The organism is Tenacibaculum sp. L6, assembly GCF_028823685.1.
GTDB lineage: Bacteria > Bacteroidota > Bacteroidia > Flavobacteriales > Flavobacteriaceae > Polaribacter.
In genome coordinates, this window is sequence record NZ_JAPEHZ010000003.1 from 1 (window position 1) to 57,671 (window position 57,671).

Below are 57,671 nucleotides of genomic sequence, written 5' to 3' on the forward strand. Positions count from 1 at the left end.
CCAAGTAAACTTTAGTGTTTCTAAGGCAGATAATGCATGTAGTACAGACGGAGGAGAGATTACAGTTACTATTGCAGATGGAAGCTCACCATATACAGCTACGTTAACAGGAGCATTAGGATCAAGCTTTACTTTAACAGGAGTAAGTCCTTTAGTATTTAGTGGTTTAGTAGCAGATGATTATACAGTTTCAGTAGTTGACAGTAACAATTGTCCAGCAGCAGGAACCCAGAATATTACGATTAATCCTGACTTAGATTTCGATATTACACCAGTAAGCATTTTAAGTTGTGTTTCAGAACCAGAATATAGTATTGAGGTTAGTTCAGGAACAGGAAGCTACAGTTATGTAGTAGAAGACCCAAGTTCAACAAGTGTAGCAACAGGTACTATTGTTGCAGGAACAGGAGTAAGCGATAACTTTACTTTACCAGTAACTACGCCAATAGGAACATATACAGTTCGAGTTACTGATACCGGTTCAGGAAATTGTGTTGTAAATAAGACATTTGAAATAACAACACCAGTTGATCCAGCATTTACAGTAAATCCAATAGATGCTACCTGTAACGGAAGTGCCACAGGACGTATAGAATTAACAGTAACGGCAGGTTTAACTCCGTTAACATATGGTTTAGTTCAGACAGCAGGATCAGGTTTAGGAGCAGGTCAAGGAGTTTACGATGCAGGAAGCGGAGCATTTATTAATGTACCAGCAGGAACATATACAGTAACAGCAACAGGCGCAAATGGATGTTCAACAGACGTAACAGGAGTAGTTATAGGTGATAACCCACCATTAACGGTTGTAGCACCAACCGCAGTTCAGTTTGGATGTGCAACAGGAAATACAGTTAACAATGCTACTTTAAGTATTGATACAGCATCAGGTTCGGGTATTTCAGGTGGAAGTACAGTTTATAGTACAGTTGAGTTATACTTAGATGTTGCGCCATTTGGAGATTTCGATTCAAGTTTAGATACAGAGATTACAGCAGTTTCAGTATCAGGAACAGTTAATACCTATACAATAAATGATAGATCAGGCGGAAATTTCTATGTACGAGTAGTAGATAGCGAAGGATGTGAGAGTTTCTCACCAGTTGAAACAATCAATGCTTTTGATGAATTGCAAGACATTACACCGACCCCGAATGATGCGATAAGTTGTGTTAATGGCGGAGAGTTAATTGATATTGTATTTAATTCAAGTTCAGCAGTAACTGGAGCTACAGTAACAATTTCAGATAATACAGGAGCAACCGTTGAGACAATAAATAATGTTGATAGTGGTGTAAGTGTAACAAACACTACAAGATTATCAGCAGGAGTTTATACAGTAACAGTTACACATCCAGTAACAGGTTGTGAGTTAAGTGCAAGTTATGAAGTACAACCAGAACCTACCTTTGATGTATTAGTAAGTAATATTCAAAGAGCTTGTTTTGGAGGTACAGGAAGCGCAACTATAGATTTTAGTACAGCTACACCATATATAGGTGGATACACTTACGAAGTATTTGAAGTAGGTAACCCAACTGCTATTACATTAGGAAATGGTACAGGAGGTACTCCAGAAACAATTACTACTAATTTAGTAGCAGGTGAATATTATGTGGTTGTAAGTATGACGAATACACCATTCTGTGAAGCACAAAGTGAAAACTTTATAATTGAAGAACCAGCAACTGCCTTGGCATTAACTGGTACACCTACGTATTTTAAATGTGGTTTTCCTGGTTCTGGAGAAATCTTGTTAGAAGCTCAAGGAGGTTGGGCACCATATGAGTATCAATTAGTAAATGATTTAACACCAGCTACACCAGTTCAAAATTTTGATAGTAATAGAAGAATTACTGGGTTAATAGCAGGTAATTATACAGCAACAGTTAGAGATGTTACAGGTTGTGAAGAAACATTTACATTTACATTACAGCCAACTACACCTATGGCAGCAGATGTAACTGTTACTCCAAACTTATGTGAAGGAGAAAGAACGGCAACCATTCAAGTAACTAGAGTAAGAGGAGGTCAAACACAAGATGCAACTGTAAGTTATAGTTATATTTTAACCTATCCTGACGGAGTAACGCAAGTAGAACAGTTATCAAATACATTTAGTAATTTACCAGCGGGTACTAATTATACAGTAACTGTTAGAGATAATAAATATAGCTGTACGTATACAGAGCAGGTGGATATAATTGATCCTTCAGAAGTAGAAGCTTCGGCAAATATCACTGCAGATATAACTTGTAACAATGCTGCAACCGTAGTAGTGAGTGCAATAGGAGGTACAGGCGTTTATGAATATAGTAGCGATGGAGTGAATTTTGTTCCTAACAATACGTTTATAAACGTAAGTTCAGGTTCTCAAACATTCTATGTACGTGATGATAATAATTGTGAAGATACAGTTGTAGTAACGGTTAATGCATATGAACCTTTAGTACCAACTTTAGTAGTCGATTCAGGATTTGTTACTTGTAATGGAGATGCTAATGGAGTGTTATCAGCAACTGTAGCAGGCGGTTTCGGTAATTACGAATATCAATTGTTAGATGGTAGTAATAACCCGATTGATGGAACATGGACAACATCAAATACTTTTGGAGGTTTAAATGTTGGTACATATAAAATTAGAGTAAGAAGTACTAACAGATTTGGAGAAGTATGTACAGAAGATACTGCACCACATCCTATCGTAGAACCACAACCTTTAGTAGTTGCTGAAAACCATACAGATGTAAGTTGTTTTGGAGGAAACGATGGTACTATTACAGTATTAGCCTCAGGAGGAAACTTAACAGGATATGAATACAATATTAGTACAGATCCAACAAATAAATTTGTTACCGATAATGTGTTCAGAAACTTAGCAGCAGGTACATACACCATTACTGTTAAAGATAAGGTTGGATGTATTGATACTATTAATGTAGTTATTGATCAACCACAACAATTTACAGCAACCTTAGTAGGAGTTACAGAACAAACCTGTATTAACGATGCAACTCCAACAATAGAGTTAGATGCACAAGGAGGAACACAACCTTACTACGTAAGTATTAATAATATAGAGCAACCAACACCATATACAACGAATACAATTGTGTTAGGAGCTGCAGAAAACATCCAAGCAGGTACGTCTTACTACATTACAGTAAGAGATGAAGCAGGTTGTAATGTTGCAGATCCAATAAGAGTAACTACGGCTGAATCAGTAGATTTACAATTAACAGTTGACTTTGCATATACCTGTGAGGTAGGAAATATTATTAAAGCAATAGTTGATGAAGCATATAGAGCTAATATGTCTTACACATTATATGACGGAATAGGAAACCCTGTAGTAACAAATAATACAGGAGAATTTATTGATGTACCAGCAGGAACAGGATACTATGTTACAGCAACACATACAATAACTTCATGTTCTGAAAGTTCTACTAGTAGTCCAATTACTATTGAAGATATTCAAGCATTAACCTTAGATATTGATGATTCGGATAAGAATACTTTAATAGCCAATGCAGATTTTGGATTACCACCTTATGAATATAGTGTAGATGGAGGTGATTTTGGATCAGATAATGAATTCTTAATCTTACAAACAAAAGACTATACCATAACAGTTAGAGATGCTAGAGGTTGTGAGGTAACGTTAACAGTAAGAGGAGAGTATATTACTATTTTTGTACCTAATTTATTTACACCTGACGGTGATGGAACAAATGATTATTGGTATCCTCGTGAAGTAGAAGATTACCACGATATCAAAGTGTTTATTTACGATAGGTATGCACGTAACATCGCAGACTTTAAAGGTACTGTAGAAGGATGGGACGGTACTTACGATGGTAAACCATTGCCGTCAGGAGATTATTGGTATACTATTTACTATAAAGAGTTATCAGGTCAAGAGAAGAAAATAATGGGACATTTTACACTATATAGAAAGTAAAAAAATGAGAAAAATATTAATAATTTTAGTTGTAGTGTTTTGTAATATAAAAGGTACTGCACAAGAAATAGAATTACCACAATACGTAAATCACTTAGCAGATAACCCGTTTTTAATTTCCCCAACCTATGCAGGTATAGGAACAGGCTTACAGGTTAGATTAAATGGAGTAAGCCAGTGGATTGGAGTTAAAGATGCACCAGATACACAGTCATTAACAGTTGAAGCACGTATCGCAGATACTTTTGGTGGAGGAATAACGATATTTAATGACAGTAATGGATTTACTACACAGAAAGGAGCAAAACTATCGTTTGCAAGTCACTTAACATTAAGTGACTTTCATGACAGTTTTTTATCATTTGCATTAAGCTACAGTTTTATTCAATTTGGAATTGACACTTCAAATAGTAATGTAACAGATATTGAAGATGTACCTTCAATACAAGAAAATCACTCAAATTTTGATGTAGGTTTGCTATATCGTTATGAAGGGTTTAGTATTACAGCCAATGTAGTAAATATCTTAAATAGAGATATTAAGAATTTTAGAACTGGAGATCCGGAAGAACTTAGAAAATATACCGTATTTACTTCTTATACTCTTTCAAGAATAAGTAGAAACTATGAACTTGAACCTTCTATTCTTTATGAGTATAGAGAAGCTACAGGACGTTCTAAAACAGATATGAATATTAAAGCAAGAAGAGGAATTAGAGATGGATATGTTTGGGCTGGTTTAAGTTATACGTTCTTAAATGACCAGTTTTTTCAACCAAATGCTATTGCACCATTGCTTGGTTTAAAGAAAAATAATCTTTATTTATCATATGGGTTTAGCATCAATATGAATAAAACACAAGATTATAATTACGGAACACACATGATTACACTAGGGTTTGATTATGAAAGAAGACCAAGTTTAGCACGTTGTACACAAAAAATGATCATGTTTTAAAAGATAAAATCTAAAACATACAAGACAGTCTCGAAAGTATGTCATTTCTAGCGAAGTCGAGAAATCTGATTCTCTTAATTCGTGAAATGACAATATTTAGTACTTTTGAGACTGTCTTTTTTTGATTACATGGAAAACAATAATAACGACACATCAATAAATCTTAACAAGTACATTAGTAGTACAGGTATTTGTTCACGTCGTGAAGCAGAACGCTTTATTACTGAGGGAAGAGTAACTATAAACGGTAAACCTACACAGTTAGGAAATAGAGTACATGAAGGAGATGTGGTAAAAATTGATGGAAAACCATTAAAAGAAAAACCTAAAACTATTTATATAGCGTTAAACAAACCAGTAGGAATTGTTTGTACTACTGATAGTAAAGAACGTAAAAATATCGTGAAATTTGTGGGGCATCCACAACGATTATTTCCTATTGGACGTTTAGATAAACCTTCAGAAGGATTAATTTTTTTAACCAATGATGGTGATATTGTAAACAAAATATTACGAGCAGGGAATAACCATGAAAAAGAATACATTGTTTCGGTTAACAAACCTTTTGATGAGCGTTTTATGAAACGAATGAGTAACGGAATCCCTATTTTAGGAACAGTTACCAAAAAATGTAAAGTAGAACGTATTAATGATACTACTTTTAAAATAATTTTAGTACAAGGTTTAAATCGTCAAATTCGACGTATGTGTGAATACTTAGGTTACGAAGTAAAAAAACTCAAGCGTACACGTATTATGAATGTAACTTTAGGAAACTTAAAAGTAGGAGAGTGGAGAGAGTTAACATCCAAAGAAATGGATGAAATTAATAAACTCGTAGCGGGTTCGTCAAAAACATACGAAGAATCGGAAAAAAAAAATCAAAAAGCCTCTCCTCAAAAAAACAAACAATCAAAGAAGAGAGCAGATTTTAAATCCAAGTTTGGAAGAAGAAGAAAAAATTAAAAATTAGTAATAAGAAACTTTTAACTATCTACTTTTAAACATTCAACTTACATGTGTATCTTTGCCACTTATGCAATTTGACTTAAAAATAACCGACCCTAAAAGTAAAGCACGTGCAGGCGTTATTACTACTGATCACGGAACTATAGAAACTCCAATATTTATGCCTGTAGGTACCGTAGCTACAGTTAAAGGAGTACATCAATCAGAATTAAAAGACGAAATCAATCCTGATATTATTTTGGGAAATACCTATCACTTATACTTGCGTCCTCAAACCTCTATTTTAGAACAAGCAGGAGGTTTACATAAGTTTATGAATTGGGATCGTAATATTTTAACGGATAGTGGAGGATATCAAGTGTATTCTTTATCAGGAAGAAGAAAAATTAATGAAGAAGGAGTAAAGTTTAAGAGCCATATTGATGGGTCAACGCATTTTTTTACACCAGAAAATGTCATGGACACCCAGCGAACCATCGGAGCAGATATAATTATGGCTTTTGATGAGTGTACACCATATCCGTGTGATTATAACTACGCAAAACAATCGATGCACATGACACATCGTTGGTTAGATCGTTGTATAAAACACTTTAATAATACACCTCCAAAATACGGATACAATCAAACGTTATTTCCAATTGTACAAGGAAGTACCTACAAAGATTTACGTAAACAGTCAGCAGAATATATCGCAAACTCAGGAGCCGAAGGAAATGCGATAGGAGGATTATCAGTAGGAGAACCTGCTGAAGAAATGTATGCAATGACAGAAGTGGTTACTGAAATTTTGCCAGAAGACAAACCACGTTATTTAATGGGAGTTGGTACACCAATCAACATTTTAGAAAATATTGCTTTAGGAGTAGATATGTTCGACTGCGTAATGCCAACACGTAATGCTCGTAACGGAATGTTATTTACGGCGCATGGTAGCATTAACATTAAAAATAAGAAGTGGGAAAATGATTTTTCTCCTATTGATGAAATGGGAATTACTTGGGTAGATACTATGTACTCAAAAGCCTATTTACGTCACTTGTTTGCTTCCGGAGAAATGTTAGGAAAACAAATCGCTTCTATCCATAATTTAGGATTTTACTTGTGGTTGGTGCGTGAAGCACGTAAACATATCATAGCAGGAGATTTTGCTACATGGAAAGACAAAATGGTAAAACAAATGGATAAACGTTTGTAACTTGAAAAAACTAGATTGGTACATACTAAAGCGTTATCTGGTAACTTTTTTGTTTACCATGTTAATTCTAATACCTATTGCTGTAGCGATTGATATTGCTGAAAAGATAGATAAGTTTTTACGTCATGAAAACTTAACTTTTTTTGAGGTAGCAAACGATTATTACAAGAATTTTATCATTTATTACGCTAATACTTTCATGCCATTAGCGCTGTTTATCGCGGTAATTTTGTTTACTTCAAAATTGGCAAGTAATACCGAAATTATAGCCATAAATAGTTCTCAAGTATCATTTACTCGTTTTTTATATCCATATTTTATAGGAGCTACTATTGTTTGTTTAATAGCGCTTTCAATGAATCACTTTTTTGTGCCTACGAGTAGTAAAACAAGAAAAGCATTTGAAAAAGAGTACCTAAAAAAGCAAAAATATTCAGATACTTCAATACAAGAGTTTAGTTTACAATTGAATGATAGTACTTATGTATACCTTCAAAGGTATGATTTAAAACGAAATTCAGGGTATAACTTTTCAGTAGATTTATATGATGGTATCAAGCTAAAAAGTAAGTTGATGGCAGATAACATTAACTGGAATGAAAAGGACAGCACGTTTAAATTAAGCACATGGAAACTTCGAAAAATATATAAAGGTAGAGATAGTATTTTTTCAGGAAGAAGCTTGGACACAACATTCACTTTTACTCCCACAGATTTCAACTACAAAAATATAATGGCACAAGAAATGAATTCACCAGAATTAATGAAATTCATAGACTTGTCTAGAAAAAGAGGAATCAAAAACTTAAATGCTTATTTAGTAGAATTATATAAACGTACTAGTTTACCTATTGCTAGTTATATTTTAACGATGATAGCTGTAGCTTTAGCTCACAAAAAAACTCGTGGAGGTATTGGAGCTAATTTAGCGATAGGAATAGCAGTAATGTTTATTTACGTGTTCTTTTTAAAAGTAGCAGAAGTATTAGGGGCAGTGGCAGGTGCTAATGCTTTGTTAAATGTTTGGATGCCAAATATTGTTTTTGGTATATACGCTATTTACTTATACATAAATGCAAGGAGATAAATTACGAAACTACCTACACCTACATGTAATCGTTTTTATTTGGGGTTTTACAGCAATACTAGGAGCATTAATATCAATTGATGCTGTTCCGCTTGTTTGGTATCGAATGTTTTTAGCAGTTATTTTTATAGCTGTATATTTTCTAATCAGAAAAAAAACATTTAAAATAGAGAAGAAAGCTTTAGTAAAGTTTGCTATCTCAGGAATAATTATAGCAGTACACTGGATAACTTTTTTCAAGGCGATAAAAGTGTCGAATGTATCAGTAGCATTAGTTACGATGAGTACAGGAGCTTTTTTTGCTTCATTAATAGAACCTTTCTTTTTTAAGAGAAGAGTAAAGCTTATTGAAATTGTTTTAGGCTTACTTGTAATTGCAGGTTTGTACATCATATTCAATTTTGAAAGTCAATATACTTTAGGAATTGTTTATGCTTTGATATCGGCTTTTTTATCAGCATTATTTTCGGTATTAAACGGATTATTTATTCAAAAACATGATGCAAATACAATTTCTTTTTATCAGTTGTTATTTGGCGTTTTAGGAGTAACCTTATACATGTTATTTACACAACAATTTTCAATAGAGTTTTTCCAAATTAAAACAACCGATTGGATATATTTATTTGTGTTAAGTAGTATTTGTACAGCGTATGCTTTTATAGCTTCTGTTAAAGTGATGAAGTATTTAACTCCTTATACAGTAATGCTTACCATCAATTTAGAACCTATATATGCTATTATTTTGGCACTCATAATTTTTGGAGAAAAAGAACAAATGAATCCAGAGTTTTACTATGGAGCTTTTATTGTTTTGTTTGTAGTGTTGCTTAACGGAGTTTTAAAAAATGCCTCTTCCATAAAAAAGAAAATGATTAAAAAATAGTATTTTAAGAAAAACGATCAAGGTAAACTGTACAATTTTTTAGTATGTTTGCCTTTACAAACGACTAACTAGAAAATTAGAAAATCAAATTATATACAATAATGGAATATTTAGATTTTGAAATGCCAATTAAAGAACTACAAGATCAGTTGGCAAAATGTCAGATTATTGGAGAAGAAAGTGAAGTAGATGTAACGGAAACATGTAAAAAAATCGAAGAAAAATTAGAAAAAGCAAAGAAAGACATATATAAAAATTTAACTGCATGGCAACGTGTACAGTTATCTCGTCACCCAAATCGTCCGTATACATTAGATTATATCAAGGCGCTTTGTGGAGATACTTTTATGGAGTTGCATGGTGATCGTAGTGTAAAAGACGATAAGGCCATGATAGGTGGTTTAGGTAAAATAGGAGATCAGTCTTTTATGTTTATCGGTCAACAGAAAGGGTATAACACAAAAACGCGTCAATACCGTAACTTTGGTATGGCAAATCCAGAAGGATACCGTAAAGCATTACGTTTAATGCGTATGGCTGAAAAATTCGGAATCCCAGTTGTTACTTTTGTAGATACTCCAGGAGCTTACCCAGGATTAGAAGCAGAAGAACGTGGACAAGGAGAAGCAATTGCTCGTAATATTTTTGAAATGACTCATTTAAAAACTCCAATTATCACTATAATTATTGGTGAAGGAGCTTCTGGTGGAGCTTTAGGAATTGGAGTAGGAGACAGAGTATATATGTTAGAAAATTCATGGTATTCAGTTATTTCTCCTGAAAACTGTTCAACAATTTTATGGAGAAGCTGGGAGCAAAAAGAAAAAGCTGCAGAAGCATTAAAGTTAACAGCTAAAGATGGAATGAAATTGAATATCGTTGATGATATCATTAAAGAACCATTAGGAGGTGCTCATTCTGATAGATCTGCAACTTTTGAAGCCGTTAAAGAACAAATTTTAAAAGCTTACAAAGAGCTAAATGAGTTAACTGAAGCTAATTTAGTTGCTCAACGTATGGAAAAATATGCAAATATGGGAGTATTTAAAGAGTAGTCTTTAATATATTCTTACTACAAATTAAAACTCGCCAATCGGCGAGTTTTTTTTATTCAATAGTTTTCAAGTACCTTCGTAGTATCTCATTAAAAAGAGAAAGATAAACTTCATGAGTAAAGAAGAATTAGCTATAAAAACCACTTATTTTAGTATTTTAAGTAATACTAGCTTAGCAATTATTAAAGGATTGGCAGGTATTTTTGGAAATTCATATGCTTTAATAGCAGATGCAATTGAATCTACCACTGATATTTTTTCTTCTCTTTTAGTATTATTAGGGTTGAAATATGCCAAAAGACCCGCAGATAAAAACCATCCCTACGGACACGGAAAAATAGAACCTTTAATCACTTTTGTGGTAGTGGCCTTTTTAGTAACTTCTGCAACGATTATAGCCTATGAAAGTATACAGAACATACAAACACCTCATAAAACACCTAAAGCTTGGACATTACTGGTTTTAGGAGTAATTATCATTTGGAAAGAAATATCTTTTCAAGTGGTTATCAGAAAAAGTAAAGAAACCAATAGTTCTTCTCTTAAAGCAGATGCGTGGCACCATAGAAGTGATGCAATTACTTCTATCATGGCGTTCATAGGAATTTCGATAGCACTTATTTTTAAAGAAGGTTATGAAACAGCAGATGATTGGGCAGCTTTATTAGCCTCTTTCTTTATTTTATACAATAGTTACCTGATTTTTAGGCCAGCTTTGGGTGAAATAATGGATGAACATGTGTATGACGATTTGATAGAAGAAATAAGAGAAAAATCGTTAGAAGTAGAAGGTGTTTTAGGAACCGAAAAGTGTTTTGTACGTAAAGCAGGAATGAAATATCATGTAGACTTACACGCCATTGTAGATAGTACTATTACAGTAAAAGAAGGACATGATATTGCACATAAATTAAAAGACTATTTAAGAAAACAACTTCCAGATTTAGGTCATGTTTTAATTCACATAGAACCTAATAATTATTAAACTGAATAAGAATTAAAAGGGTAAGTTTAAATTTTAAGATTGATTAAAATGTTTTTTATAGCCTAGAAAAGAAAATACAAATTACTACTTGGCCCTTGTAAAATAAAAAAGCTTTAAACATTATGTGTTTAAAGCTTTTTTATTATTTCTATTAGATATATTTCTTATTCGTGTAACTTAAAGTTAATAGGAATATAATATTCTACGTTAGCAGACTTTCCGTTATGTTTAGCTGGAACAAAAGTAGGAAGATTAGCTACCATTTTCTTAGCTTCTTGCTCTAATAACTGTCCGTTTTCAGGTCCTTTCATTTTAATGTTAGATACATCTCCGTTTTTATCGATAATAAAACGAACCCAAACTCTACCTTCAATATTTTGTTCAGCAGCTGCAGCAGGATAGTTAAAGTTTCTTTGAATATGACTAATCATTCTTTCATTAAAACAGTTTAACTTCTGCATGTCGGCAACTTTTGTGCATGCTTTAAACTGAGGAATACTATGCACTTCAGCAAACTTTACAAAATCTGTAATTTCTTTTTCTTTAACAACTTTAGAAGTGTTGGCTACTGAAGTTCTGTTTACTTTAGAAGTATTAGTATTTGAAGTACCAGGAGCTTTAAAAGTAATAGGAACACCGTATTTTACTTTTACATTCTTTCCGTTGTGTTTACCAGGGATAAACTTAGGAAGGTTGTTAATAATTCTACTAGCTTCTTTCTCTAAAGATTCTCCTCCTTCAGGGCCACGCATTAATATGCTTTCTACATCTCCTTGCTCATTAATTGTAAACTGAACCAAAACTCTTCCTTGTACTCCTGCTTCTAAAGCTTCTTGAGGATAGTTAAAGTTTTTGATAATGTGTTTAGTCATGTTAGATTCAAAACACTTAGCTTGTTTAATTAATGGTACGTTGTTACACTTTTCAAATAAAGGAATTTCTTCAACTAAGTTAAAAGGTATTTTTTCAATAGTAGAAGAATTATCTTCAAGTTCTAATTTACCAACTAGTAAAGTATTCTTTTTAATATCAGCTACTTTTTGAGAAGAATTAATTCCTCCGATAGCAGATACTGCTTCTTTGTTTTTACGAACAACACGTCTTCTTGTTGATACTTCAATAGATAATTGTTTTCCTACGCCATTTTCAGCGTCTTCAACTGCACATTTGGTTATACTGTTTGGATCAGCTACCGTTTCGTCAGGAGTGGTACATACTTCTTGACCTACAGCTGCTAAAGAAAGTAACATAGCAGCCACTACTGAGGGGAGTTTTTTCATCATTGTGCTCTATTTTTAGGGTTTGGTAGGTTAATTTAATGTTAACTAACGCGGTAAATGTAACAAAAAAAACAGTAAAAGCAAAATTATTTTGCATTTACTGTAAGAGAATGATGATTTTAACTCTAAAAAAAAGTAGGTTTACCTTTTAGGAGTTTTAAAAATTATAGGTAGTGCATATTTTACATTTACCGTTTTTCCTTTGTGGGTTCCAGGAATAAATTTTGGTAAAGAAGAGATTAATCTGTGTGCTTCTTCTTCTAATATTTCACTGTTTTCTGGCCCTTTTTCTTTTATGTCAAAAACGTTACCTTCTTTATCAATTGTAAATTGAACAAGTACTTTTCCTTCAATTCCTTTTGAAATAGCTTCTTTAGGATAATCAAAATTTCGTACAATATGTTCAATCATTTCTTTTTCAAAACATTTTGATTGTTGTAAAATAGGTTTTCTTCTACAATCTTTAAACAAAGGAATTTGCTCTACAAGGTGAAAAGGAACTTTTTCGATTGATGTAAGAATATCTTCTTCTAAATTTAGCTTTTCAACAAGTAACTTTTTGTTTTCAAGTTGATTAATTTCGTTAGGGTTTGTAGAAATGGTATTAACTTTTCTTAATCTTCTATGCCTTTTACGTCTAGTTGAAATTTTTTTAATCTCTTCTGATTCTAAAGCTTCTTTTACATCATCTATAGAACATTTAGTAATAGTAATGGCGTTTATATCTTGAATTTCATCTTTTGGTGTTTCACATTTTTCTTGTGAGTAAGAAAGAGAAATAAAGAAAAATAAGCAGGTAGCAAAAATAGGCTTCATAGTATATTTTATAAGGGTTTTTTGGGGCGGCAAAAATAAAAAAATAAAGAAATAAAGCGAGCTGCTTGTGTGTTAATTTAGTATTAGGTTTATAGGAAAAGAGTAGGTTACATCTACCGGGATTCCTTGTTCTTTACCCGCTGAAAATTGAGGTAGTTTATTAATGATTCGATTAACTTCATTTTCAATAACTTTGCTTGGTTTAGAGCTAGCTACTTGAATATTTTTAGGGTTTCCGTAAACATCAATTGTAAATTGAATTAAAATTCTACCGCGAATACCTTCTTGTGAAAAAACTTCTGGATAATAATTTTTTGAAAAATGCTTTTGCATATTATCCTTAAAGCATTTTTTAGCTTCTTGTCCTGCGCTAATTTCACAGTTAGGAAATAATGGAACTTCTTCTACAACTGAAAATAACACCTCTTTTGTTTGAGGTGTTAATGTATTTTTTAAGGTTAGGTCATTATCGGTTGTAATAATAGTTACATTAGAATTAGCATTAAGATTTGATTGGTTTTCTTGAACTTGTTTTCTTACTTTTTTAATTCTATTTCTAGCGGTAAATGTTTTAGTTTCCTTTTGAGGTAACTTCTTAGTTTCATCGATAATGTCGCATTTGTCAATGCTAATTATATTCAAATCAATTGCATTTTCTTCTGGGGCAATACAAACTTCTTGAGAAAAAATTGTTAAAGAAGTAGTAAAAAAAGCTATTAAAAGTAATGTTGTTTTCATAATTGATTAAGGAGTAGTTTGTATGCTGTAAAAGTCATTTTTTTTCACGGCTTACTGCTTAAGGAATTATGATAAATACATTAAATAAAGTTTTTTTTAATGTTACGAATGTTAATTAAAAATAAACACTTTTTGAAATAAAAAAGCCCCTTCAAAAGAAAGAAGAGGCTTAAAGTTTTGTTTAATAGACGTTTATTTTACGTTCATTAATTCAACATCAAAAATTAAGGTTGCATCAGGAGGAATAACACCACCAGCACCTTGAGAACCATATGCTAAATCAGATGGAATTACCAAACGAGCTTTGTCACCTACTTTTAATAACTGAATTCCTTCATCCCAACCAGCAATTACTTGACCAACACCGATAGCAAAATCGATAGGTTGTTTACGTTTGTATGAAGAATCAAATACTGTACCGTCTAATAACTGACCTTTGTAGTGTACAGAAACCATACATAGCTCCTTTAGTCGCTTGTTTCCCGTCTCCGTTTTGTAAGATCTTATAACGTAAACCACTTGGAGTTTCATCGTATCCAGCAGCTACTTGATCTAATAATTCTTTTTGACGCGCTTTCGCTTCTGCTTCACGTTTTTCACGAGCTCCTTCAAAAGTTCTAAAAGCTTCAACAGCATTCCATTTTTCAGCAGCATCACCAACACGGATAATTTCTACATCCATAGTGTCTTCTTGCGCAATAGCATCAACAACATCTTGTCCTTCAACAACACTACCAAAAACAGTGTGTTTACCGTCTAACCAAGGTGTAGCAACGTGTGTAATAAAGAATTGAGAACCGTTAGTTCCTGGTCCTGCGTTTGCCATTGATAATTTTCCTGGAGCGTCGTGCTTTAATTCAGGGTGAATTTCATCATCAAATTTATAACCAGGGTTTCCTGTTCCGGTTCCTTGTGGGCAACCACCTTGAATCATAAAATCAGCAATTACACGGTGGAATTTTAATCCGTTATAATAAGGCGTTCCTTGTGGTTTTGCTGAGTTTTCTAAGTTTCCTTCTGCTAAAGCAACAAAGTTACCTACAGTTCCAGGAGTTTTTTCGTATTCTAAGTTTACTAAAATATCACCTTTTGGAGTGGTAAACTTTGCATAAATTCCGTTATCCATTTTTCTCTTATTTATATATGAAACTACTTTTTCCGAAGAAAAAGCAAAGTTAGTTCTTTACAGACAAAGTTGAAAGGTTAAAGCTTAAACCTATGTTAATATTGTTTGAATTTACATTGCCGAAAGGAGAATAATACCTACCTCCTGATGCAATTATAGAAACTTGATTTGTTACATCGTAACTTAATCCAAGAGTAGGGCGCGTAATAATTCCTTCATCGGTATCTATACCAGCACCTCCACCAGCACCTGCCATGACTTCTAAAAATCCACGCATTTTATCATTAAAAAAACGAGGACTGTAAATACCTCCACCTACTAATCCGTGAGCATAACCACCTGAGCGACCATCGTATGCAAAACCTGCTTCACCAGCAATATATAGCCATTTGTTTAGATCGTAGTTTATTTTTAAACCGATTAATTGTAAATCTATAGCGTATCTATTATCAGGTGGATCGAATTTAGCAACATCAAAGTAAGTTTGATTTTGTACTTCAAAACGTAAACCTTGCGTGTGATAAGTAGTATTTTCTTTGGAAGAAGTTCCGCCGTTCAATCCGAAATATTTCAGACCGAAACCGTAGGTGTAGGCTTCTAAATCACCAGCTATTGCACGATAATATCCACCATGAGCACTAATAGCAATGTTTTTAAATAACTTTAAATCGATTCCTGCGGAAGGGTAAATCATCAATCCACCTTCAGGAGCCACACGACCACCAGCTGCACCAACTCCTAACTTCCCGAAAATATTGATGTATTTTGATTGATATGGATGATATCCTGCACCTACAAATAGATCCATAAAACCAGCACGTAAGCCTCTATAAATAGCATCAGTATGTGCGAATAAGAAGGTGTTTTCGTTCAAATATTTTTGATATTCAAAACCGATGACATATAATGTCTCTGTAAGAGGTTCTTGATTATTGGCGTCATCTTTCCTAGAATTACCAATAGGTTTAAAGAAATCAAAACGGACTTGTTGTGCGTTTTTTACCGCAGGTTTACTCCAAAAACTATCAGGAGAAAGATTGTCTGCTACAAATTTTTGATGCGCTTTGTTATAATCAGTAAAACGTAAAATACTAGGTATTTCAACAAAGAAAGAAACCGAATTACTCTTTATCTCTCCAGAATAAAAATTAACGTGACTGTATTGTATTCCGAAGGAGTAATCGTTCTTTTTATATTGCAATCCGATATTCGGATTGATAAATCCACCATCATTTACCAAGTAACGATATCCGCCACCTCCACCAAAATGGAAGTTAGCATCTACGTATAAATTTTTATATAACTGCTTGTTGATTCCTACTTCTGCACCTAGGGTAAACAAGCCTCCTTGATCACCTGTTACTGCAAAATGAAATGCAGCACCACCATATAACCAATCGTTAAAAGGAATTTGATAATGCAAACCAGTTAATCCCATCGTTGGTTTTAGGTTTGGGAACTTATCCGTAGGCATTTCAACAGGAATAAAATTTAACCGAACTTTATTGTGTAACTCTTTTCCTTGTAAACTCGATAAATTCTCTTGACCGTATGTGAGAAAAGAGAAAACAGAGAGGAGAAAAGAGAGAAGAGACGTTGAAAAAAATCTCTTTCTCGTTTCTTGTTTCTTGTTTCTCGTGTCTTTGATGTGTTTATGCAAACTCACTAGTGAAATGTAATTTTACAGATGGATATTTACTCTGAGTCATTTGAATAGTAAACGGAGAATCTGCTAAAAATACTAACTGACCTTGTTTATCTTTTGCTAAATAACGTTGCTTTACACGTTTGAATTCTTTGAATTCTTCATTTTTTGGATCTTCTGGTTCAACCCAACAAGCTTTGTGTACGGCAATATTTTCATACGAACATTTAGCGCCATATTCATGCTCTAAACGATATTGAATTACTTCGTACTGTAAAGCACCCACAGTTCCTACAATCTTACGTCCGTTCATTTCCATGGTAAATAACTGCGCAACTCCTTCATCCATTAACTGATCTAAACCTTTGTATAATTGTTTAGCTTTCATTGGGTCGGCATTGTTTACATAACGGAAATGTTCTGGAGAGAAACTAGGAATTCCTTTAAAGTTTAATTGCTCTCCTTCAGTTAATGTATCTCCAATTTTGAAGTTCCCAGTGTCGTGTAAACCAACAATGTCTCCTGGGAAAGATTCTTCAACAATTTCTTTCTTTTCAGCAAAAAAGGCATTTGGACTAGAGAATTTTACCTTTTTACCATTACGAACGTGTAGGTAAGGAGTGTTTCTTTTAAAAGTTCCTGACACAATCTTTACAAACGCTAAACGGTCTCGGTGTTTAGGATCCATGTTTGCATGAATCTTAAATACAAATCCGGTTAGTTTTTCTTCTTTAGAATCAACCAAACGTTCTTCCGCTTGTTTTGGCTGTGGATTTGGAGCAATATCAATAAAACAATCTAATAATTCTTTTACACCAAAATTATTTAAAGCAGAACCGAAAAACACAGGTTGGAGCGAACCGCTCAGGTAATCATTTTGATTAAAATCAGGGTATACTTCATTTACTAACTCTAGTTCTTCACGAAGTGTGTTTGCGGCTTTTTCTCCAACAATTTTATCTAGTTCAGGATTGTCGATGTCGTCAAATTCAACACCTTCAGAAATTGTTTGTTTATTGTCTCCAGAAAAGATGTTTAATTTCTTTCCCCAAATATTGTAGATTCCTTTAAAATCGTATCCCATTCCAATAGGGAAACTCAACGGAGTAACTTTTAATCCTAATTTTTGCTCAACTTCATCTAATAAATCAAAAGCATCTTTACCCTCACGATCTAATTTGTTAATGAAAACAATCATCGGGATTTTTCGCATACGACAAACCTCTACTAACTTTTCGGTTTGTTCCTCAACTCCTTTTGCAACGTCAATAACTACAATAACACTATCAACCGCAGTTAAAGTTCTAAAGGTATCTTCAGCGAAATCCTTGTGACCTGGGGTGTCAAGAATATTGATTTTTTTGTCTTTATAAATGAAAGCTAATACAGAGGTAGCAACCGAGATACCACGTTGGCGCTCAATTTCCATAAAATCGGAAGTAGCTCCTTTTTTAATTTTATTATTCTTAACAGCACCCGCTTCTTGAATCGCTCCACCAAAAAGTAATAATTTTTCAGTTAAGGTTGTTTTACCAGCATCGGGGTGTGATATAATTCCGAATGTACGTCTCTTCTGTATTTCTTCTAAAAAACTCATCTATAAATTTTAAGGTTGCAAAAATAAGATTTTAAAAAAGAAGAATAAAGAAAATGAAGTAAAGAAAAAGACCTCGTACAGAGGTCTTTAAATTATTTTGTATAGGTTAAGTATATGGTTCCTTTGAATTTGGTGTTTGTGACACCTAAGTTAACATCTTCTGGAGTAGAAATATTTTCTTCAAAGTTAGCCTTAAGTTCTAATTTATTTTCATCAAAATAAATAATTTGGGCTGACAATTGTCCCGTAAAAAAATCATTTTCAAAATTAAAAAACAACGTATTATCGCTTAAAGACCATTCGGTTTTAATGCTAGGGTCTGCAGTAACTATTTCTGTTTGAGTACCAGAAGATATTGCTGTTTTCACTTGAAGTTCCATATTAAAAGAACCACTGTCGTATGATTCATTTGGGTTTTGTGAAAAGGTAGTTGTTGCATTGTTAAAGTCTTTAGCCTTGGCTTCAAAACTACCAGAAATATCTCCGTTACTTACTGTAGACATGGTGAATTTCCCATCTTTAGAATAAAAGTCAACTAAACTCCAAGTGCCAACAATATCACTTTCAGTAGCTAAAGGTAAGTTAGAGTTTTCATTGTCGCTACAAGCAGTTAAGAAGAAGCTAAGAATAAAAATAACATAAATAAATTTTCTCATTGTATACAATTTTAGAAGTTATAGCAATAATAACAAAATATTAAGAGTTAATAAAACAATAATGCTAAATTTGCTTTTCGTATATTTTTAAGATGAAAGAACACGTTATTTTAGTTGATGAACAAGATAATCCGATAGGATTAATGGAAAAAATTGAAGCACACGAAAAAGCTTTGTTACACAGGGCATTTTCAGTATTTATTTTTAATGAAAAGAATGAGTTGATGTTGCAACAGCGAGCAGCTGAAAAGTATCATTCCCCTTTGTTATGGACGAACACGTGTTGTTCGCATCAGCGAGAAGGGGAGTCGAATATTGAAGCTGGAAAACGTAGATTACAAGAAGAAATGGGGTTTTCATGCGAATTAGAAGAACTATTTTCTTTCATTTACAAAGTTCCGTTTGATAATGGTTTAACAGAACACGAGTTAGATCATGTAATGATTGGTAGATTTAACGACGAACCTATTATAAACCCTGAAGAAGTAGCGTCATATAAGTGGATGCCTTTGGAAGAGGTAAAAAGCGATATAGAAAATCATCCAGAGAAATATACTGCTTGGTTCAAAATTATTTTTAAAGAATCTTATAATAAAATAGCTAAGTTTATTTAATATGCCAAAAATTACTGTACATAGAAAGGCACATTTCAATGCTGCACACCGCTTGTTCAATCCTAATTGGTCAGATGAAAAAAACTTTGAGGTATTTGGTAAGTGTAGCAATCCTAATTATCATGGGCATAATTATGAGTTAATCGTTTCGTTAACTGGTGAAATTGATAAAGAAACAGGTTATGTGTACGATTTAGGAAAGCTTAAAGATTTGATAAAAATAAAAGTAGAAGATGTTTTAGATCATAAAAACTTAAATGTAGAAGTTGAGGAATTTAAAAATATTAATCCTACAGCAGAAAATATATCAGTAGTAATATATAATAAGTTACGTGTAAGTATTCCAGAACATTTAGATTTAGAAGTTACATTATACGAAACACCTAGAAATTACGTAACTTATAGAGGCGCTTAATTTATGATAGACCAATTACTACGATTTACCCCAATTTTAAAACAAAAAATATGGGGAGGAAAAAAACTGAACCAGCTGCTTCATAAAGATGCTACAGGCGATAATATAGGTGAAAGCTGGGAGATTTCTGATGTTGACGGAGATGAATCTGTCATAAGCAACGGTAGTTTAAAGGGTAAAACTCTAAGAGAAGTCTTAAAAGCATACAAGCACGACTTAGTCGGAAATTATGTTTATAAAACTTTTGGAGATGAGTTTCCTTTGTTAATAAAGTTTATCGATGCCAAAGAGGTACTAAGTATTCAAGTACACCCTGATGATGATTTAGCAGGAATTCAAGATTCTTTTGGGAAAACCGAAATGTGGTATGTTGTTCAAGCAGATGAAGATGCTAATATTATTATCGGATTTAAAAATGGCGCAACTAAACAAGAGTATTTACATCATTTAGAAAACAAATCTTTGCTTGATATTTTAAATGTTGATGAAGTAAGCAAAGGCGATGTGTATTTTGTTCCACCTGGAAGAGTACATGCTATCGGAGCTGGTTTGTTAATTGCAGAAATTCAGCAAACATCTGATATTACATACAGGATTTACGATTGGGATAGAAAAGATATTGATGGTAATTACAGGAAACTGCATACTGAAAAAGCATTGAAAACGATTGATTTTACTGCTAAAGATTCTTATAAAACACCTTATTTAAAAGAAAGTAACGTATCGAATCAAGTAGTTACATGCCCGTATTTCACTACAAATATTCTTCCTATAAAAGGAAAGAAAGAAGTTTGTTTTTCTGAAAAAGATAGCTTTATAATTTATATGTGTGTAGAAGGAGAAGTTGTTTTTAATTATAAAAATCAACAAGAAATAGTAAGAAAAGGAGAAACTATTTTGATACCAGCATGCATTGATAAAGTAGAAATTGTATCAGAAAACTCTTCAGAATTACTAGAAACGTTTATTCAATAAAAAATAAGCTTAAGGTGGTACTACCCTAAGCTTATAACAAACCAGACTAACTTAATAATGGATTGATTTTAGAATCATCCAAATCATCAAGAAGCTTCTTTCACAGTATAGCTAAATACAGCTTTACAGATAATATCTTGTTTTTTTTCTTCTTTTTTTGATACTGTTATGTTTAAAACAACTTCAGTAGTACTCAATTTTTTTACATTGTTTTTAATGATAAGTTTATCATTTAAATAAGCATTTTCTAGAAGATCAAAATCAATGCTTTTAAAACTCAAATTAGATGAGTTTTTGTGTAAACTAAGTGAAGATTGAAGATTAGACTCAATCTTGTCAAATAAGATAGAAGTCTTTAATACTTTGTTTTTGCTAACTTGTTTTTTGCTAACAACAAACTGATTTTTTATGTCTTGTGTAGTGTTTAATGATTTCATGATAATTATGGGTTAAGTATTAGTAATTCAGGGTCTCTGTAAAACGGATTTTGTACTGAGTACATTACAGTTGAGGCTACATGTTTTCTAATTGAATTTCGGTACTTAAAAGTGTTCACAATGATTAAAATTTAAAATGTTAATAAATAAAAAAAGGTGCTTTTTGTAAAAAGCACCTTTGTAAGTTTATAGTAAAAATTGATTATTTAAAATCGATGTTTAAGTCTATTGTTTTGGGTGCTTTTGGTTACATATACGAATTGTTTACGCATGTGGGCTGTACACGAAATCGAATTGATCGTGTTAAAAATAAACGTATATGTGCGTAAAAGCGCCTTCATGATGTTCCAAATGTAGTAAAACTTTTTAAAGATTACACAAAACGGCGAATTAATTACTGTTAAAGTTTTGTAAATCTACTAGTTGTAAACGTTTAGTTAGCGTAGTTTAAATATGTATCTTTGGTGTATAATTTTATCATTTATGAATAACATTAAAGTAATATCTTTTGATGCAGACGATACGCTTTGGGTAAACGAAACCTATTTTCGTGATGCCGAAGATGATTTCGCAAAACTGTTGTCAGATTATGAAACAGAAAACAAAATCCATCAAGAATTATTTAAAAAAGAAATAGAAAACCTTAAAATTTACGGTTATGGAGTAAAAGGTTTTATGCTATCAATGGTTGAGTGCGCTTTAGAAATTTCTAACTATAAAATAGCTCCTAGAACTATGGAAGGAATTCTTGAAATAGGAAAAGAGATGTTAGAAAAACCTATAGAATTACTAGATGGAGTAGAAGAGGTGTTAGAAGAATTACACGGAAAGTATAAGTTAATTGTAGCTACCAAAGGTGATTTGTTAGATCAAGAACGTAAGTTGGCTAAATCAGGAATTTTAAAATATTTTCACCATACAGAAGTAATGAGTGAAAAGAAAAAAGCCGATTATAAAAAATTAGTAAAACGATTAGATATTAATCCGTCAGAGTTTTTAATGATAGGAAATTCATTAAAATCAGATGTATTACCATTGTTAGAAATTGGAGCAACAGCTATTCATGTTCCTTTTCATACCACTTGGGCACACGAAGAAGTGAGCGAAGAACAGAAATCAGATGATTATAAAACAGTATCTAATATTACTGATGTTTTAAAGTTTTTATAGATGAAGTATTTAGATATAGAAAACTGGAACAGAAAACAGCTTTTTGATCATTTTAGAACCATGGCAGACCCAACTTTTGGATTGGTAGCTGATGTAGAAGTATCAAAAACATATCAATCAGCTAAAGAAAAAGGAGAATCATTTTTTGTTCGATATCTACACGCCTGTATGAAAGCTATAAATTCAGTTGAGAATTTAAAATATAGAATTGAAGGAGATAAGGTTACTATCTATGATGTAATCAATGCGTCAACAACAGTTGCAAGAGCAGATACGACATTTGCTTTTTCTTATTTTGATTATTCTGAAGATTTCAAAATTTTTAATCAAAATTATAGACAAGAAAAAGAGCGAATACAAAACACAACAGATTTATTACCTCCAAGATATTCATTAGGGTGCATACATTCTTCGGCAATTCCTTGGGTTAGTTTTACAGGACATAAAGAACCTTTTTCTGGTAATAAGGATACTAGTGTACCTCAACTAGCTTTTGGAAAGCTTAAAGAAGAAAACGATAAAATGTTGCTTCCAGTAGCTATTAATGTAAATCATGCTTTAGTAGATGGATATCATGTTGGGCAGTTTTTTGAAAAATTTCAGCAAGAATTAGATAAAATCGATTAATTTTGCACCAAAATTTATAATTATGTCAAGCGTAAAAAATTTAAAGAAAGATATCAACTATACATTAGGAGACATTATCAGTATCTGTCAAATAGCTACAGAGTTAAACCCTGAAGTTAAAAAAGCAGACGCAGATGCTATTGTTGATGAAGTTATCGTAACTTTTGATGAGTTAATTGCAAAAGTAAACGCTAAAAATGTAGAAAATAAAAAAGCACATTACAAAGCTGTAAGTGCTGAATTAGAGACTAGAGCAAACGCTTTAATAGAGAAAGTAAACAACTTATAAGAGGTTATTATAAGTGATGAATTTTGAAAGCGAGACAAGGGTCTCGCTTTTTTTTTGAGAAATTTTAACACCTCTAAAGAATATAATTTCGTAAATTACGTTCAGATATAAAACAACTTTAACCCCAATAAAGATATGGCAAGAGCTATGTATGAGTACACGAAAACTGTACTTCAAAAGGTTAGTTTTAACGCTGATTTATTTTGTAAAGAGCTAGAAAAAGCTTTAGGAAGATTACTTCCTTATGAAATAGATGAACTAACCATTTGGCTAAGACAATTTACAGCGAATAAACCTGATTTATACGTTTGTTTAGCTTTAGTAGATAAAAAGTAAAAAGGGAGGCAAAATTGCCTCCCTTTTTATTTTTTTGCTTCTTTGTTTTCACCTTTAAGCTTTCGTATGAGCTTTCGGTGGAATTCGTATTCGGCAACTTCAAGACGAAGTATTTTCTTGTAAGGTAGAATTTTAATAAGTTTAGAATAAAACTCATTTTTTGTTTCGTATTGTTCTTTAGAAACCGCGTTGATTTTTTCGATTATTTGTTTAGATTCACTTTCAGATAAATTATCGATACCGCCATCGGCCATAATTCTTTTTTTAATACTGCGTCGTTCTTCTCTATGCAATTGCATCATTTCTTTGTCGTACACATTGTATAAAGGCCAAAATTTTTCGGCTTCTTTTTCTGTTAAATCTAACTTTTCAGTGAGAAAAGCTACTTTGAATGCATGAATTTTTTCTGAATCTCCTTTTTTTGTTTGGGCTTGAGTAACCAAGCTGCTTAAGAGTAAAAAAAAGAATAATAGTATGTTTTTTTTCATCTTATTCTATATCGTTTAAGGGTGTTGTAGTGTCAAGTATATAATTTTCTAGGCTTTCATCGCTAATAGAAGCGAATAAGTCTTCTTCAATATCAGAAGTATTTATAGCTGCAGCTAGTTCTTCTGTATAGGTTTCTCCATATCCATTTTCATACCAAGACTCGATATCGGTAATGGTAATATCGTCAAAAGTTGTTTTTTGAGTGTTAAAATAACTAATTCCGATAAAAAGCAATACTGAAGCTGCTGCTGTCATAGGTATGTATTGTAAAAATCGTTTTTTAAGTGAAATAATTTTTACTTCTTTTGATTCTTCAATAGTTAACTTTGAAAGAATTGAATCGTCTAGAGTTTCAAAATAATTACTAGGAGTTGCAAACGTTTTTTCTTTTGGTAAATTATCAATAAAAGTAGAAGCAGTAAGGTTTTCTTCCACTTCTTGAAAATAATTTTCAGGAGTAGAAAAACCAGTATTCTTACCTACTTTTTGGTTTAAAAAATCTATTGTATGTTTTAACTCTTTGTTCATTACTTCTGTAAGACTATGTTTTAGTTAAAAGGTTTAATTATAGTTTTTTATAAATTGTTCAATCTTTTTAACTGCGATATGATATGAGGCTTTTAAAGCGCCCACAGAGGTTTCTAAAACATCAGAAATTTCTTCATATTTCATCTCTTCAAAATACTTCATATTAAAAACTAACTGTTGCTTTTGAGGTAGCGTAGCAATTGCTTTTTGTAAAATTAGTTGTACCTCATCACCTGTAAATAATAGGTCACTGTCTAGGCTTGAAACCAGCTGTTGTTGATAGTCATTAATATCAATATTTTTTTCTTTCGCTTTTTTATTGATAAAAGTAATGGCTTCATTGGTTGCAATTCGATACATCCAAGAATATAGTTTACTATCTCTTTTGAAGTTGTCTATATTTTTAAAAATCTTAATGAAAGTGTTTTGTAAAACATCATCGGCATCATCGTGAGAAATTACAATCTTTCGGATATGCCAATACAATCGCTCTTTATATTGCGATAGTAAGTGCCTAAAAGCAGCCTCTTTTGTTTTAGACTGCTGCAATTGATCTATAAGAGTAATTTCGTCAATCAACTAAGATAGTTTAGCTGTTAGACTTTAAAGATAGTAAAAGGTTTAAAAAAGGTAACTAATTCGCTTAATCTTTTCTTTTAGTACAACCGAATAAACGTTTTTCTTTAATAGTTTCAGAAACGCCTTTAGGAAGCATTTCTTCCCATCCATCTTCATTGTTCTTAATCATTTTAAGTACTTTTCTAGAGAAAATATGTAAGATTTCAGGATCATATTCTTTAATATCAATAAGTCGACCATTGTTTTTAAAGAATTTATATAGCTCTTTCATTCTAGGATGCACCATTAAGTTTTCACTAGTAATGAATTCACCTGTATCTCTATCTTTATAAGGATACATATATACTTTAAGGTCGCGATAAAATAATTTACCAAAGGCTTCAAGAATACCTCCACTTAAATCACGGTAGTATTTCTCATCAAATATTTGAATAAGGTTGTTAACGCCCATGGCTAATCCCATACGTTCTTTGGTAAACTCACTAAAGTATTCTACTAATCTAAAATACTCTTGATAGTTTGTAATCATTACATTCAAACCTAAAGAACACAGTAATTCAGCTCTGTCTAAGAAATCACGTTCATTAATTTCTCCTTCAGCACGAAGGTTACTTAGTGTAATTTCAAAAATTATTTTTGTTTTTTCTGGATCTACTTTTTTCTCTTCGAAGAATAATTGTTTAGAGCGTTCAAACATATCCATGTTAACTTTAGTAACAGGACGGTAACTACCACGTAGAGCTAAAATATTCTTCTTGTAAAGTACTTGAGCAGGTAACATGTTGTTTCCATCAGGACCAAACATAACAGCATTGGTCATGCCGTTTTTAACAAGTTGTAAACTCATTAAACGATTGTCTACGTACATAAATCGAGGTCCAGAGAAATTAATCATGTCAATTTCTAAGCGATCCTTATCAATATTGTCATAAAAAGATTTTAATAAATCTTTAGGATTATCGTTTAAGTAGTAAGCTCCATAAATAAGGTTAACACCTAACACACCAAGAGTTTCTTGTTGTTGACGAGCGTCAGTTTCTTTGAAACGAAGGTGTAAAACAATTTCATTGTAATCCTCTAAAGGGTCTAATTGAAAACGAATTCCAACCCAACCATGACCTTTAAACTTTTTGGAGAAGTTAATGGTCGCTACAGTGTTGGCGTAACTAAAAAATAGTTTATCAGGATGTTTTTGACGGGTAAGACGCTCCTCAATTAAGTCCATTTCATGTTTTAACATCTTTTTTAATCGAGGCTCCGTAACATAACGGTTGTCTTTTTCTATACCGTAAATGGCATCAGAGAAATCTTTATCATACGCACTCATTGCTTTTGCTATGGTTCCTGAAGCACCACCAGCCCTAAAAAAGTTACGAGCAGTTTCTTGTCCAGCACCAATTTCAGCAAAAGTTCCGTATATATGAGCGTTTAAATTGATTTTTAACGCTTTCATTGTCGTAGTTGGTACCGTATTTATTTTTTGATCTCCTTTTAACGTAATTGCCATTTTCTAGTTTTTTGTTACGTATTACAAATGTACTGAAATTAGGAACGAACAGATAATTTTTATCGTACTTTTGTAGGAGAAATGAAGAAAAATAATCAATTAAAAATTACTTTTTTAGGAACAGGAACTTCTACGGGAGTTCCGATGATTGCAAGCAAACATCCAGTAGCTTTATCTAGTAATCCGAAAGATAAACGGTTACGTTCATCTATCTTAGTATCTTGGAACGATATCAATTATGTAATTGATTGCGGGCCTGATTTTCGTCAACAAATGATAAGGGAAGAAGTAGCATCTATTAACGGAATTTTATTTACTCACGAACACGCCGATCATATTGCGGGGTTGGATGAAATCCGTCCCTATTGTTTCCAAATGGGAGCTGTTCCAATTTATTTGCTAGAACGAGTTCTAAATGTTTTAAAAAAGCGCTATGATTATGTTTTTGCTACAGAAAACAGGTATCCAAGCGCACCAAGTGTGGCGCCAACAGTTATTTCACATCGGGAAAATTTTATGTTGGATGGAGTAGAGGTGATTCCTATTGAAGTGATGCATGGTGATTTACCAATTTTAGGATATCGTTTTAACGATGTAGCTTATATTACAGACATCAAAACAATTTCTGAAGAAGAAAAAAAGAAGTTAGAAAATTTAGATGTTTTAATTGTTACAGGTTTACGTAAAGAACCACACAATACACATTTTAATTTAGAAGAGTCTTTACAGTTTATTAAAGAAATAAAACCTAAAAGAACTTATTTAACACATATTAGTGAGCTATTAGGTTTGCATGATGAGGTACAAAAAGAATTGCCTAAAAATGTATTTTTAGCTTATGATGGATTGAAAATTAATAGTTAACAGACAATTTAATTTATCAATACCTGTATCAATATTAATTACTCAAAGTAATTGATGATTTTAAAATTGCTTCTTATTTTTACCATAAATATTTATTGAATGAAGATTATTATTTCACCTGCCAAATCGTTAGACTTTGAAAACAAGGCAACGACAAATGTTTATACACAACCAAGATTTTTAGAGCAATCCGAAAAGTTAAATAAGAAACTAAAAACTATTTCTAGAAAAAAACTAGGAGAGTTAATGAAAATTTCTGATGATTTAGCAAGTTTGAATTATGATAGAAACCAAGAATGGCAGCCACCTTTTACACTTGATAATGCAAAGCAAGCCGTTTTCTCTTTTACCGGTGAAGTGTATAGAGGTATTGATGTAAACTCTCTTTCAGAAGATAAAATTCCTGAATTGCAGGATAAATTAAGAATCTTATCAGGATTATACGGATTGTTAAAACCGTTGGATTTAATTCAGCCATATCGCTTAGAAATGGGAACTAAATTAAAAGTAGGAAGAGCGGACAATTTGTATAAATTTTGGGATACTGCTTTGGCAGAGTCTTTAAATGAAGAATTGGCGGATAATGAACTGATAATCAATTTAGCAAGTTCAGAATATTTTAAAGCACTTCCTAAAAAAGCGTTGAAAGTACCAATGATTACTCCAGTATTTAAAGATTTTAAAAACGGACAGTACAAAACCATCATGACCTTTGCTAAAAAAGCACGTGGATTAATGGTACGTTATATAATTGATAATAACATTGAAACATTAGAAGAATTAAAAGGTTTTGATGTAGAGGGTTATGGATTTTCTCAAGAAATGTCTACCGAAACCGAATTGGTATTTACAAGGTAAGCGTTATAATTATGGATGAAGTTAAATTAACTGAAGATGAAACAGTAAAGTACCTTTTGAAATATTTAGAATCTCAAGAATGGAAAATAATCAGTTATTGTTTAGGTCAAAAAAGAGGATATGATATTGTAGCAGAGAGAGAAAATGAGAGAATTATTATTGAAGTAAAAGGAGCAAAGGCAAATGATTACTCTCCAACTAAGAGAAGAAAATATTTTGATAGTGGGCAAATAAAAGATCATTTAGGTAAAGCTATTGTTAAATCTATGGAAACGCAAAATAGTTTTCCAAATTATAAAATAGGAATAGCTCATCCAGATGACCCTTATATTAGAAAAACTATAGGGAATCTTATAAAGAATGTGAATAAATTAGGAATTATTCATTTTTGGGTAAAGTCTAAAGGAAAAGTAATTGTTGAAGAATAAAAACTAACAATCTGCTAAACGTACCGTAACTGCTAAACCTCCTTCTGAAGTTTCTTTGTAGTTTCGGTTCATGTCTTTAGCAGTTTCCCACATAGTGTCAATAACTTTATCTAAAGGAACCTTAGATTCTTTTGGATTGGTTTCTAAAGCTAACTCAGCAGCATTAATTGCTTTAATAGCTCCCATAGCATTACGTTCAATACAAGGCACTTGTACTAATCCGCCAATAGGATCGCATGTAAGCCCTAAATGATGCTCCATTGCTATTTCTGCAGCGACTAAACATTGTGATGGTGTTCCTCCTAGTAATTCAGTTAAAGCAGCAGCAGCCATGGCAGAAGATACACCAATTTCTGCTTGACAGCCACCCATAGCAGCTGATATTGTAGCGTTTTTCTTAAAAATACTACCTATTTCCCCAGCGACTAATAAGAATTTTTTAACGTGTTCAAAATCTGCTTTATGGTTTTCAATTACTAAATAGTACATTAAAACAGCAGGGATTACTCCAGTCAACGACTCTTCCTAATGCGGCATTTACTTCGTTTACTGATAAAGCTAAACAACTTACCCATTTTAAAATTTCACGGAACTTAACTTCGGTACTTCGAATAGCTGTTATCCATTCCTGTTGATTGGTATATTCAGCATCTTTTATTAATTTTTGATGCGTTTCGAAAGCACGTCGCTTAACGTTCAATCCACCAGGTAAAGTACCTTGAGTATGACAACCAATGTACATGCATTCAAGCATTGTATTCCAAATACGATGTAGTTCTTTGTCAATATCTTCTGCAGAATTAATGACCAATTCATTTTGATAAACAATGTCTGAAATATTCAAATTTTCTTTTTCACAGTAAGCTTCTAGTTCTGTAGCTCTGTTTATTGGAAAAGGGAAGTTTTGTTTGTTAATTTCAATATCTTCTGCTAAATGATCATCTTCTTGCACAATAAAACCACCACCAATAGAGTAGTAGGTTTCAGTAGAGATTTCTTCACCTTGAGCATAACCTCTAAAAGTCATTCCGTTAGCATGAAAAGGAAGAAATTCTCGGTTGAATTTTACAGAACCTTTAAAAAATGGAATATTTCTTTCGTTATTAAAAAACAACTGCTCTTTATTTTGAATGTCACTGATAATAACATCAATACTTTCAATAGGAACATATTCTGGGTCAGCACCACTTAATCCTAATAAAACGGCTAAGTCTGTCGCATGTCCTTTTCCTGTTAATGAAAGAGAACCATACAAGTCTACTTTGACTTCTTCAATTAAAAGAAATTCGTTTGTTTCTTTTAATTTTTGTATCCATTGTTGGGCTGCTCTCCAAGGACCTAAAGTGTGTGAACTCGAAGGTCCTACACCAATTTTAAGCATGTCAAAAACACTAATAAATTGCGACATAAGTATAAGTTGTTTGTTGGTGGCTAAAATAAAAAAATCCTGTATTCAAAAATAAATACAGGATTTAATTTTTATACAAAAAGAGGTGTTACATTCCGTAAACAGACTCTTTGTCAAATTTCTTAACTAACATGTAGTACACTACTGCACGGTATTTGTTTCTTTCTGATCTACCGATTCTTTCCATTACTTCATCAATGGCTTTGTCTAAAGCAGGACTATCGTCTAATCCTAACTTTTTCATTAAGAAGTTTTTCTTTACAGTTTCTAATTCTTTAGCGTCGGTACCAGATACAGTTTCTGCGTCTTTTTTGTAAATAGAAGGTCCTAAACCTTTAGTTACAGCAGTTAATAAATCGGTGTTTGAACGGATGTCTCTATCGTCCATGAATTTCTTATAAAGTGCTACTTTTTCGTCAAATTTACTCATGATTTTTTGTTTAAAATTAGATGTTAAATTCTCTTGAATTTTTTAATTCTTTCAAATATAGAAAAATAATTGGTTCTTTCAAATATCTTAGAGTTAATAAGCAGTTAACGTATATTTTGTTAATTAAATTGTTGAAAACAATTAGTTTTTTTGTTAAAAGGGTATTGTTCTTGTAGTAAATTTAATGTGAATTCAAATCTTTAGCCTATGTCATTATCAAAATTTGAATCTATGTTGAAAACCAATGAAGTATATTTTTTTGATGCAGTCGAGTTTGAAACAATCGTTGAGCATTATTTAAATATAGGAAAGCAATCATTGGCTAAAAAGGCAGTACAACTAGGGTTGGAACAGCATCCTTCTTCAATTCAATTAAAATTAATGAAAGTAGAAATTTTAATTTTTGAAGATAAATTGCCAGAAGCAATCAAGATGCTATCTAACATAGAAGCGGTAGAGCCTCATAACGACGAGGTGTTTATTCAGAAGGCTATTATCTTATCTAAAAAGAAAAAGCATACCGAAGCTATAGCAATTTTAAAAGAGTCATTACAATATATTGAAGATCCTGCTGATATCTGGTCTATGATTGGTATGGAGTATTTATATCTTGATGATTTTGAAAATGCACGTTTAAACTTTGCAAAATGTATTGAGGTAGATTATGAAGATTATTCTTCGTTATACAACATCGTGTATTGTTTTGATATGGAAGAGAATCATGAAGATGCAATAAAGTTTTTAAATGCGTATATAGATAAAAATCCATATTGTGAAGTAGCGTGGCATCAATTAGGAAAGCAATATTTTGAACTAGGAATGTTTAAAGAAGCATTAACGGCTTTTGATTATGCAGTACTTATTGATGATAGTTTTATAGGAGGATATTTAGAAAAAGCAAAAACCTTAGAAGAGTTAAAACGTTATGAAGAAGCTATAGAGAATTATTCGGTAACCTTAGAGCTAGATGATCCAACAGCGTATGCTTATGTAAGAATAGGTGAGTGTTACGAAAAGTTAGACAATATTAATGCAGCTATCAGTTTTTATAAAAAAGCAGTACATGAAGATCCGTTGTTAGATCGCGGTTGGATTTTGTTAACGAATGCTTGTTATAATCAAGAAAATTATCAAAAAGCGTTACACTACATCAACAAAGCAATTGAAATAGATGAAGGAAATGTATTGTATTGGAGACGCTATGGTGATATTAATTTAAAGCTAGGTTTTTATGAAGAAGCAGTAAAAGCTTTCAATACAAGTTTGGCTCTTGGTGATAGAGAAATTGAAATTTATGTAGCACTAGCAGATATTCTGTTATTTTTAGGTGAGTTTAATGAAGCTTTAAGTACTTTAATAAAAGCTAAAAAAACGTATAAAGAATTTGCTGAAATTGAGTACAGACTTTGTGGTTTGTTCATGATTTTAGGAAAAGAAGACTACAGTTTAACTCACTTGCAAAATGCTTTAGAAATCGATTTTGAGTATCATACCATCATAAAAGAGTTGTATCCTACAGTTTTTGATAATGAAAAAGTACAAGAAGTTGTTTCTAAATACAATAAAGCAATACAGTAAATAAAAGGTATTTATTTTTAAAAATATAAGAGTCGGTTTTTTAACTGGCTCTTTTTTGTTGTAGTAGTAAAAGGTTATAGTTGATTTCGTTTGTTGATTAAAAGTAACCAAATAAAATGCAGGGTTAAATTTCAATTAAAAAGCTACAATGAATTTCCTATTTTTAACTTAAAAATGACTAAAATTGAGTAAATTTGATATTCGTTTTATGAGAAAAATTAAAAAAATAGCAGTGATGACTTCTGGAGGAGATGCTCCAGGAATGAATGCCGCAATTCGATCAGTTGTGAGAACTTGTGCTTATTACCATACCGATTGTATGGGGATTTATAGAGGATATCAAGGATTGATTGAAGGTGATTTAGTTACACTAACGGCACGAAGTGTAAACAATATCATTCACAAAGGAGGAACGATATTAAAATCGGCTCGGTCAAAAGATTTTAGAACTAAAGAAGGAAGGCAAAAAGCCTATGAAAGTCTAAAAAAGAACAATGTAGATGCTTTGGTGGTAATTGGTGGAGATGGTTCTTTTACAGGAGGAGTGATTTTTAATAAAGAGTTCAATTTCCCTATAATAGGGATTCCTGGAACCATAGATAATGATATTTCAGGAACAAGTCATACACTTGGTTACGATACAGCTTTGAACACAGCTGTAGAAGCAATTGATAAAATTAGAGATACTGCATCTTCTCATAATAGACTTTTCTTTGTTGAGGTTATGGGGCGTGATGCAGGATTTATAGCATTAAACGCTGGTGTTGGAGCAGGAGCAGAAGAGATTTTAATTCCTGAAGAAGACTTAGGGTTAGAAAGGATGTTGGAATCTTTGAAGAAGAGTAGAAGATCAGGAAAATCGTCAAGTATCGTAGTCGTTTCGGAAGGAGATAAAACTGGTAAAAATGTATTTGAATTAGCTGATTATGTAGAAGAAAACTTACCTGAATATGAAGTAAGGGTTTCTGTGTTAGGACATATGCAGCGAGGAGGTTCTCCATCATGTTTTGATAGAGTTTTAGCAAGTAGATTAGGAGTAAGTGCTGTAGAACTTTTACTTGATGGAAAGACAAACTTGATGGTAGGATTAAAAGACAATAAAGTAATTGCTACCGATTTAGAAAAAGCAATCAAAGGTCAACATAATATTGATACCGAATTATTACGCGTATCAGATATTATGACCACTTAAACAAGAATATAAAATTTTAAATAATGATAAAAATAGGAATTAACGGATTTGGAAGAATTGGTCGATTAGCATTCCGTTCTGCAATGAAAAGAGACAACGTTCAAGTTGTGGCTATTAACGATTTGTTAGATGTAGATTATTTAGCCTATTTGTTGAAGTATGACTCTGTTCATGGACGATTTGAAGGAGATGTTGAAGTGAAAGATGGAAATTTAGTTGTAAATGGACAAACAATAAGAATTACTGCAGAAAGAAATCCTGAGAACCTTAAATGGAATGAAGCAGGAGCAGAGTATGTAATCGAATCTACAGGTTTTTTTACAGATAAAGATAAAGCAGCAATGCATATTACAGGAGGAGCGAAGAAAGTAATTATTTCAGCACCTTCAAAAGATGCTAATATGTATGTAATGGGAGTAAATCATAAAGAGTTAACAGCTGATGAAACTATTTTTTCAAATGCTTCATGTACTACAAACTGTTTAGGACCATTAACAAAAGTTATCCACGATAATTTTGGGTTAAAAGAAGGTTTGATGACTACGGTTCATGCAGCAACATCAACACAAAACACCGTTGACGGACCTAATAAGAAATGGAGAAGAGGACGTTCGGTAGTAAATAATATTATTCCTACGTCAACAGGGGCGGCAAAAGCAGTAACGAAAGTTATTCCAGAGTTAGAAGGTAAATTAACGGGTATGGCAGTTAGAGTTCCTGTGGCAGATGTTTCTTTAGTAGATTTAACGTTTAGAACAGATAAAGCGACTTCGTTAAAAGAAATTTTAGCAACATTAAAAGAGGCTTCAGAAGGAGAGTTTAAAGGGATTATTGGATATACTGAAGATGAGGTGGTGTCACAAGACTTTGTTTCAGAAACAAGAACTTCTGTAATTGATGCTGATGCTTGTTTAGAGTTAAACGAAAACTTTTTTAAAGTAATTTCTTGGTATGATAATGAGTATGGATATGCTACTAAAATTGTAGATTTATTAGAGTATTCGGCTTCTTTATAAAAGCATAAAATATTTTGTAATATTGTATTCCCGCTTTTGGCGGGAATACTTTTTTAAACACTATTTATGGAAATAGCAATTATAGCACATGATGGAATGAAAGCTGAAATGGTTCAGTTTTTAAACGAACACAAAGAAGTTTTACATCAAAAAAGAATTCAACTGATTTCAACAGGAACAACTGGTGAAAAAGCAGAAAAAGCGGGTTTTGAAGTGATGAAGTTTTTATCAGGACCTATTGGAGGTGATGCGCAAATTGCTGGAAGAGTAGCAGAAGGAAAATGTCAAATGGTATTATTTTTTAGAGATCCGTTAGCAAAACATCCGCATGAACCCGATATTTCTATGTTAATGCGTTTGTGTGACGTGCATGATGTGCCGTTAGCTACAAATCCATCCACCGCAGAGTTGTTGATTAAAGCGATATAAAAGATTATAAATAAAAAAGAGAAACATCATTGTTTCTCTTTTTATTAGTGATTTATTGAAATGTTTCGCTATCGTATTTGTGTATGATTTTTTGCGGGAAAAGGACGTGAGTCATTTTCCGATGATGCGGAAAGATAATTAATAAGATTGAATTTCCGAAGAGGAAATTCAGCCGCAATTAATTATACACCTTGTTGTGCTTAGTTTTTTTATTTTGTTTCGTACCAATCTTTATAATCTTGATGCTTTTTAAACTCCACATCATTCATTTTAAACAGAATCTTTGAATATTCTCTTGCTTTTGAAATTCCTTTTTCGTTCAGAAAATCGGTAATCATAAAATAAACCGAAGGATGTTCAATATCATCTATTTTGAAACCGGGGTCTGCGTTTCTTGATTTCGGATATTGTTGCGAAAATCGTGTGTAATCGGGATAAATTTCATCCGTAACTTTTGAGATAATCTGATTTAACAATTCTATTGGTATTTGATTGTCCGACAGTCCAACATAATACTCCTTGATTTTCGAGTAAAAGTCTCGTTTAGGTTTAATTTTATTTTCAGTTTTCCAGAATAGCATTTAAGTCAACTGTAATTCAATATTTTCGTGTTCTTTTATTATTTCAACTATTCGGTCATAGTATTTTAATTCCGATTTGCTTTTTTCGCTACGATGCCATTTTAAAATATATTTCTCATCAACATCGTGAACTCCAAATCCGCCATACAAAACATCATTAAATGCGTTTAGATTTTGTCCAATTTTCCAATTCAGTCCGAAAGTCATTTTCGATTCTATCTCTCGATAAAATCCTTTCATATTTGAAAATTTATTTCCGTTTATCTCGATTATTCGCATTTTGGGTAAATTAAGCACAACAAGTTTGAGGATATGAGTTCGTTTTAATGACTTATATCCACTGATAGCGAAGTTAGCTTTTTAAAGGTTAAGAATCAACCTAAATTTTAAAGCTATTTAACAGCAACCATACTAATTTCTACATTTACAAACTTAGGTAAGTTCGCAACTTCAACAGTTTCACGAGCAGGAGCTGTAGCATCGTCAAAATACTCACCATAAACAGCATTAATTTTAGAAAAATTATGCATATCTGAAATGAAGATAGATGTTTTGATAACATTTTCAAAAGTCATATCAGCTGCTGCCAATACTTCTTTCATGTTTTGCATTACTTGTTTCGTTTCTGCTTCAATAGAACCTAAAACTAACTCGCCAGTTTCAGGGTCAATCGCTATTTGTCCTGAAGTGTATAAAGTGTTTCCACTAAGTACTGCTTGGTTATATGGACCAATTGGAGCAGGAGCTTTAGAGGTAGTGATTATTTTTTTCATTTTATGTAAGTTTCAAAGTTTATTTGTTTAGGGGTTTAATCGTTTAACTGTTGATAAAGTTAGAAAGTGTAAAACTAAAAGTGAAAAGTTTGAAAGTTTTTTCTTTGTTTGTAATTGAAAAAGAACAACTTTAAATTCCTAATTCCTAAAACAATACTCTATCAGGTGGTTTGTTTTTATCCCACTTTAAGTCGCTTAACACAGAAGATTTTACTCCAATAAAGAAATTGTACGAAGAATTGATTCCGAAAGGAGTCCAGTTAAAATTGAATCGCCAACTATCTAAATCTCTAGAAAAGTTTAATCTAGTGTAGGTGAAAGCATTATCTTTAATGTCGTAACCAGAAGAAAAACCAACTTTCCATTTAGGAGAAAGTTCAACATCACCACTAAACATTAACGTATTATTACCTATTTTACTTGTTAATCCGTTATTGGTATAACTCATGGAATAAGCCAAGTTAAGAGTCCAAGGTATTTTGGCTCTGTATAACTCAGTTTCTTTCGTTTCGTCTTCGCTGTTTTTATTGCTTCTATTAGTGTCGTTAGGAAAACCATTGGTAGGACCTAGACTTTCTCCAAAAACATCTGGAGTGTCTTGAGCTCCATTTCCATTTTTATTGTCAGAATTATCTTTTCCGTCTTTATTTTTTTCAAAATCTTTACTAGAAATAGAATAGTTTGCTGTTACTCCTAGGTTAGTCATTCTAAGAAGACCACCGTTAAACTTATTTATTCTTTGCCCTTTGCTATTTACTTGATAAGGATCAAAAGTAGCGTTCATGTTTAAAGCAAGTTTATCTTTAAAAAGACGCGTACCAGCATTGGCTCTTACAGGAGCCCAACGTAAACTATCAGCAGCGATGTTGTAACTTGTGCTAAAGTTTAAGTTGTTAAGAAGGGTGATTTTTTTGTCTTCTTCATCGCTGTCAGGATCTTTCGGAGCAACTTTAGCTTCTAAAACGTTGTTAACAGAAATTCCAATAGAGTTTGAGATTCCGCTTCCAGGGGTTCCATAAATACCTCCTTCAAAAGGAGAATAGGTTAAAAGATCACTTGGATCCGAGCTTTGACGAACCGTTAAATTATAATCATCAGCAAAATTAGGACGATATCCGTATGAAATAGATGGTCTAATCGTATGACGAATGGCTTTTAAGCGTCCTTTTTTAAAGTTAAATGTACCATAGATGTTTGTAGATAATGAAACTCCAAAATTGTATTCATTATAACGGGTAAATCCACTAATGGTGTCATTAACAACAGTACCTAAATTTCCATCGCTGTTAACAGCAGTAGGGTCGTAACGTTTTTTAATTTGATCAAAATACCAAACATCTTTATAGCTTACACTTGGTGATAAAGTAAAGTATTTAAAAGCTTTTAAACTGGTATTCGTACTTAAGTTGTGTTGTATTCCTTTTTTTGCAGTTTGAAACATTTTAGCAGTAAAAAACTCATCGTCAGTTGTGTTGATTTGATACTGTCCTTGCATGCTATAATTCAACCCCATTTTTTGAATAGGATTCTTTTTTACACCATTTTTACCAGCAAATGGATAAATACGATCCATGTTTAACTGCAAAGACGGTAAAGTCATAGTAATCGTTTCGGTATTGGTGTTCTGCGAATGAGTAGCAGTTACACTCAAGTTAAAAGGTGTACCTACAAATTTTGTATAGTAAGAAACAGATGAACTTAATGTATTATTTAAAAACTGCGAACTATTAAATTCATTTAGCGATTGACGGTAATATTTACTACTTCCTAAGTTAACAGAGGCAGAAAAACGAGAGTTTGGACTCGCTTTAGAATCCTGACTATGACTCCAACGGATATTAAAATTTGTTGATTTATTATAATCACTCAAACCACGAATTCCTCGTATAATATTTTCATAACGAACGCTAAAGTTTCCGCTAAATTTATAACGAACATAATAATTAGAAGTAGCATTTAAACCCCAACTTCCGTTGGTATACAAGTCAGCTAAAGTTGTTAAATCAAAATAATCGCTAACAGCAAAATAGTAACCTCCGTTCTGTAAGAAAAAACCTTGATTATTACTTTCACCCCAAGAAGGGATAATAAAACCTGAAGTTCTTTTGTTAGTCATTGGAAAATAAGCAAAAGGTAAATAAACCGGGGTAGGTACATCTGCTAATACTAAATTACTTCCTCCTACAATAATTTTTTTACCAGGAACTAATTTTGCTTTGTTTGTTTGTATATAGTAATCAGGAATTTTTTTTTGAGATGTGGTAAAACGTAATCTACGCATATAAATAGTAGAGTCATTTATACGTTTTGTTTTTTCACCATAAGTTATAATTCCTGCTTGATTCGTTTTTACTCCGTAAACTAAGGCTTTTTTTGTCTTGAAGTTAAAGAGAATAGAATCTTGTTCTGATTCTTGTCCGCCTTGTTTAAACTGAGGTTTTTGATGGTAGCCAGTACTGTCTTTAATACCTTTGGCATATACCATGTTGTTTTTGTAGTCTAGAATAATTATACCAGCTTTTAAATCAATATCTGTATACGTAACATGAGCTTTGTTATAAAGAGTTACAGTTTTGTTTTTAGCGTCTTGAATGGTGTAATCTTCTGCGTTATGAGTAATAATTCCATCAATAACTTCTTTAGGTTTGATAGAATCATTCGCGACTGTATCTATTTTTTTATTGACTAAAGCATTGTTTTTTAACCCTATTAAAGTGTCTTTAGCGCTTGTAAAAACAGTATCTTTTTTAGGAAGTTGAGGAAAAGTACCTTTCTTACCAAATTCTTGCGCAGTACTTAATTGAAAATAAAAAAGATAGAAAATTAAAAGTATGTAGGTTGAATTTGCTCGCAATATTATTAATACTATTTTTGTGTTATATTTAAAAACTTTGGCGTGCTATTTGAACGCTATATTTTAAAAACCAAAAATAGTTAAATTTTATTGATGCAATTCTTAAAATTCCGTAAATATAATATCTCGAAAATAAGCTTAATTATTCTAACCTCTCTAATTGTTTTGTGTGGAGAGATTTCTTCAGCCTTAGCTCAAAAAAAATATACAGTTGTGTTAGATGCAGGTCATGGAGGAAAAGATCCAGGTAACTTAGGAAATGGATTTAGAGAAAAACACATAGCTTTAAGAGTAGCTCTAGATGTAGGAAAAGAATTGTCAACTTCAAAAGATATTAATGTTGTTTACACTAGAAAAAATGATGTTTTTATAGAGTTACATAACCGAGCAAAAATTGCAAATGATAATAAAGCAGATTTATTTGTGTCAATTCACTGTGATGCTTTTAGAAAATCAGAACCTCATGGAGCAAGTACTTTCGTTTTAGGATTGAGTGGGAATAAAGAAAATTTAGAGATTGCAAAAAAGGAAAACTCTGTAATCTTGTTAGAGGACAACTACCAACAGAACTATGATTACGACCCTAATTCTCCTGAATCGGTAATTGGATTGTCAGTGCTTCAAGAAGAAAATTTAGAAAACAGTTTAGGAATAGCAGGGTTGGTGCAAAATAATTTTGTTGCTCTTAAAAGAAACAATAGAAAGGTAAAGCAAGCTAACTTTTTAGTTTTGAGAGAAACTGTAATGCCTAGTGTTTTAATAGAATTAGGTTTTTTAACTAATAAAGCAGAAGGAAGTTTTCTTAATTCAAGAAAAGGGCAATTACAAATGGCAAAGTCAATAGCTCAGGCCATTGAAAAGTACTTTGAAAGGTTAAAACTGAATACAATTAGTGAAACTATTACCGTAAACGCTCCGTTAATTGAAAAAGAAGAACCAAAAACTGTGGTTAAGGAAGAAGTAGCTCAGACAAAAGTAAAAAAAGAAGAGTCAATAAAAAAAGTAACTACAACACCAAAGAAAACATCTTCAGAAGTTGAATTTAAAATTCAAATAGCAGCATCTAGAAAAAAGTTGCCTACCAGTACGTTTAAAGGAGTAGAAGATGTAGAGTCTTTGTTTATAGATGGTTACTATAAATATTATTACGGAAATTCCTCTAGTCTTTCAGGTATAAAAAAGTTGTTGCCAGAAGTAAAAAGTAAGGGGTATAAAGATGCTTGGGTAGTCGCTTTTAAAAATGGAAAGCGAATTTCAATTAAAGAGGCACTGAAAAACCAATAATTTAGAGGTATTCTATATTTATACTCCCAAAATTATTATTATTTTCGCTCGTATAAATATATTCTATGTCTAAAGAACTAAAAACAGGAATTGTTGCTGTCGTTGTTATTGCGCTATTTATTTGGGGTTATAACTTCTTAAAAGGACAAGATTTGTTCAGTGCTAATGCAAGGCACTTTTTTGTAGAGTACAATAACATAAACGGTCTTAACGAAGCTAGCTCTGTTACCATTAACGGCTTGAAAGTAGGGAAAGTAGATGAAATTAGATTCAACGAAAATCCAGATAAAAAAGGAAACTTAATTGTTAAAATTTCATTAGATACCGACTTTAATTTCTCTAAAAATAGTATTGCTAAAATTTATTCAGCAAGCTTAATGGGAGGCCAGAATTTGGCAATTGTTCCTAAATATGATGGAGAAATAGCCAAGTCAGGAGATTATTTAAAAGGAGAAGTTGAGTCAGATATATTTTCTTCAGTAGGAGAAAAATTAAATCCTATTCAGGCGAAATTAGAAAATGTTTTAGTGGGAGCAGATTCTTTGTTAATAGGAATAAATCAAGTTTTAGACGAAAAATCTCGTAAAAGTTTAAATAGAAGTATTCAAGGTTTGGAAGGAACTATTTATGATGTTCGTAAAACATTAGCTTCTGTAAATACATTATTAGCAGATAATAAAGGAAACTTAAACGCTACTTTAGCAAACACCAAGAAAATAACAGATAATTTTTCAAAAGTTTCAGACGATTTAGCAAAGGCTAATTTAGGTGAGTCAGTAAAAAAGTTAGAAACAACTTTGACGAACGTAAATACGTTATTAGCTGATATGAAATCTGGAAAAGGAACATTAGGAAAGCTAATGACCGATGAAAAAATGTACACAAACTTAACCAATGCTTCAAAAGAAATGGAAGAATTGTTGCGAGAGATGAAGTTGAATCCTAAGAGATTTGTGCATTTTTCATTGTTTGGGAAAAAAGCAAAACCATATAACGAAGAGAATAACGAGAAAAATGTAAGTAATCAATAAGCTTACATTTATAAAATCTAACAAAACTTAATAATTAAAGAACGATGGAGAAATACATACCAAACATCTTTTTTGCACTTATTTTAATTGCAGGTATCGGGTATTTTGTAATGAATGTTCGTAAGTTGATACGCAACATTAAATTAGGAAAAGATATTGATAGAAGTGATAGAAAGCCAGAACGTTGGAAAAACATGGCGAAAATTGCTTTAGGACAATATAAAATGGTGCGTCGACCAGTTTCTGGTATTTTACACATCGTTGTATATATTGGATTTATTTTAATCAATATCGAAATGTTAGAAATCGTTATTGATGGATTATTTGGTACACACCGTGTTTTTCAACCAATTCTAGGACCTGCTTTATATGGTTTCTTAATTGGTAGTTTTGAAGTATTAGCATTATTAGTTTTAGTAGCAGTTACAATCTTTTGGTTCCGTAGAAATATTGAAAAAGTAAAACGTTTCTGGAATAAAGAAATGGAAGGTTGGCCGAAAAATGACGGTAATATCATTTTATATTTTGAAATGGTATTAATGACCTTATTTTTAGTAATGAATGCAACAGACGTTGCTTTTCAAGAAGCAGGAGCAGGTAATGTAGTTTCTCAATTTGTAGCGCCTTGGTTTAATAGTTTTTCACCTGAAGCATTACATACTATTGAAAAATCTGCTTGGTGGTTGCATATTGTTGGTATTTTAATTTTCTTAAACTACTTATACTACTCTAAGCACTTACATATTTTATTAGCTTTCCCAAATACGTTTTTTGCAAACTTAAAACCAAAGGGACAGTTCGATAATTTAGAAGCCGTAACCAAGGAAGTAAAAATGATGATGGATCCAGATGCTGATCCGTATGCAATGCCAGAAGAAGACGCAGAGGAAGGAGAGCCTGAAAAATTCGGAGCATCAGATGTTACTGATTTAAACTGGGTGCAGTTAATGAATGCTTACACTTGTACAGAATGTGGACGTTGTACTTCTTCATGTCCTGCAAACTTAACAGGAAAAGAGTTATCACCACGTGCTATTATGATGAAAACACGTGATCGTTTAGAAGAAGTAGGGAAGAATATCGATGCAAACGGAGGTACGTTTGTTGATGACGGAAAGCAATTATTAAACGATTATATTACTCCAGAAGAACTATGGGCATGTACAAGTTGCAATGCTTGTGTACAAGAATGTCCTGTAAATATTGATCCATTATCAATCATTATGGATATGCGTCGTTATTTGGTAATGGAAGAATCAGCAGCTCCACAAGAGTTGAATATGATGATGACCAATATTGAAAATAACGGAGCGCCTTGGCAGTATAGTCAAATGGACAGATTAAACTGGAAAGACGAAGAATAGTTATTAATTATTCAATTCTCAAAAACTAAACAAAAAAACAGTTCAACAATTAAACGATAAACAATTATGAACGTACCAACAATGGCAGATATGATGGCTCAAGGAAAACAACCAGAAGTGTTGTTTTGGGTAGGAGCTGCAGGAAGTTATGATGATAGAGCAAAAAAAATAACAAGAGCATTTGTAAAAATATTACAACAAGCCAATGTAGATTTTGCTGTATTAGGTACCGAAGAAAGTTCAACAGGTGATGCTGCGAAGCGTGCAGGAAACGAGTTTTTATTCCAAATGCAAGCTGTTACTAATATTGAAGTTTTAAATGCTTACGAAATTAAAACAATTGTTACTTGCGATCCACATTCATTTAATACCTTAAAAAATGAATACCCTGGATTAGGAGGTAAGTATAAAGTATATCACCACACGCAATATATTAGTAAGTTAATTCAAGAAGGACGTTTAACTATTGAAGATAAAAACTTAAACGGAAAACGTTTAACATATCACGATCCATGCTATTTAGGACGTGCAAATGATGTATATGAAAGTCCACGTGAGTTAATTCGTCGTTTAGGAGTGAAAATGACGGAAATGAAACGTCATAAGTCAACAGCACTATGTTGTGGAGCAGGTGGAGCACAAATGTTTAAAGAGCCTGAGAAAGGAGATAAAGATATTAATGTGTTAAGAACAGAAGATGCTTTAGAAACGAATCCACAGATTATTGCTACAGGTTGTCCTTATTGTAATACGATGATGACTGATGGCGTGAAATTCAAAGAAAAAGAATCACAAATAGAAGTAAAAGATATTGCTGAATTAATTGCAGAAGCAAATAATTTATAATATTAAAAAATATAAATTGTGTTATTCCCGCGAAAGCGGTTTCCCCGCGAAAGCGGGAATCTTATTTTTTAAGAATGATTAAAAACTACATAAAAGCAGCACGTTTACGTACATTGCCTCTTTCTGTTTCAGGAATTATTGTTGGGGCATATTTAGGTTCAGTTGATAATTTTTTACTTATTGTAGAGAAATTTTTTGATACAACTATTTGTGTAGTAAGGACTCCTTTATATCGATCATCAATTTTTTGGCTAGCTATTTTAACTACCATAGGATTTCAAGTACTATCTAATTTTGCAAACGATTATGGAGATGGAGTAAAAGGTACGGACAATCAAAGAGAAGGAGAAGCACGTATGGTAGCTTCAGGAGCAATTACTCCAAAGCAAATGAAAAATGCAATGATTGTTACAGGGGTTATTACGACTGTTATTGCATTACTACTAATTTATGTTTCCTTTGGAAAAGACAACTTTTTATATTCAGTAATTTTCTTCGGATTAGGAATTGCATCTATCATAGCTGCTATAAAATATACAGTAGGTAAATCTGCCTATGGTTACAGTGGATTCGGAGATGTTTTTGTGTTCCTTTTCTTCGGATTGTTAGCAGTAGTAGGAACTTACTTTTTATACACTAAAGAATTAAACTTTATCATTTTTTTACCCGCAATAACTGTCGGATTATTAAGTACAGCAGTGTTGAATTTAAATAACATGCGAGATAGAGAAAATGATACAAAATCAGGAAAAAATACGTTGGTAGTGAAAATGGGAGCTGAATCGGCAAAAATGTATCACTACTTTTTAATTATAGCGTCTTTTTTAGTTGCATTATTGTACACGGTAATTAAGTTTCAATCACCATATCAATTCTTATTTGTAATAGCTTACCTTCCTTTGGCAAAACATCTGTTTTTTGTGTACAAAAATAAAGAAGAAGCGTTATTAGATGGGGAGCTAAAAAAAGTGGCACTGAGCACCTTTTTATTTTCAATTTTATTTGGATTGGGGCAAATTTTGTAACTTCCCTGAAAAAATATGATGAAAAAAATTTTAAATCTTTTTGTAGTTGTTATTTTATTAACGGCTTGTAATGACGGAGGCAAAAACCTTGAGTCTTATGGTAATAATAAGGCTTTAGGGAATATGGTAATTGATAAAGATATAGAAGAATCAGTAGAGTTAAAAGGAAATAATGAAGCTCCAGTAGTTGAAAGAAAACTGATCAAAACAGGAGATGTATCTTTTGAAATAAGTGATTTATCTGCAACAAGAAACCACATAGAACAAGTATTAAAAAAATACAACGGTTATATTTCTACCGATAATGAATACAAATCTTCACAAAGTATTACAACCAATTTAACTGTTAGAATTCCTTCTAAAAATTTTGATGTTTTTTTAAATGAAATTTCTTCAAAAGTAACACGTTTTGATAACAAAAACATATCTGTAAAAGATGTAACAGAGCAGTTTTTAGATGTTGAAGCTCGTTTAAAAGTAAAAAAAGAGTTAGAGCAGCGTTATAGTGAGATATTAAAAAAAGCATCTTCAGTAAAAGAAATTATAGAGGTAGAAAGGGAATTAAACAATGTAAGGTTAGAAATAGAATCGATGGAAGGTCGCCTGAAATATTTACAAAATCAAGTATCCTATTCAACCTTAACAATAAGATTTTATAAAAAAGAAGTAAGTAAAACTTATTCTAAAAGTTTTGGAAGACGTATAGCTGATGCTTTTGGTAATGGAATAGATAACATAAAGTGGTTCTTTATTGGTTTGGTAAATATTTGGCCATTTATATTGTTAATCACCTTACTAGTTATATTTATTAAAAAACGAATTAAACGAAAGAAAGAATAGAGCCTTTGTAATTAAAGGTGACACCTTACCTTATTAAAACTAAAAACAAAAAGATGAAAATCACTTTTTACGGTCATGCGTGTTTTGGAGTAGAAATCGACGGAACCCACGTGTTAATTGATCCTTTTATAACAGGAAACCCTTTAGCATCACACATTAATGTAGATGAAGTAAAAGCAGACTATATATTACTTACACATGCACACCAAGATCATGTGTTAGATGTTGAGCGTATTGCGGAAAGAACAGGAGCGACTATAGTTTCGAATTATGAAATCGTAATGTATTACGGAGCAAAGAATTTAAAAGGGCATCCTGTAAATCATGGCGGTACTTATACAAACGATACATTTTCTGCTAAATATGTAAATGCTATTCATACTTCGTCTTTTGCAGATGGAAGCTATGGCGGTCAACCAGGTGGATTTGTAATTACAGCAGGAGAAAAGTCGCTATATGTTTCAGGTGATACTGCTGTTACAATGGATATGCAGTTAATACCGATGGCAACAAACCTTACAGCGTCAATTTTTCCAATAGGAGATAATTTCACTATGGGAGTAGATGATGCTATTATAGCAAGTGATTTGGTAATTTGTAATAAAGTAATAGGTTGTCACTTTAACACTTTTCCTCCAATAACAATTGATGTTGATGATGCGAAAGAAAAGTTTACGCAAGCTAAAAAAGAATTAGTGATTTTAGAAATTGGAGAAACAATAACTATTTAAGAGGTTATTTTAGGTTAGAAGTATGAAAAAAATCAAAATAATTTTAGGAATTATAACTGCTTTAATTCTTGCGTTTTTTTTAACAGGACTGGTTGTTCAAGAGGTAGTATACACGAATGAGATAACGGTTAACAAGCCTGTAAAAGAAGTTTTTGCCGACTTTCAAAATGTAGAATTGATGAAACAATGGATGCCAGAAGTAAAATCGATTGATGTATTAGAAGAAAAGCCAAATAAAGTAGGAAGTACATATAAAGTTGTAGTTGAAAACCAAGGAAAATTGGTGACTATGACTGAAGAAGTATTAGCTTTTGAAGAAAATGAAAGACTTACCTTTCATTTCGATGCTGAAAATATGTTAAAAACAGATGATTATGCGTTTACTTCTGAAGGAAATACAACTAAAATTGTACAAACAACTACCTGTACAAGTGAGTCGTACGTAATGAGTTGTTTGTTCCCGTATTTTAAAGGAGCATTGAAAAAAATGAGTCAACAATATTTAGACGAATTTAAAAAAGTATCTGAAGCTCATAACTAAAAAAACAAGCAGTTGATTAAAGCTACCTATCATAAATATTTATTGAATTTTAAGCAAGCTAGTGGAACTTCTCGTGGAATTTTAAGAACCAAAGAAACTTGGTTTTTAGTTTTAGAAAGAGAAGGAAAACAAGGCTTTGGTGAATGTGGTTTATTTCGCGGATTAAGTGTTGATGACAGACCTGATTATGAAGAGAAATTACAGTGGGTCTGTAACAATATTAATCTTGGTTTAGATGTTTTATTGGCAGAATTGGTACATTTCCCATCGATTCAATATGGATTAGAACAAGCCTTTTTATCATTAGAAAGTGAAAATCCGTTTGAATTATTTCCATCAGATTTTTCTAAAGGAAAAGAGCAAATTTCAATAAACGGATTAATTTGGATGGGTGATAAATCCTTTATGCAACAACAAATAAAGGATAAGTTACAGCAAGGTTTTACAACAATAAAAATGAAGATTGGAGCTATTGATTTCGATACAGAAATAGCATTGTTGAATTCTATCAGAAAAGAGTTTTCAGTCAAAGAAATAGAGTTAAGAGTAGATGCAAATGGAGCATTTTTACCTGAAAATGCTTTAGAAAAACTACAAAGATTAGCCGAGTTGGAGTTACATTCAATAGAACAACCTATCAAACAAGGTCAGTGGCAAGAAATGGCGAAATTGTGTGAGGAAACTCCGCTACCAATTGCGTTAGATGAAGAACTAATAGGCGTGTTTTCTTCCGAAGGAAAAGAAAATTGTATTAGTATAATTCAACCACAATACATCATTTTAAAGCCAAGTTTGGTTGGAGGTTTTCAAGGAAGCAACGAGTGGATTCAAATAGCAGCCAATCATAATACAGGAAACTGGATTACTTCGGCATTAGAAAGTAATATAGGCTTAAACGCAATAGCACAATGGACCTACTCATTGAACAATCCGTTACCGCAAGGATTAGGAACTGGAAGTTTGTTTACAAATAACATTGAGAGTCCGCTAGAAGTTACAAATGGAAGCTTAGGTTATAACACGAATAAACATTGGGATTTTAAAATTTAAAAATGGACTTTATACAACAAGCATATAAAGGTGAAAATAGTTGGTGGAGGTGGTTACTTACAATTGTAATAGTAATGTCTCCCTTTTTATTAAACTTCGCAATCTATTTTTTATTACCAGAAGTATATAAAGGCTTGATGGAAGATACAGCCAATTTTCAAGGAAACAAAAACATTTTCCTAATTGAAAATTTAATGCCATTTGCAGTGCTTTTAGTTTTGCTAATAGTATTTGTGAAGTTCGTGCATTTACGACCATTTACTTCTGTAGTAACAAGTAGGAGTAAAGTGGATTGGAGCCGCCTTATTTTTTCTTTTTATAGGCTATTTGTTAGCACCAGAAGAATTTGTGTGGAATTTTAAACCAGTTCCGTTTTTTCTATTATTAACGATTTGTATCATTTTAATTCCGATTCAAACATCGTTAGAGGAGTTGTTGTTTAGAGGTTATTTAATGCAAGGAATAGGAATTTTAACTAAGACTAGATGGGTTCCACTAATCGTAACTTCAACGTTGTTTGGTTTAATGCATATTTTAAACCCTGAAGTATCTAAGTTAGGTTACGGAATTATGGGCTTTTATATTGGTACAGGTTTTTTATTCGGAATTATCACGTTGTTAGATGAAGGAGTAGAATTAGCTTTAGGAATTCACGCAGCAAATAATATTGCAGCGGCTGTTTTAGTAGCTTCAAATTGGGCAGTTTTTCAAACTGACGCCTTATTTATTGATCATTCTGAACCGAATTTAATATATCAAATGATTATTCCTGTGTTTTTCATTTATCCGTTATATATAATGTTTTTACAAAAAAAATATGGCTGGAAAAACTGGAAAGAAAAATTGTTTGGTAAGATTGAAAAACCAGTAATCACTAAGGAAATTTTATAGTACACTATTCTGAATATTGTGAAAAAAAACAGCTTTCATAAAAATTTTCAGTTAAATGAAAAGTCTTTTTCTTCAGAAGAAGAACTCTTGAGTTTTTCTAAAACAATTAATAATTCTGTCTTTTCATTTTTATCAGATTGGTTTAATGCTGAAGATTTTGTAGTAGTGCAAACTTCAGGATCTACAGGAAAACCGAAACCAATTCCGTTGAAAAAAGAGTTTATGAAAAACTCAGCAGAGGCAACGGGAACTTTTTTTGAATTGAAAGAAAACACTACTGCTTTGTTATGTCTTTCTACCGATTATATTGCAGGAAAAATGATGCTAGTCCGAGCTTTAACGTTAGGGTGGAAGCTTGATGTTGTAGAAGCAATTTCTAATCCATTGGAAGGAATAAATACAATGTATGAATTTTCTGCAATGGTGCCAATGCAGTTACAAAACTCGTTAAAAGATTTACATAAGGTTAAAAAACTAATTGTAGGTGGTGGAGTCGTTTCTAACGATTTAATTGTAGAAATTCAAAATCTATCTACTCAAGTTTTTGCTACCTATGGAATGACTGAAACTATTACACATATTGCTGTGAAAAAACTGAATAATGTCATTTCGAACGATAGTAATAAATCTAACTATAAAACACTACCTGACGTACATCTTTCACAAGACAATCGAAATTGCTTGATCATTGAAGCTCCTAAAGTATCAGAGGAAAGAATCGTTACAAATGATGTAGTGGATTTAATTTCTGAAACAGAATTTGAATGGTTAGGACGCTATGATAACGTTATTAATTCTGGTGGAGTTAAGCTACATCCAGAAAAAATTGAAGAAAAACTCTCTAAAATTATCTCGAATCGTTTTTTTGTTATTGGTGTTCCAGATAAGGTGTTAGGAGAAAAATTAGTGCTTGTCATAGAAGGGAAAGAATACAATGTTATCTTGAACGAAGCAAAGAATTTTACCAAATATGAAACTCCAAAAGATATTTACTTCGTAGATCAATTTGTAGAAACAGAGACAAAAAAAATCCAACGTAAGAAAACGATGGATTTAGTAAGGTTGTTATAATTTATAGGTTAGTATAAAACAGTCCATTTACCCATTACTTTTTTGTTAGGATAGTTCTTTGCTAGCCAATCTAATCTTTCTGGAAGTTGCTTTTTATAAAGTATTAAAACAGTAGGTTTTTCTAAGATTCCATGTAAACTTTCTAACTCAGTAGTATCTTTAAGATTGATTAAGTGATTTTTCCAGTTTGTATCTGTTTCAAACTGAGTTTCTCTGTTTAAAGATTCATGCCCATCGTATAAGGAGATAATTGATTTATTCAATCCAAAAGCAATGGATGATTTTCTAATGTTGTAGACTAAAATATCTCTTGAATTAATATTTTCACTAATAATGAAATCTGTCACAGGCTTCGAAGCATTGATTTTTAATTCGTTCTTAGCTAAGATTGTTGAAGCACTGATCAATAAAAATAACGTAACAACAAATGAGGTAAGTACTGGTTTGAATTTAACTTCTTCTTTAGATTTATAAAGGAAGAATACTATAATTACAACAACACAACTAGCAACAGCTAAATAATACGGAAAATTCATTCCAGTATTAATAAATGGAGCTACAATAAAAGTTAATAGAATTAAACTAGAAAAACCAAGAATAAAAATATTAATGGTTTTGATTTTTTCTGTGTTAATTCGTGAAAACAAATCAGCTATTAAGATAGCAAGTAAACCATATAATGGTAAAATGTATAAAATTCGTTTTGAAGAAGAAATTGAAAAGAAAATCAAAGGAATTACAAACGCCATTAACATAGCGAAGTGAATTGTTTTTGTTTTCAATAATTCTTTTTGATCTTTCAGTAAATAAATAAATGCTAAAAACCATGGTAAACCAACTAGCGGAGCAAAAGCTAAGAAGTACCAAAATGGTTCTGTTCTTCCGAAGGCATTTTTTGAGAACCTATCTGCGGTCTGTTTTCCTAAGAAATAATCTAAAAAGGCAGGATTGCTATAGCCTAGGTATGCAAACCAAGATGCTGCAATAACTAAAAATAACGTCCACGCCGTAATATGATGGATAGAAAAATTTCTTTTTGGCTTTTCTGTACGGTTATAAAATAAAATGAAAATTACAGGAACAATAAATATTACAGGTCCTTTTGTTAAAAAACCTAACGCTAAACTTAGAGTAAAAGCATAGAGCCATTTTATAATTCCAGATTGGCGATATTTTACCCAACTATAAATACTTAGTAAAACAAAGGTAGCTAAAAAAGCATCGGTAGTTAAGTTTCGCGATGACATTAAGACCAACGGAAAGCTGAAATAGATAATAGCAGACCAAAGTGCCGTTTTTTTATTGTTGAATAATGAAATACTTAAGCGGTAGACCAATACAAGTTGAAGTAAAACAGCTAATTGTAAAAAGAAACGAGCTCCAAAAGCATTAATACCAAATATTTTGTAGCCTAAAGCTGTAATTTGATAGGTAAATGGAGGTTTGTGATAGTGATGAACATCTAACAAGTTAGGGTGCATATAATCACCAGAAACATGCATGGCTCTACCTATTTCGGCATATCTAGCGTCGCTACTTTCAATAACTCCGTACGAGCCTACATTAATAAGTAAGCTAATAGCAGCTATTACTAAAAATATATTAAAGGTTAGTTTGTTTTTCATTCTGAAAAAAGAATAAGTTTATGAGTTAGTTTTTAACACTTTATCTTGTTTTAATAAGATAAAAACGTTTCTGATATAAATAACAAAACCGAATAATTGTCCAATGAATAATACAGGGTCTTTTCTTATAATCGCATAGCTTAAAATCATAAGCGATCCTACAAGGCTTAACAACCAAAATCCTAAAGGTAACGAAGATTCTTTTTTACGCTCAGAATAAATCCATTGATAGATAAAACGCAGTGTGAAAATAATTTGACCAATACTTCCCCAGATTAATAAGTTAATAGGAATCTCTTCATTGCGGAACAATCGTTCAACATCAATTTGGTTATTCTTAAAGGAATATAGAGCAATTAAAAAAGGAAAAATAAGTAAAAAACCACGCAGAAATTTAGGTAGTTTTATCCACGAATCCTGTAATTGCATATTTCTAATATAGATAAAGTAGGTTAATGATTGCCCTAACATAATGGCAAAATCGTCTCGTAACCATCCGTAAACAAAAAGCAAAAAGGAAGCAATTAAACTTAATTGCCAAAACAATTCAGGTGTTAGTACTCTTTTAACTTTTTCAGATTGAATCCATTGTAATAAAAGCCTTGCTGAAAATAAAATCTGAGCAGCAAAACCGATAATGTATACAAAAGATTTATATGAAAGCCAGTCGCTCATTAGCTAATTTTAGACTTTTCAATAGTATAATTTATATAGCTTTTTCGCATCCATCTGTAAGCAAAAGTGTCACGTAACGCTTTTAAAGATCTATTGAAAATATTGAATTTTGAAGTACCTGCAATACGTTCAAAATGCTGCACTTTTAGTTGTTTTATTTTTCCATTCTGTAATAAAATTAAAGCAGGAATAAAACGGTGCATTCCTTTAAAGAAAGGAATCTTTTTAGCAACATCAGTACGAAGTACTTTTAACGGACAACCAGTATCAATAACTCCATCGTTAATTAAGCTACGGCGTATGCTGTTAGCAATTAACGATTGTATTTTTTTACTTAAAGTATCTTTTCTTTTTCCTCTATATCCAATTACAGCTTGGTAATTATCGATATCCTCTAATAAAATATCGAAATCGTAAGGAGTGGTTTGTAAATCGGCATCGATATATCCGATTAATTCGGTGTCGATATGGTCAATACCAGCTTTGATAGCTGCACTTAATCCGCAGTTTTCTTTAAATTTTAAGTATTCAAAGTCAGGGTTGTTTGTACAGATTTCAGAAATTTTATTGAAACTATCATCGGTAGAACCATCATCAATAAATAAAACCTTGCTTTTAGTTTTACTTTTAGAAAAGTAATCAGTGAACGTACTGTGTATTCTATCTAAGTTATCAATTTCATTAAAAACTGGAATGATGATAGTCATTCTGTAATCCATAGACTAGTTTGTTTTAGTATGACCATGCGAAAGTACAAAAAATAAAAAATCCAATGATAAACTCATTGGATTTTAAATTCTTTATGGAGAAATATCTTATTCTTCCATAGAATGATATACGTTGTTTACGTCATCATCCTCTTCTAATTTTTCTAAAAGTTTGTTTACTTCTTCTTTTTGTTCATCAGAAAGAGCAGTAGTTGTAGTAGGAATTCGTTCAAATTCAGAAGAAATAATTTCAATATTATTTTCTTCTAAATATTTTTGAATAGATCCGAATTGACCGAATGGAGCATATAACATAACTGAGTTGTCTTCTTCATCAGTAAATACTTCTTCAACTTCAAAATCAATCATTTCCATTTCAAATTCTTCTAAATCCATCGTTAATGATTCTTCTTTTATTTTGAAGTTTACTACATGGTCAAACATAAAAGCTACAGAACCAGATGTACCTAAGTTTCCGTTACACTTGTTAAAAGCAGCACGAACATTAGCTACTGTACGATTGTTGTTGTTGGTAGCAGTTTCTACTAAAACAGCTACTCCGTGAGGTGCGTATCCTTCAAATAACACCTCTTTATAGTTTTCTGTGTTTTTATCAGATGCTTTCTTAATAGCACGCTCAACATTGTCTTTAGGCATGTTGGCAGCTTTTGCATTTTGAATAACTACACGTAAACGAGAGTTGGTTTCGGGGTTAGGACCTCCTTCTTTAACCGCCATAACGATATCTTTACCAATACGAGTAAAGGTTTTAGCCATAGCTGACCAACGTTTCATCTTTCTTGCTTTCCTAAATTCGAATGCTCTTCCCATGTGTATTCTGTTTTAATTTTGCTTGGCAAATGTAATTAATGCTGTAAAATATTACAATTAAAATTGTTTTTTGAAAATTACATCACCATTTTGTTCGTTATAGGCCTTCCAAGTGGCGGTTTGCTTATCTTTTTTGTAATGTCCTTTAACTTTTATATTTCCGTTTTGATAATATGATTTGTAAGAACCATCTTTTAAACCATCGTTTAAATCAACTTCAAATTTTAGTTTTCCATTTTCATAAAATTCTTGATACGATTTGGCACTTAAATCTGACGGATGTATAGGAGCGAGGTTAAAAAAGTTTTCTGAACTTTGAGTGTTTATAGAGTCTTTATAAGGAGTTAACTCTTCAAGTAATTTCTTTTTTAATTCCTCCTCTTTTTTAAGATGGATTTCAATTTCTTCTGGATGTTCATAAACAAAAGAAATATTGCTTTTAAATAAATCGTCTTCGGCAATAAGTTGCAAACCGACTTGAGAAAAACAAGTAATATAAGGTTTGTCTTTTTGAAGTTGAGTTCGAGTTTTGTTATCAACTAAACTTAAAAGGTCTTTGTACGAATTTGGTGTGTTAACATAAGCAAACACACTAGATTTCTTTTCGAAATTATAGTTGAAATCATCGAAACTTTCAGAGTTTTCAAGTGTGTAACCTATTAAATGATTGTTGATAATTTCTTTAATAGTGTTCGGACTTGTACTAAAAACAACGAAATCATCAATAATAGTAAAGTAAGGCTTATCCATTTTAGAAAACACATTACCAGCTAGCATTTTAAAGAATCCTTTTAGATCAAAAAAATTAATAGGATAACCTCTATAATCGATTTGTTTATATTTTAGAGGGGTGTTTTCTTTAATTTTTGATAGAATTAATTGAAGGTTTTCTTTAGCGTCATCAATATCATCAGCTTTAATAATAGCAGCGATATCTTTTTTGTTTTTTGAAAGCTCAGTGTTAAAATGAACTAAAGCTATTTCATTCCCAATCCAGCTGTATACATGTTCAGAAACATTTATATCTAACTTATCCTCAATCATTGCAAGTTGATCAGAATACATTTTAAAATCGGCTGGATTTTCTTGTTGAAGTTTTTCTAAGTTACTATTAAAGGTTTTAAAATCATCAAAAGCAAAACTAAGGTATAAAGAAGTGTTTTTCGGAGCTATTTTAGCTACACTACGTTTACCAACTCCTGAATTTTGTAAAACTTTTAAATAGGTTTGTGAATTGCTATCAACATTTGTGTAACCAGTAGCTTGTACTATAACTCCTTCAACTATAGAAATATCTAATCCTGTATAAAAGAAAGCTTGTTTGTTACTATTTAAAAACTCTAAACTAGCAGAGTTTGTAAAACAACTTAAATAATCTTTTAAATATTTGTGTTGAAGATAGATATTAAAAAAGCCATCATTATCTGTTTTCTCTTTTATTTCTACAAAATTTACATCACGACCAATAACAGGGTTTAAGTATTGGTCTATTGATTTCTCAACGAGAGTATGAGTGTAGGAAGCTATTACCTGATTTTTAATAAAAGAAAGGTGTAAGGTTTCTCGTGTCTCTTTATTGTAAAGCTCAATAATTTCATGTTCTTTATATACTCGTTTAGTAACTCTATAACCTTCACCAGCTAAATTACTAATAGCTCTTTTTAGGAAAATGAGTTTGGAGAATTTTTGTAAATCAGCAATATATAATAACCCGTATTTTTTAGGACTGTATACATGTATAGAGATAACTAAGTTACGCTCTCCAATAAAGTCAAAAATTTCTTTTTTAGCTTTAAAAGTATCATCTAAACTATTAAGACCTTCCGATAGTTTATTGATTTGTTGGTTCGTTTGAAGGTGTGCCCAAATTTCACTTGAGCTTATTTCATCCCAAGTGTCAATTGGTCTTTCAGTATCAACAATAAAAACAGCATCATCAGGAACTAAGTAAATAGGTTTAATGTTGTCATTTTCTGATAAGGTGAAAATATACACTTGATAGATTACAAAGCCTATAACAAGGGCAATAATGCCCCAAAACACTTTCCTCTTCATGCTGTTTTCTGTGTTTTAAACTTGTAAAACTCCTAAATTAAAAGGCTTTTCAATAGGAGCGTGGTCAGCAGCTTCTATTCCCATAGAAATCCATGTTCTGGTATCTAGAGGATTAATCACAGCATCAGTCCAAATTCTAGCAGCAGCGTAATATGGAGATATTTGATTATCGTATCTCGATTTAATTTTATCGAATAATTCTGCTTCTTTTTCAGGAGTAATTTTTTCTCCTTTTTTCTTTAAAGCGGCAGTTTCAATTTGTAATAATACTTTAGCAGCAGAAGCACCGCTCATTACAGCTAATTCTGCACTAGGCCATGCGAAAATAAGGCGTGGATCGTAGGCTTTACCACACATTGCGTAATTTCCAGCTCCGTAAGAGTTACCAATAACTACCGTAAACTTAGGGACTACAGAGTTACTCACAGCATTTACCATTTTAGCTCCATCTTTAATAATTCCGCTATGCTCGGATTTACTTCCTACCATAAATCCAGTAACATCTTGTAAGAAAACTAATGGAATTTTCTTTTGATTACAGTTGGCAATAAATCGAGTAGCTTTATCAGCAGAATCATTATAGATTACACCACCAAATTGCATTTCGCTAGGTTTGGTTTTAGCTCCTTTCGATTTTACAATTTTACGTTGGTTAGCAACGATACCTACTGCCCATCCATCAATACGAGCATATCCTGTAATGATAGTTTGACCGTAGCCTGCTTTGTATTCTTCAAAATCAGAATTATCTACCAAACGTTTAATGATTTCCATCATATCGTATTGCTCGTTACGAGCTTTTGGTAAAATTCCGAAAATATCATCTTCGTTTTCTTTTGGAGGGAAAGCTTCTTTACGATTAAAACCAGCTTTGTCATAATCTCCAATCTTATCCATTAAATTTTTAATGGTGTCTAAAGCATCTTTATCATCTTTTGCTTTGTAATCGGTAACACCAGATACTTCACAGTGCGTGGTTGCTCCACCCAACGTTTCATTATCAATAGTTTCACCAATAGCAGCTTTTACTAAATAACTACCCGCTAAGAAAATACTTCCTGTTTTATCTACGATAAGTGCTTCATCACTCATAATAGGCAGGTAAGCACCACCAGCAACACAGCTTCCCATAACAGCAGCAATTTGGGTAATTCCCATGCTACTCATTACCGCATTATTTCTGAAAATTCTTCCGAAGTGTTCTTTATCAGGAAAAATTTCATCTTGCATTGGTAAATAAACCCCTGCAGAATCAACTAAGTAGATGATAGGTAATTTATTTTCAATAGCAATTTCTTGAGCTCTTAAATTCTTTTTACCAGTAATAGGGAACCAAGCACCAGCTTTTACTGTAGCGTCATTAGCTACAACAATACATTGTTTACCACTAACGTACCCCATTTTAACAACTACACCTCCTGAAGGACATCCACCGTGTTCTTGATACATATCTTCTCCTGCAAAAGCAGCGATTTCGATAGATTTTGATTTGTCGTCTAATAAATAGTCGATACGTTCACGAGCAGTCATTTTTCCTTTTTCGTGATGTTTATCAATACGCTTTTGTCCACCTCCTAATTTAACTTTGGCTAAGCGTCTGCGTAAATCTGATACTAAAAGTTTATTGTGGTCTTCGTTTTTATTGAAGTTAAGATCCATGGTAAGTTATTTGTTTGCGTGTGCTAAAATAAGAAAATCAATGTATAAAACAAGGTGTTTAGGTATGCGATTGAATGATGTTTTCTACGATTTTTTCTATTTCTTTAT

The 57,671-nt window shown here is 32.1% G+C and carries 57 protein-coding genes and 2 pseudogenes (1 of these 59 running past the window's edge); 34 read left to right on the forward strand and 25 right to left on the reverse strand.

The window, feature by feature from the left end; translation table 11 throughout:
* The 8 genes from OU788_RS01090 to OU788_RS01125 form a co-directional block, all read left to right on the forward strand.
* The coding region (locus OU788_RS01090) for a T9SS type B sorting domain-containing protein (RefSeq protein ID WP_274633449.1) at positions 1-3,964 on the forward strand (3,964 nt) is incomplete at its 5' end.
* A gap of 4 nt (positions 3,965-3,968) precedes the next feature.
* Positions 3,969-4,922 carry a PorP/SprF family type IX secretion system membrane protein gene (locus OU788_RS01095; RefSeq protein ID WP_274633450.1) on the forward strand — a complete coding sequence of 318 codons (954 nt, stop codon included), beginning with the start codon at positions 3,969-3,971 and terminating at the stop codon, positions 4,920-4,922.
* Between the two features lie 129 nt (positions 4,923-5,051).
* On the forward strand, positions 5,052-5,888 hold the full coding sequence (gene rluF / locus OU788_RS01100) for a 23S rRNA pseudouridine(2604) synthase RluF (protein WP_274633451.1): 837 nt from the start codon (positions 5,052-5,054) through the stop codon (positions 5,886-5,888).
* 70 nt (positions 5,889-5,958) lie between these two features.
* The gene (gene tgt, locus OU788_RS01105) at positions 5,959-7,089 is read left to right on the forward strand and encodes a tRNA guanosine(34) transglycosylase Tgt (protein ID WP_274633452.1); all 1,131 of its coding nucleotides are present in this window, start codon (positions 5,959-5,961) and stop codon (positions 7,087-7,089) included.
* Position 7,090: 1 nt separating this feature from the next.
* On the forward strand, positions 7,091-8,176 hold the full coding sequence (locus tag OU788_RS01110; protein WP_274633453.1) for an LptF/LptG family permease: 1,086 nt from the start codon (positions 7,091-7,093) through the stop codon (positions 8,174-8,176).
* A complete protein-coding gene (locus OU788_RS01115) occupies positions 8,163-9,062 on the forward strand; it encodes a DMT family transporter (RefSeq protein WP_274633454.1) in 900 nt (299 codons plus the stop codon). The genes OU788_RS01110 and OU788_RS01115 overlap by 14 nt, the downstream gene beginning before the upstream one ends.
* A gap of 101 nt (positions 9,063-9,163) precedes the next feature.
* Entirely contained in the window at positions 9,164-10,117 is a 954-nt protein-coding gene (locus OU788_RS01120) for an acetyl-CoA carboxylase carboxyltransferase subunit alpha (RefSeq protein ID WP_274633455.1), read from the forward strand.
* 112 nt (positions 10,118-10,229) lie between these two features.
* Positions 10,230-11,102 (forward strand): cation diffusion facilitator family transporter, encoded by an 873-nt coding sequence (locus OU788_RS01125; protein ID WP_274633456.1) that lies wholly within the window; start codon positions 10,230-10,232, stop codon positions 11,100-11,102.
* 164 nt (positions 11,103-11,266) lie between these two features.
* Here the strand turns inward: OU788_RS01125 and OU788_RS01130 are convergent, their stop codons facing one another.
* The 7 genes and pseudogenes from OU788_RS01130 to OU788_RS01160 all read right to left on the reverse strand — a co-directional run bounded on the left by OU788_RS01130 (position 11,267) and on the right by OU788_RS01160 (position 18,960).
* Positions 11,267-12,385, reverse strand: a complete 1,119-nt coding sequence (locus OU788_RS01130; protein ID WP_274633457.1) for an energy transducer TonB — start codon at positions 12,383-12,385, stop codon at positions 11,267-11,269.
* A gap of 138 nt (positions 12,386-12,523) precedes the next feature.
* A complete protein-coding gene (locus OU788_RS01135) occupies positions 12,524-13,198 on the reverse strand; it encodes an energy transducer TonB (RefSeq protein WP_274633458.1) in 675 nt (224 codons plus the stop codon).
* Between the two features lie 72 nt (positions 13,199-13,270).
* The gene (locus OU788_RS01140) at positions 13,271-13,936 is read right to left on the reverse strand and encodes an energy transducer TonB (protein WP_274633459.1); all 666 of its coding nucleotides are present in this window, start codon (positions 13,934-13,936) and stop codon (positions 13,271-13,273) included.
* 192 nt (positions 13,937-14,128) lie between these two features.
* A pseudogene (locus tag OU788_RS01145) lies at positions 14,129-15,062 on the reverse strand (peptidylprolyl isomerase).
* Between the two features lie 49 nt (positions 15,063-15,111).
* Positions 15,112-16,536 carry a hypothetical protein gene (locus OU788_RS01150; RefSeq protein WP_274633460.1) on the reverse strand — a complete coding sequence of 475 codons (1,425 nt, stop codon included), beginning with the start codon at positions 16,534-16,536 and terminating at the stop codon, positions 15,112-15,114.
* A gap of 178 nt (positions 16,537-16,714) precedes the next feature.
* On the reverse strand, positions 16,715-18,304 hold the full coding sequence (locus tag OU788_RS01155; RefSeq protein WP_274633461.1) for a peptide chain release factor 3: 1,590 nt from the start codon (positions 18,302-18,304) through the stop codon (positions 16,715-16,717).
* Positions 18,305-18,396: 92 nt separating this feature from the next.
* On the reverse strand, positions 18,397-18,960 hold the full coding sequence (locus OU788_RS01160; protein WP_274633462.1) for a hypothetical protein: 564 nt from the start codon (positions 18,958-18,960) through the stop codon (positions 18,397-18,399).
* 92 nt (positions 18,961-19,052) lie between these two features.
* Here OU788_RS01160 and idi point away from each other — a divergent pair, with 92 nt between their 5' ends.
* The 3 genes from idi to OU788_RS01175 are packed head-to-tail and all read left to right on the forward strand — an operon-like array spanning position 19,053 to position 20,964.
* A complete protein-coding gene (gene idi, locus OU788_RS01165) occupies positions 19,053-19,574 on the forward strand; it encodes an isopentenyl-diphosphate Delta-isomerase (RefSeq protein WP_274633463.1) in 522 nt (173 codons plus the stop codon).
* A 1-nt stretch (position 19,575) separates the two neighbouring features.
* Positions 19,576-19,989 carry a 6-pyruvoyl trahydropterin synthase family protein gene (locus OU788_RS01170; protein ID WP_274633464.1) on the forward strand — a complete coding sequence of 138 codons (414 nt, stop codon included), beginning with the start codon at positions 19,576-19,578 and terminating at the stop codon, positions 19,987-19,989.
* Between the two features lie 3 nt (positions 19,990-19,992).
* Positions 19,993-20,964 carry a type I phosphomannose isomerase catalytic subunit gene (locus OU788_RS01175; RefSeq protein ID WP_274633465.1) on the forward strand — a complete coding sequence of 324 codons (972 nt, stop codon included), beginning with the start codon at positions 19,993-19,995 and terminating at the stop codon, positions 20,962-20,964.
* Between the two features lie 86 nt (positions 20,965-21,050).
* Here OU788_RS01175 and OU788_RS01180 read toward each other — a convergent pair whose 3' ends face one another.
* Complete coding sequence (locus OU788_RS01180) at positions 21,051-21,401, reverse strand: hypothetical protein (RefSeq protein ID WP_274633466.1); 351 nt, start codon at positions 21,399-21,401, stop codon at positions 21,051-21,053.
* A 483-nt stretch (positions 21,402-21,884) separates the two neighbouring features.
* On the opposite strand from OU788_RS01180, the gene OU788_RS01185 reads away from it, so the two are divergent.
* The 4 genes from OU788_RS01185 (at position 21,885) to OU788_RS01200 (ending at position 23,823) form a co-directional block, all read left to right on the forward strand.
* On the forward strand, positions 21,885-22,571 hold the full coding sequence (locus OU788_RS01185) for an HAD family hydrolase (protein WP_274633467.1): 687 nt from the start codon (positions 21,885-21,887) through the stop codon (positions 22,569-22,571).
* On the forward strand, positions 22,572-23,198 hold the full coding sequence (locus OU788_RS01190) for a chloramphenicol acetyltransferase (protein ID WP_274633468.1): 627 nt from the start codon (positions 22,572-22,574) through the stop codon (positions 23,196-23,198).
* A gap of 22 nt (positions 23,199-23,220) precedes the next feature.
* Positions 23,221-23,487 carry a hypothetical protein gene (locus tag OU788_RS01195; protein ID WP_274633469.1) on the forward strand — a complete coding sequence of 89 codons (267 nt, stop codon included), beginning with the start codon at positions 23,221-23,223 and terminating at the stop codon, positions 23,485-23,487.
* A gap of 135 nt (positions 23,488-23,622) precedes the next feature.
* Complete coding sequence (locus tag OU788_RS01200; RefSeq protein ID WP_028891033.1) at positions 23,623-23,823, forward strand: hypothetical protein; 201 nt, start codon at positions 23,623-23,625, stop codon at positions 23,821-23,823.
* Between the two features lie 26 nt (positions 23,824-23,849).
* Here the strand turns inward: OU788_RS01200 and OU788_RS01205 are convergent, their stop codons facing one another.
* From OU788_RS01205 to OU788_RS01220, 4 genes are all read right to left on the reverse strand, one after another.
* The gene (locus tag OU788_RS01205) at positions 23,850-24,311 is read right to left on the reverse strand and encodes a sensor of ECF-type sigma factor (RefSeq protein WP_274633470.1); all 462 of its coding nucleotides are present in this window, start codon (positions 24,309-24,311) and stop codon (positions 23,850-23,852) included.
* Position 24,312: 1 nt separating this feature from the next.
* Complete coding sequence (locus OU788_RS01210) at positions 24,313-24,840, reverse strand: hypothetical protein (protein ID WP_274633471.1); 528 nt, start codon at positions 24,838-24,840, stop codon at positions 24,313-24,315.
* Between the two features lie 33 nt (positions 24,841-24,873).
* Positions 24,874-25,419 carry an RNA polymerase sigma factor gene (locus OU788_RS01215; RefSeq protein ID WP_274633472.1) on the reverse strand — a complete coding sequence of 182 codons (546 nt, stop codon included), beginning with the start codon at positions 25,417-25,419 and terminating at the stop codon, positions 24,874-24,876.
* Between the two features lie 64 nt (positions 25,420-25,483).
* Positions 25,484-26,926, reverse strand: a complete 1,443-nt coding sequence (locus OU788_RS01220; protein WP_274633473.1) for a TonB-dependent receptor — start codon at positions 26,924-26,926, stop codon at positions 25,484-25,486.
* Between the two features lie 81 nt (positions 26,927-27,007).
* On the opposite strand from OU788_RS01220, the gene OU788_RS01225 reads away from it, so the two are divergent.
* The 3 genes from OU788_RS01225 to OU788_RS01235 all read left to right on the forward strand — a co-directional run bounded on the left by OU788_RS01225 (position 27,008) and on the right by OU788_RS01235 (position 29,076).
* Complete coding sequence (locus OU788_RS01225; protein WP_274633474.1) at positions 27,008-27,790, forward strand: MBL fold metallo-hydrolase; 783 nt, start codon at positions 27,008-27,010, stop codon at positions 27,788-27,790.
* 99 nt (positions 27,791-27,889) lie between these two features.
* Positions 27,890-28,648, forward strand: a complete 759-nt coding sequence (gene yaaA / locus OU788_RS01230; protein ID WP_274633475.1) for a peroxide stress protein YaaA — start codon at positions 27,890-27,892, stop codon at positions 28,646-28,648.
* Positions 28,649-28,659: 11 nt separating this feature from the next.
* Entirely contained in the window at positions 28,660-29,076 is a 417-nt protein-coding gene (locus tag OU788_RS01235) for a hypothetical protein (protein WP_274633476.1), read from the forward strand.
* Between the two features lie 3 nt (positions 29,077-29,079).
* On the opposite strand, the pseudogene OU788_RS01240 reads toward OU788_RS01235, so the two are convergent.
* Positions 29,080-30,484, reverse strand: a pseudogene (locus tag OU788_RS01240) (L-serine ammonia-lyase).
* An 88-nt stretch (positions 30,485-30,572) separates the two neighbouring features.
* Entirely contained in the window at positions 30,573-30,914 is a 342-nt protein-coding gene (locus OU788_RS01245; protein ID WP_274633477.1) for a DUF2853 family protein, read from the reverse strand.
* Between the two features lie 207 nt (positions 30,915-31,121).
* Between OU788_RS01245 and OU788_RS01250 the strand changes: the two genes are divergently transcribed.
* The 4 genes from OU788_RS01250 (at position 31,122) to OU788_RS01265 (ending at position 35,129) form a co-directional block, all read left to right on the forward strand.
* Positions 31,122-32,492, forward strand: coding sequence for a tetratricopeptide repeat protein (locus OU788_RS01250; protein WP_274633478.1), 1,371 nt, complete (start codon positions 31,122-31,124; stop codon positions 32,490-32,492).
* A 208-nt stretch (positions 32,493-32,700) separates the two neighbouring features.
* On the forward strand, positions 32,701-33,684 hold the full coding sequence (gene pfkA, locus OU788_RS01255; protein ID WP_274633479.1) for a 6-phosphofructokinase: 984 nt from the start codon (positions 32,701-32,703) through the stop codon (positions 33,682-33,684).
* Between the two features lie 23 nt (positions 33,685-33,707).
* Entirely contained in the window at positions 33,708-34,700 is a 993-nt protein-coding gene (gene gap, locus OU788_RS01260) for a type I glyceraldehyde-3-phosphate dehydrogenase (RefSeq protein WP_274633480.1), read from the forward strand.
* Between the two features lie 66 nt (positions 34,701-34,766).
* On the forward strand, positions 34,767-35,129 hold the full coding sequence (locus OU788_RS01265) for a methylglyoxal synthase (RefSeq protein WP_274633481.1): 363 nt from the start codon (positions 34,767-34,769) through the stop codon (positions 35,127-35,129).
* A gap of 209 nt (positions 35,130-35,338) precedes the next feature.
* Here OU788_RS01265 and OU788_RS01270 read toward each other — a convergent pair whose 3' ends face one another.
* The 4 genes from OU788_RS01270 to OU788_RS01285 all read right to left on the reverse strand — a co-directional run bounded on the left by OU788_RS01270 (position 35,339) and on the right by OU788_RS01285 (position 39,337).
* The gene (locus OU788_RS01270; RefSeq protein WP_274633482.1) at positions 35,339-35,710 is read right to left on the reverse strand and encodes a hypothetical protein; all 372 of its coding nucleotides are present in this window, start codon (positions 35,708-35,710) and stop codon (positions 35,339-35,341) included.
* Positions 35,711-35,989, reverse strand: coding sequence for a barstar family protein (locus OU788_RS01275; RefSeq protein ID WP_274633483.1), 279 nt, complete (start codon positions 35,987-35,989; stop codon positions 35,711-35,713).
* 113 nt (positions 35,990-36,102) lie between these two features.
* A complete protein-coding gene (locus OU788_RS01280) occupies positions 36,103-36,483 on the reverse strand; it encodes a RidA family protein (RefSeq protein ID WP_274633484.1) in 381 nt (126 codons plus the stop codon).
* 145 nt (positions 36,484-36,628) lie between these two features.
* Positions 36,629-39,337: a putative LPS assembly protein LptD gene (locus tag OU788_RS01285; RefSeq protein WP_274633485.1), complete on the reverse strand. Its 2,709-nt coding sequence runs from the start codon at positions 39,335-39,337 to the stop codon at positions 36,629-36,631.
* A gap of 93 nt (positions 39,338-39,430) precedes the next feature.
* Here OU788_RS01285 and OU788_RS01290 point away from each other — a divergent pair, with 93 nt between their 5' ends.
* The 12 genes from OU788_RS01290 to OU788_RS01345 all read left to right on the forward strand — a co-directional run bounded on the left by OU788_RS01290 (position 39,431) and on the right by OU788_RS01345 (position 50,011).
* Positions 39,431-40,621 carry an N-acetylmuramoyl-L-alanine amidase family protein gene (locus OU788_RS01290; protein ID WP_274633517.1) on the forward strand — a complete coding sequence of 397 codons (1,191 nt, stop codon included), beginning with the start codon at positions 39,431-39,433 and terminating at the stop codon, positions 40,619-40,621.
* Between the two features lie 65 nt (positions 40,622-40,686).
* On the forward strand, positions 40,687-41,652 hold the full coding sequence (locus OU788_RS01295) for an MlaD family protein (RefSeq protein WP_274633486.1): 966 nt from the start codon (positions 40,687-40,689) through the stop codon (positions 41,650-41,652).
* 44 nt (positions 41,653-41,696) lie between these two features.
* The gene (locus tag OU788_RS01300) at positions 41,697-43,016 is read left to right on the forward strand and encodes a 4Fe-4S dicluster domain-containing protein (protein WP_274633487.1); all 1,320 of its coding nucleotides are present in this window, start codon (positions 41,697-41,699) and stop codon (positions 43,014-43,016) included.
* Positions 43,017-43,082: 66 nt separating this feature from the next.
* Positions 43,083-43,862: a (Fe-S)-binding protein gene (locus OU788_RS01305; RefSeq protein WP_274633488.1), complete on the forward strand. Its 780-nt coding sequence runs from the start codon at positions 43,083-43,085 to the stop codon at positions 43,860-43,862.
* 74 nt (positions 43,863-43,936) lie between these two features.
* Positions 43,937-44,887, forward strand: a complete 951-nt coding sequence (gene menA, locus OU788_RS01310; RefSeq protein WP_274633489.1) for a 1,4-dihydroxy-2-naphthoate octaprenyltransferase — start codon at positions 43,937-43,939, stop codon at positions 44,885-44,887.
* A gap of 15 nt (positions 44,888-44,902) precedes the next feature.
* Positions 44,903-45,727, forward strand: a complete 825-nt coding sequence (locus OU788_RS01315; protein ID WP_274633490.1) for a DUF4349 domain-containing protein — start codon at positions 44,903-44,905, stop codon at positions 45,725-45,727.
* Between the two features lie 53 nt (positions 45,728-45,780).
* Positions 45,781-46,458 (forward strand): metal-dependent hydrolase, encoded by a 678-nt coding sequence (locus tag OU788_RS01320; protein WP_274633491.1) that lies wholly within the window; start codon positions 45,781-45,783, stop codon positions 46,456-46,458.
* 22 nt (positions 46,459-46,480) lie between these two features.
* The gene (locus OU788_RS01325) at positions 46,481-46,999 is read left to right on the forward strand and encodes an SRPBCC family protein (RefSeq protein WP_274633492.1); all 519 of its coding nucleotides are present in this window, start codon (positions 46,481-46,483) and stop codon (positions 46,997-46,999) included.
* 12 nt (positions 47,000-47,011) lie between these two features.
* Complete coding sequence (locus tag OU788_RS01330; RefSeq protein ID WP_274633493.1) at positions 47,012-48,049, forward strand: o-succinylbenzoate synthase; 1,038 nt, start codon at positions 47,012-47,014, stop codon at positions 48,047-48,049.
* A gap of 2 nt (positions 48,050-48,051) precedes the next feature.
* Positions 48,052-48,411, forward strand: coding sequence for a hypothetical protein (locus OU788_RS01335; RefSeq protein WP_274633494.1), 360 nt, complete (start codon positions 48,052-48,054; stop codon positions 48,409-48,411).
* A complete protein-coding gene (locus OU788_RS01340; protein WP_274633495.1) occupies positions 48,398-48,940 on the forward strand; it encodes a CPBP family intramembrane glutamic endopeptidase in 543 nt (180 codons plus the stop codon). The genes OU788_RS01335 and OU788_RS01340 overlap by 14 nt, the downstream gene beginning before the upstream one ends.
* A gap of 18 nt (positions 48,941-48,958) precedes the next feature.
* The gene (locus tag OU788_RS01345; RefSeq protein WP_274633496.1) at positions 48,959-50,011 is read left to right on the forward strand and encodes an AMP-binding protein; all 1,053 of its coding nucleotides are present in this window, start codon (positions 48,959-48,961) and stop codon (positions 50,009-50,011) included.
* A gap of 8 nt (positions 50,012-50,019) precedes the next feature.
* Here the strand turns inward: OU788_RS01345 and OU788_RS01350 are convergent, their stop codons facing one another.
* The 7 genes from OU788_RS01350 to OU788_RS01380 form a co-directional block, all read right to left on the reverse strand.
* A complete protein-coding gene (locus tag OU788_RS01350) occupies positions 50,020-51,636 on the reverse strand; it encodes an ArnT family glycosyltransferase (RefSeq protein WP_274633497.1) in 1,617 nt (538 codons plus the stop codon).
* 18 nt (positions 51,637-51,654) lie between these two features.
* Positions 51,655-52,311: a lipid-A-disaccharide synthase N-terminal domain-containing protein gene (locus tag OU788_RS01355; protein WP_274633498.1), complete on the reverse strand. Its 657-nt coding sequence runs from the start codon at positions 52,309-52,311 to the stop codon at positions 51,655-51,657.
* Positions 52,311-53,030: a glycosyltransferase family 2 protein gene (locus OU788_RS01360; RefSeq protein ID WP_274633499.1), complete on the reverse strand. Its 720-nt coding sequence runs from the start codon at positions 53,028-53,030 to the stop codon at positions 52,311-52,313. Before OU788_RS01360 ends, OU788_RS01355 begins: the two co-directional genes overlap by 1 nt.
* A gap of 96 nt (positions 53,031-53,126) precedes the next feature.
* Positions 53,127-53,849: a YebC/PmpR family DNA-binding transcriptional regulator gene (locus tag OU788_RS01365; protein ID WP_274633500.1), complete on the reverse strand. Its 723-nt coding sequence runs from the start codon at positions 53,847-53,849 to the stop codon at positions 53,127-53,129.
* A 57-nt stretch (positions 53,850-53,906) separates the two neighbouring features.
* Positions 53,907-55,904 (reverse strand): DUF3352 domain-containing protein, encoded by a 1,998-nt coding sequence (locus OU788_RS01370; RefSeq protein ID WP_274633501.1) that lies wholly within the window; start codon positions 55,902-55,904, stop codon positions 53,907-53,909.
* Between the two features lie 15 nt (positions 55,905-55,919).
* Positions 55,920-57,563, reverse strand: coding sequence for an acyl-CoA carboxylase subunit beta (locus tag OU788_RS01375; RefSeq protein WP_274633502.1), 1,644 nt, complete (start codon positions 57,561-57,563; stop codon positions 55,920-55,922).
* Positions 57,564-57,621: 58 nt separating this feature from the next.
* Positions 57,622-57,671 carry the 3' end of a helix-turn-helix domain-containing protein gene (locus OU788_RS01380; RefSeq protein ID WP_274633503.1) on the reverse strand. It continues 1,429 nt past the right edge of the window, so the window shows 50 of its 1,479 coding nt (coding positions 1,430-1,479); the start codon falls outside the window, past its right edge; the stop codon is at positions 57,622-57,624.

Bases quoted from the DNA above. Each gene is read 5' to 3' on its own strand.
- OU788_RS01095 (WP_274633450.1), top strand. From the start codon at position 3,969: ATGAGAAAAATATTAATAATTTTAGTTGTAGTGTTTTGTAATATAAAA.
- rluF (WP_274633451.1), top strand. From the start codon at position 5,052: ATGGAAAACAATAATAACGACACATCAATAAATCTTAACAAGTACATT.
- tgt (WP_274633452.1), top strand. From the start codon at position 5,959: ATGCAATTTGACTTAAAAATAACCGACCCTAAAAGTAAAGCACGTGCA.
- OU788_RS01115 (WP_274633454.1), top strand. From the start codon at position 8,163: ATGCAAGGAGATAAATTACGAAACTACCTACACCTACATGTAATCGTT.
- OU788_RS01120 (WP_274633455.1), top strand. From the start codon at position 9,164: ATGGAATATTTAGATTTTGAAATGCCAATTAAAGAACTACAAGATCAG.
- OU788_RS01125 (WP_274633456.1), top strand. From the start codon at position 10,230: ATGAGTAAAGAAGAATTAGCTATAAAAACCACTTATTTTAGTATTTTA.
- OU788_RS01130 (WP_274633457.1), bottom strand. From the start codon at position 12,385: ATGATGAAAAAACTCCCCTCAGTAGTGGCTGCTATGTTACTTTCTTTA.
- OU788_RS01135 (WP_274633458.1), bottom strand. From the start codon at position 13,198: ATGAAGCCTATTTTTGCTACCTGCTTATTTTTCTTTATTTCTCTTTCT.
- OU788_RS01140 (WP_274633459.1), bottom strand. From the start codon at position 13,936: ATGAAAACAACATTACTTTTAATAGCTTTTTTTACTACTTCTTTAACA.
- OU788_RS01150 (WP_274633460.1), bottom strand. From the start codon at position 16,536: ATGCCTACGGATAAGTTCCCAAACCTAAAACCAACGATGGGATTAACT.
- OU788_RS01155 (WP_274633461.1), bottom strand. From the start codon at position 18,304: ATGAGTTTTTTAGAAGAAATACAGAAGAGACGTACATTCGGAATTATA.
- OU788_RS01160 (WP_274633462.1), bottom strand. From the start codon at position 18,960: ATGAGAAAATTTATTTATGTTATTTTTATTCTTAGCTTCTTCTTAACT.
- idi (WP_274633463.1), top strand. From the start codon at position 19,053: ATGAAAGAACACGTTATTTTAGTTGATGAACAAGATAATCCGATAGGA.
- OU788_RS01170 (WP_274633464.1), top strand. From the start codon at position 19,576: ATGCCAAAAATTACTGTACATAGAAAGGCACATTTCAATGCTGCACAC.
- OU788_RS01175 (WP_274633465.1), top strand. From the start codon at position 19,993: ATGATAGACCAATTACTACGATTTACCCCAATTTTAAAACAAAAAATA.
- OU788_RS01180 (WP_274633466.1), bottom strand. From the start codon at position 21,401: ATGAAATCATTAAACACTACACAAGACATAAAAAATCAGTTTGTTGTT.
- OU788_RS01185 (WP_274633467.1), top strand. From the start codon at position 21,885: ATGAATAACATTAAAGTAATATCTTTTGATGCAGACGATACGCTTTGG.
- OU788_RS01190 (WP_274633468.1), top strand. From the start codon at position 22,572: ATGAAGTATTTAGATATAGAAAACTGGAACAGAAAACAGCTTTTTGAT.
- OU788_RS01195 (WP_274633469.1), top strand. From the start codon at position 23,221: ATGTCAAGCGTAAAAAATTTAAAGAAAGATATCAACTATACATTAGGA.
- OU788_RS01200 (WP_028891033.1), top strand. From the start codon at position 23,623: ATGGCAAGAGCTATGTATGAGTACACGAAAACTGTACTTCAAAAGGTT.
- OU788_RS01205 (WP_274633470.1), bottom strand. From the start codon at position 24,311: ATGAAAAAAAACATACTATTATTCTTTTTTTTACTCTTAAGCAGCTTG.
- OU788_RS01210 (WP_274633471.1), bottom strand. From the start codon at position 24,840: ATGAACAAAGAGTTAAAACATACAATAGATTTTTTAAACCAAAAAGTA.
- OU788_RS01220 (WP_274633473.1), bottom strand. From the start codon at position 26,926: ATGGCAATTACGTTAAAAGGAGATCAAAAAATAAATACGGTACCAACT.
- OU788_RS01225 (WP_274633474.1), top strand. From the start codon at position 27,008: ATGAAGAAAAATAATCAATTAAAAATTACTTTTTTAGGAACAGGAACT.
- yaaA (WP_274633475.1), top strand. From the start codon at position 27,890: ATGAAGATTATTATTTCACCTGCCAAATCGTTAGACTTTGAAAACAAG.
- OU788_RS01235 (WP_274633476.1), top strand. From the start codon at position 28,660: ATGGATGAAGTTAAATTAACTGAAGATGAAACAGTAAAGTACCTTTTG.
- OU788_RS01245 (WP_274633477.1), bottom strand. From the start codon at position 30,914: ATGAGTAAATTTGACGAAAAAGTAGCACTTTATAAGAAATTCATGGAC.
- OU788_RS01250 (WP_274633478.1), top strand. From the start codon at position 31,122: ATGTCATTATCAAAATTTGAATCTATGTTGAAAACCAATGAAGTATAT.
- pfkA (WP_274633479.1), top strand. From the start codon at position 32,701: ATGAGAAAAATTAAAAAAATAGCAGTGATGACTTCTGGAGGAGATGCT.
- gap (WP_274633480.1), top strand. From the start codon at position 33,708: ATGATAAAAATAGGAATTAACGGATTTGGAAGAATTGGTCGATTAGCA.
- OU788_RS01265 (WP_274633481.1), top strand. From the start codon at position 34,767: ATGGAAATAGCAATTATAGCACATGATGGAATGAAAGCTGAAATGGTT.
- OU788_RS01270 (WP_274633482.1), bottom strand. From the start codon at position 35,710: ATGCTATTCTGGAAAACTGAAAATAAAATTAAACCTAAACGAGACTTT.
- OU788_RS01275 (WP_274633483.1), bottom strand. From the start codon at position 35,989: ATGCGAATAATCGAGATAAACGGAAATAAATTTTCAAATATGAAAGGA.
- OU788_RS01280 (WP_274633484.1), bottom strand. From the start codon at position 36,483: ATGAAAAAAATAATCACTACCTCTAAAGCTCCTGCTCCAATTGGTCCA.
- OU788_RS01290 (WP_274633517.1), top strand. From the start codon at position 39,431: ATGCAATTCTTAAAATTCCGTAAATATAATATCTCGAAAATAAGCTTA.
- OU788_RS01295 (WP_274633486.1), top strand. From the start codon at position 40,687: ATGTCTAAAGAACTAAAAACAGGAATTGTTGCTGTCGTTGTTATTGCG.
- OU788_RS01300 (WP_274633487.1), top strand. From the start codon at position 41,697: ATGGAGAAATACATACCAAACATCTTTTTTGCACTTATTTTAATTGCA.
- OU788_RS01305 (WP_274633488.1), top strand. From the start codon at position 43,083: ATGAACGTACCAACAATGGCAGATATGATGGCTCAAGGAAAACAACCA.
- menA (WP_274633489.1), top strand. From the start codon at position 43,937: ATGATTAAAAACTACATAAAAGCAGCACGTTTACGTACATTGCCTCTT.
- OU788_RS01315 (WP_274633490.1), top strand. From the start codon at position 44,903: ATGATGAAAAAAATTTTAAATCTTTTTGTAGTTGTTATTTTATTAACG.
- OU788_RS01320 (WP_274633491.1), top strand. From the start codon at position 45,781: ATGAAAATCACTTTTTACGGTCATGCGTGTTTTGGAGTAGAAATCGAC.
- OU788_RS01325 (WP_274633492.1), top strand. From the start codon at position 46,481: ATGAAAAAAATCAAAATAATTTTAGGAATTATAACTGCTTTAATTCTT.
- OU788_RS01335 (WP_274633494.1), top strand. From the start codon at position 48,052: ATGGACTTTATACAACAAGCATATAAAGGTGAAAATAGTTGGTGGAGG.
- OU788_RS01350 (WP_274633497.1), bottom strand. From the start codon at position 51,636: ATGAAAAACAAACTAACCTTTAATATATTTTTAGTAATAGCTGCTATT.
- OU788_RS01355 (WP_274633498.1), bottom strand. From the start codon at position 52,311: ATGAGCGACTGGCTTTCATATAAATCTTTTGTATACATTATCGGTTTT.
- OU788_RS01360 (WP_274633499.1), bottom strand. From the start codon at position 53,030: ATGGATTACAGAATGACTATCATCATTCCAGTTTTTAATGAAATTGAT.
- OU788_RS01365 (WP_274633500.1), bottom strand. From the start codon at position 53,849: ATGGGAAGAGCATTCGAATTTAGGAAAGCAAGAAAGATGAAACGTTGG.
- OU788_RS01370 (WP_274633501.1), bottom strand. From the start codon at position 55,904: ATGAAGAGGAAAGTGTTTTGGGGCATTATTGCCCTTGTTATAGGCTTT.
- OU788_RS01375 (WP_274633502.1), bottom strand. From the start codon at position 57,563: ATGGATCTTAACTTCAATAAAAACGAAGACCACAATAAACTTTTAGTA.